This is a genomic window from Halalkaliarchaeum sp. AArc-GB (assembly GCF_031432225.1).
Taxonomy (GTDB): domain Archaea; phylum Halobacteriota; class Halobacteria; order Halobacteriales; family Haloferacaceae; genus Halalkaliarchaeum.
Window position 1 is genome coordinate 1 of record NZ_JAVKGM010000020.1, and the last position, 56936, is coordinate 56936.

51 protein-coding genes (1 of these 51 running past the window's edge) are annotated in these 56936 nt (G+C 66.3%); 27 read left to right on the plus strand and 24 right to left on the minus strand.

Going from position 1 to position 56936, the window contains the following annotated elements:
- Positions 1-220 precede the first annotated feature (220 nt).
- Positions 221-682, plus strand: a complete 462-nt coding sequence (locus RH858_RS15020) for an SRPBCC family protein (protein WP_259534083.1) — start codon at positions 221-223, stop codon at positions 680-682.
- 9 nt (positions 683-691) lie between these two features.
- Here the strand turns inward: RH858_RS15020 and RH858_RS15025 are convergent, their stop codons facing one another.
- Positions 692-1054 (minus strand): CrcB family protein, encoded by a 363-nt coding sequence (locus RH858_RS15025; RefSeq protein WP_310562312.1) that lies wholly within the window; start codon positions 1052-1054, stop codon positions 692-694.
- The gene (locus tag RH858_RS15030; protein ID WP_259534081.1) at positions 1051-1467 is read right to left on the minus strand and encodes a CrcB family protein; all 417 of its coding nucleotides are present in this window, start codon (positions 1465-1467) and stop codon (positions 1051-1053) included. The genes RH858_RS15025 and RH858_RS15030 overlap by 4 nt, the downstream gene beginning before the upstream one ends.
- A 91-nt stretch (positions 1468-1558) precedes the next feature.
- Here RH858_RS15030 and RH858_RS15035 point away from each other — a divergent pair, with 91 nt between their 5' ends.
- Positions 1559-2350 carry a Nif3-like dinuclear metal center hexameric protein gene (locus tag RH858_RS15035; RefSeq protein WP_259534080.1) on the plus strand — a complete coding sequence of 264 codons (792 nt, stop codon included), beginning with the start codon at positions 1559-1561 and terminating at the stop codon, positions 2348-2350.
- 92 nt (positions 2351-2442) lie between these two features.
- Here the strand turns inward: RH858_RS15035 and RH858_RS15040 are convergent, their stop codons facing one another.
- The gene (locus tag RH858_RS15040; RefSeq protein WP_259534079.1) at positions 2443-3165 is read right to left on the minus strand and encodes an HAD family hydrolase; all 723 of its coding nucleotides are present in this window, start codon (positions 3163-3165) and stop codon (positions 2443-2445) included.
- A gap of 145 nt (positions 3166-3310) precedes the next feature.
- Between RH858_RS15040 and RH858_RS15045 the strand changes: the two genes are divergently transcribed.
- Positions 3311-3667: an Hsp20/alpha crystallin family protein gene (locus RH858_RS15045; protein WP_259534078.1), complete on the plus strand. Its 357-nt coding sequence runs from the start codon at positions 3311-3313 to the stop codon at positions 3665-3667.
- A 3-nt stretch (positions 3668-3670) separates the two neighbouring features.
- On the plus strand, positions 3671-5350 hold the full coding sequence (locus RH858_RS15050) for an AarF/ABC1/UbiB kinase family protein (protein ID WP_310562313.1): 1680 nt from the start codon (positions 3671-3673) through the stop codon (positions 5348-5350).
- Here the strand turns inward: RH858_RS15050 and RH858_RS15055 are convergent.
- The 3 genes from RH858_RS15055 to RH858_RS15065 form a co-directional block, all read right to left on the minus strand.
- Entirely contained in the window at positions 5307-6284 is a 978-nt protein-coding gene (locus RH858_RS15055) for an ArsA-related P-loop ATPase (RefSeq protein WP_310562314.1), read from the minus strand. The two genes, RH858_RS15050 and RH858_RS15055, sit on opposite strands and share 44 nt — an antisense overlap.
- Positions 6285-6290: 6 nt before the next feature.
- Positions 6291-8171 (minus strand): anaerobic carbon-monoxide dehydrogenase catalytic subunit, encoded by a 1881-nt coding sequence (cooS, locus tag RH858_RS15060; protein ID WP_310562315.1) that lies wholly within the window; start codon positions 8169-8171, stop codon positions 6291-6293.
- Positions 8172-8284: 113 nt separating this feature from the next.
- Positions 8285-9586, minus strand: coding sequence for a 5'-deoxyadenosine deaminase (locus RH858_RS15065; protein WP_310562316.1), 1302 nt, complete (start codon positions 9584-9586; stop codon positions 8285-8287).
- 108 nt (positions 9587-9694) lie between these two features.
- Between RH858_RS15065 and RH858_RS15070 the strand changes: the two genes are divergently transcribed.
- Positions 9695-10216, plus strand: a complete 522-nt coding sequence (locus RH858_RS15070) for a peptidylprolyl isomerase (RefSeq protein WP_310562317.1) — start codon at positions 9695-9697, stop codon at positions 10214-10216.
- A gap of 297 nt (positions 10217-10513) precedes the next feature.
- Here the strand turns inward: RH858_RS15070 and RH858_RS15075 are convergent, their stop codons facing one another.
- On the minus strand, positions 10514-11344 hold the full coding sequence (locus RH858_RS15075) for a transcriptional regulator (RefSeq protein WP_259534066.1): 831 nt from the start codon (positions 11342-11344) through the stop codon (positions 10514-10516).
- 147 nt (positions 11345-11491) lie between these two features.
- On the opposite strand from RH858_RS15075, the gene RH858_RS15080 reads away from it, so the two are divergent.
- Both RH858_RS15080 and RH858_RS15085 read left to right on the plus strand, forming a co-directional pair.
- A complete protein-coding gene (locus RH858_RS15080) occupies positions 11492-11836 on the plus strand; it encodes a DUF5802 family protein (protein WP_310562318.1) in 345 nt (114 codons plus the stop codon).
- A gap of 76 nt (positions 11837-11912) precedes the next feature.
- Positions 11913-12809, plus strand: a complete 897-nt coding sequence (locus RH858_RS15085) for a Vms1/Ankzf1 family peptidyl-tRNA hydrolase (protein WP_310562319.1) — start codon at positions 11913-11915, stop codon at positions 12807-12809.
- Positions 12810-12814: 5 nt separating this feature from the next.
- On the opposite strand, the gene RH858_RS15090 is transcribed toward RH858_RS15085, so the two are convergent.
- Entirely contained in the window at positions 12815-14128 is a 1314-nt protein-coding gene (locus RH858_RS15090) for a hypothetical protein (RefSeq protein WP_310562320.1), read from the minus strand.
- Between the two features lie 106 nt (positions 14129-14234).
- Here RH858_RS15090 and RH858_RS15095 point away from each other — a divergent pair, with 106 nt between their 5' ends.
- From RH858_RS15095 to RH858_RS15125, 7 genes are all read left to right on the plus strand, one after another.
- A complete protein-coding gene (locus RH858_RS15095; protein WP_310562321.1) occupies positions 14235-15431 on the plus strand; it encodes a helix-turn-helix domain-containing protein in 1197 nt (398 codons plus the stop codon).
- Between the two features lie 83 nt (positions 15432-15514).
- Positions 15515-16309 carry an electron transfer flavoprotein subunit beta/FixA family protein gene (locus tag RH858_RS15100; RefSeq protein WP_259534062.1) on the plus strand — a complete coding sequence of 265 codons (795 nt, stop codon included), beginning with the start codon at positions 15515-15517 and terminating at the stop codon, positions 16307-16309.
- Positions 16306-17259, plus strand: coding sequence for an electron transfer flavoprotein subunit alpha/FixB family protein (locus tag RH858_RS15105; protein WP_310562322.1), 954 nt, complete (start codon positions 16306-16308; stop codon positions 17257-17259). The genes RH858_RS15100 and RH858_RS15105 overlap by 4 nt, the downstream gene beginning before the upstream one ends.
- A 66-nt stretch (positions 17260-17325) precedes the next feature.
- Positions 17326-18168, plus strand: a complete 843-nt coding sequence (locus RH858_RS15110; protein WP_310562323.1) for a polyprenyl synthetase family protein — start codon at positions 17326-17328, stop codon at positions 18166-18168.
- A gap of 106 nt (positions 18169-18274) precedes the next feature.
- Positions 18275-18991, plus strand: a complete 717-nt coding sequence (locus tag RH858_RS15115; protein WP_310562324.1) for a phosphoribosyltransferase family protein — start codon at positions 18275-18277, stop codon at positions 18989-18991.
- Positions 18992-19173: 182 nt separating this feature from the next.
- Positions 19174-20637, plus strand: coding sequence for an NCS2 family permease (locus RH858_RS15120; RefSeq protein ID WP_310562344.1), 1464 nt, complete (start codon positions 19174-19176; stop codon positions 20635-20637).
- A 106-nt stretch (positions 20638-20743) separates the two neighbouring features.
- Positions 20744-21022 carry a glutathione S-transferase N-terminal domain-containing protein gene (locus RH858_RS15125; RefSeq protein ID WP_310562325.1) on the plus strand — a complete coding sequence of 93 codons (279 nt, stop codon included), beginning with the start codon at positions 20744-20746 and terminating at the stop codon, positions 21020-21022.
- A gap of 22 nt (positions 21023-21044) precedes the next feature.
- Here RH858_RS15125 and RH858_RS15130 read toward each other — a convergent pair whose 3' ends face one another.
- Positions 21045-21920 carry a helix-turn-helix domain-containing protein gene (locus RH858_RS15130; RefSeq protein WP_310562326.1) on the minus strand — a complete coding sequence of 292 codons (876 nt, stop codon included), beginning with the start codon at positions 21918-21920 and terminating at the stop codon, positions 21045-21047.
- Between the two features lie 239 nt (positions 21921-22159).
- Between RH858_RS15130 and RH858_RS15135 the strand changes: the two genes are divergently transcribed.
- The 3 genes from RH858_RS15135 (at position 22160) to RH858_RS15145 (ending at position 27948) form a co-directional block, all read left to right on the plus strand.
- On the plus strand, positions 22160-24649 hold the full coding sequence (locus RH858_RS15135) for a hypothetical protein (protein WP_259534056.1): 2490 nt from the start codon (positions 22160-22162) through the stop codon (positions 24647-24649).
- Positions 24646-27081: an MMPL family transporter gene (locus tag RH858_RS15140; protein WP_310562327.1), complete on the plus strand. Its 2436-nt coding sequence runs from the start codon at positions 24646-24648 to the stop codon at positions 27079-27081. Before RH858_RS15135 ends, RH858_RS15140 begins: the two co-directional genes overlap by 4 nt.
- Positions 27082-27159: 78 nt before the next feature.
- Positions 27160-27948, plus strand: coding sequence for a polyprenyl synthetase family protein (locus tag RH858_RS15145; protein ID WP_259534054.1), 789 nt, complete (start codon positions 27160-27162; stop codon positions 27946-27948).
- 58 nt (positions 27949-28006) lie between these two features.
- Here the strand turns inward: RH858_RS15145 and RH858_RS15150 are convergent, their stop codons facing one another.
- Positions 28007-29287 carry a tRNA(Ile)(2)-agmatinylcytidine synthase gene (locus RH858_RS15150; RefSeq protein WP_259536452.1) on the minus strand — a complete coding sequence of 427 codons (1281 nt, stop codon included), beginning with the start codon at positions 29285-29287 and terminating at the stop codon, positions 28007-28009.
- A gap of 219 nt (positions 29288-29506) precedes the next feature.
- Between RH858_RS15150 and RH858_RS15155 the strand changes: the two genes are divergently transcribed.
- Positions 29507-30478 carry a transcriptional regulator gene (locus tag RH858_RS15155; RefSeq protein WP_259534053.1) on the plus strand — a complete coding sequence of 324 codons (972 nt, stop codon included), beginning with the start codon at positions 29507-29509 and terminating at the stop codon, positions 30476-30478.
- 25 nt (positions 30479-30503) lie between these two features.
- Here RH858_RS15155 and RH858_RS15160 read toward each other — a convergent pair whose 3' ends face one another.
- Positions 30504-31682, minus strand: a complete 1179-nt coding sequence (locus RH858_RS15160; RefSeq protein WP_310562328.1) for a threonine synthase — start codon at positions 31680-31682, stop codon at positions 30504-30506.
- A 13-nt stretch (positions 31683-31695) separates the two neighbouring features.
- Positions 31696-32655, minus strand: coding sequence for a succinylglutamate desuccinylase/aspartoacylase family protein (locus RH858_RS15165; RefSeq protein ID WP_310562329.1), 960 nt, complete (start codon positions 32653-32655; stop codon positions 31696-31698).
- A gap of 100 nt (positions 32656-32755) precedes the next feature.
- On the opposite strand from RH858_RS15165, the gene RH858_RS15170 reads away from it, so the two are divergent.
- Together RH858_RS15170 and RH858_RS15175 are read left to right on the plus strand one after the other, a co-directional pair.
- Positions 32756-33478 carry a hypothetical protein gene (locus tag RH858_RS15170; protein ID WP_259534050.1) on the plus strand — a complete coding sequence of 241 codons (723 nt, stop codon included), beginning with the start codon at positions 32756-32758 and terminating at the stop codon, positions 33476-33478.
- A 68-nt stretch (positions 33479-33546) separates the two neighbouring features.
- On the plus strand, positions 33547-34578 hold the full coding sequence (locus RH858_RS15175) for a GntG family PLP-dependent aldolase (protein ID WP_259534049.1): 1032 nt from the start codon (positions 33547-33549) through the stop codon (positions 34576-34578).
- Between the two features lie 43 nt (positions 34579-34621).
- On the opposite strand, the gene RH858_RS15180 is transcribed toward RH858_RS15175, so the two are convergent.
- Positions 34622-36481 (minus strand): ATP-binding protein, encoded by a 1860-nt coding sequence (locus RH858_RS15180; RefSeq protein WP_259534048.1) that lies wholly within the window; start codon positions 36479-36481, stop codon positions 34622-34624.
- 192 nt (positions 36482-36673) lie between these two features.
- Here RH858_RS15180 and RH858_RS15185 point away from each other — a divergent pair, with 192 nt between their 5' ends.
- Both RH858_RS15185 and RH858_RS15190 read left to right on the plus strand, forming a co-directional pair.
- Positions 36674-37903 (plus strand): M20/M25/M40 family metallo-hydrolase, encoded by a 1230-nt coding sequence (locus RH858_RS15185; protein WP_259534047.1) that lies wholly within the window; start codon positions 36674-36676, stop codon positions 37901-37903.
- A 59-nt stretch (positions 37904-37962) separates the two neighbouring features.
- Entirely contained in the window at positions 37963-39477 is a 1515-nt protein-coding gene (locus RH858_RS15190; protein WP_310562330.1) for a carboxypeptidase M32, read from the plus strand.
- On the opposite strand, the gene RH858_RS15195 is transcribed toward RH858_RS15190, so the two are convergent.
- From RH858_RS15195 to RH858_RS15205, 3 genes are all read right to left on the minus strand, one after another.
- Positions 39474-40124: a TrkA family potassium uptake protein gene (locus RH858_RS15195; protein ID WP_259534045.1), complete on the minus strand. Its 651-nt coding sequence runs from the start codon at positions 40122-40124 to the stop codon at positions 39474-39476. The genes RH858_RS15190 and RH858_RS15195 overlap by 4 nt on opposite strands.
- Before the next feature lie 84 nt (positions 40125-40208).
- The gene (locus RH858_RS15200) at positions 40209-40418 is read right to left on the minus strand and encodes a hypothetical protein (protein WP_259534044.1); all 210 of its coding nucleotides are present in this window, start codon (positions 40416-40418) and stop codon (positions 40209-40211) included.
- A 92-nt stretch (positions 40419-40510) separates the two neighbouring features.
- A complete protein-coding gene (locus tag RH858_RS15205) occupies positions 40511-41023 on the minus strand; it encodes a 2Fe-2S iron-sulfur cluster-binding protein (protein ID WP_310562331.1) in 513 nt (170 codons plus the stop codon).
- Positions 41024-41124: 101 nt separating this feature from the next.
- Between RH858_RS15205 and RH858_RS15210 the strand changes: the two genes are divergently transcribed.
- Positions 41125-42465, plus strand: coding sequence for a dihydroorotase (locus RH858_RS15210; protein WP_310562332.1), 1341 nt, complete (start codon positions 41125-41127; stop codon positions 42463-42465).
- Between the two features lie 45 nt (positions 42466-42510).
- On the plus strand, positions 42511-43752 hold the full coding sequence (locus RH858_RS15215) for a DNA double-strand break repair nuclease NurA (RefSeq protein WP_259534041.1): 1242 nt from the start codon (positions 42511-42513) through the stop codon (positions 43750-43752).
- A 6-nt stretch (positions 43753-43758) separates the two neighbouring features.
- Here the strand turns inward: RH858_RS15215 and RH858_RS15220 are convergent, their stop codons facing one another.
- Both RH858_RS15220 and RH858_RS15225 read right to left on the minus strand, forming a co-directional pair.
- Positions 43759-44145, minus strand: a complete 387-nt coding sequence (locus RH858_RS15220; RefSeq protein WP_259534040.1) for a hypothetical protein — start codon at positions 44143-44145, stop codon at positions 43759-43761.
- Positions 44146-44204: 59 nt separating this feature from the next.
- The gene (locus RH858_RS15225; protein WP_259534039.1) at positions 44205-44555 is read right to left on the minus strand and encodes a hypothetical protein; all 351 of its coding nucleotides are present in this window, start codon (positions 44553-44555) and stop codon (positions 44205-44207) included.
- Between the two features lie 135 nt (positions 44556-44690).
- Between RH858_RS15225 and RH858_RS15230 the strand changes: the two genes are divergently transcribed.
- A complete protein-coding gene (locus RH858_RS15230; protein WP_310562333.1) occupies positions 44691-45515 on the plus strand; it encodes an SDR family oxidoreductase in 825 nt (274 codons plus the stop codon).
- 15 nt (positions 45516-45530) lie between these two features.
- Here RH858_RS15230 and RH858_RS15235 read toward each other — a convergent pair whose 3' ends face one another.
- The 6 genes from RH858_RS15235 to RH858_RS15260 form a co-directional block, all read right to left on the minus strand.
- A complete protein-coding gene (locus RH858_RS15235; RefSeq protein ID WP_310562334.1) occupies positions 45531-46754 on the minus strand; it encodes a TRC40/GET3/ArsA family transport-energizing ATPase in 1224 nt (407 codons plus the stop codon).
- A 128-nt stretch (positions 46755-46882) separates the two neighbouring features.
- Positions 46883-47176, minus strand: a complete 294-nt coding sequence (gene yciH, locus RH858_RS15240; RefSeq protein ID WP_119815488.1) for a stress response translation initiation inhibitor YciH — start codon at positions 47174-47176, stop codon at positions 46883-46885.
- 48 nt (positions 47177-47224) lie between these two features.
- Entirely contained in the window at positions 47225-49531 is a 2307-nt protein-coding gene (locus tag RH858_RS15245; protein ID WP_310562335.1) for a transglutaminase domain-containing protein, read from the minus strand.
- Entirely contained in the window at positions 49528-50631 is a 1104-nt protein-coding gene (locus tag RH858_RS15250; RefSeq protein ID WP_310562336.1) for a DUF58 domain-containing protein, read from the minus strand. Before RH858_RS15250 ends, RH858_RS15245 begins: the two co-directional genes overlap by 4 nt.
- A 33-nt stretch (positions 50632-50664) precedes the next feature.
- Positions 50665-51636 carry a MoxR family ATPase gene (locus tag RH858_RS15255; protein WP_310562337.1) on the minus strand — a complete coding sequence of 324 codons (972 nt, stop codon included), beginning with the start codon at positions 51634-51636 and terminating at the stop codon, positions 50665-50667.
- A 129-nt stretch (positions 51637-51765) separates the two neighbouring features.
- Positions 51766-54162 (minus strand): PAS domain S-box protein, encoded by a 2397-nt coding sequence (locus tag RH858_RS15260; RefSeq protein WP_310562338.1) that lies wholly within the window; start codon positions 54160-54162, stop codon positions 51766-51768.
- Between the two features lie 573 nt (positions 54163-54735).
- Here RH858_RS15260 and cas6 point away from each other — a divergent pair.
- Complete coding sequence (gene cas6, locus RH858_RS15265; protein ID WP_310562339.1) at positions 54736-55548, plus strand: CRISPR-associated endoribonuclease Cas6; 813 nt, start codon at positions 54736-54738, stop codon at positions 55546-55548.
- Positions 55545-56936, plus strand: the 5' portion of a protein-coding gene (cas8b, locus tag RH858_RS15270) for a type I-B CRISPR-associated protein Cas8b/Csh1 (RefSeq protein ID WP_310562340.1). The gene runs 762 nt beyond the window's last position; 1392 of the gene's 2154 nt are visible here — the first part of the coding sequence; the start codon lies at positions 55545-55547; its stop codon lies beyond the right edge, outside the window. The genes cas6 and cas8b overlap by 4 nt, the downstream gene beginning before the upstream one ends.

Consider the following 56936-nt stretch of genomic DNA (forward strand, 5'->3'; position numbering starts at 1 on the left):
CACCTACGGCAAAGAGAGGAATCACTGTCTCGAGGGCTCGATTTCGGGCCGGAGAGAGGGATCACTCGTGTGATAGCAGTGATCGCTGTCCCTTTAATAGCTCAGAGCGCGTCTGTAGTATCAGTCAACCGACGCAGTGGCCCACGTTCTCGACCGCCGTGGCCCGAGTTCCGGTATCGAAGTCGTGGAGTGATTCGGCTTGATGCAGAGTTGAAACAATATGAAAACGTTCGAACACACGATCGAGATCGCAGCACCCGTCGAACACGTCTTCGAGTTCGACAGCAATCCAGAAAACTGGTCGCGGACCATGGGCAGCATGCACGACGTGGAGATCATCGAAGAGACCGACGACAGCACCCGGCTGCACGCCACCTACAAACTGCTCGGTACCTCGATGGACCTCGAGATGGAGTTTCGCGTCGTCGAACCGAACGAACACACGATGGTCACGATCGAGGGGGACGGGATGACCGGCGAAATCCACAACTACTTCTCGGAGACCGACTCCGGGACGCAGCTTCGCCACCGCGCGGAGTACGACCTCGGCGATTCGCTGTTTGACCGCATCCTCGCGCCGGTCGCCTCGCGGTACAACGAGCGACAGCTCGGGGCGCACCTCCAGAACACGAAAGAGCTCGTCGAAGCCGAAGTCGAAGCAGAGACGGCTGTTCCAGCCTGATCGGGACACTCACACCACCAGTTCGACGAGAAGCCACGCGACGCCGACGGCCAGAAGCGACAGCGCGAGGTTCCCGACGGCGTGGACGGCTGGGTGTGTGGGTCGACCGCGCTCCCACAGGCGGACGACGTCGACGCTGAACGAGGAGTACGTCGTGAACGCGCCACAGACGCCCACCCCGACGAACAGCGCGGCGCCCTCCCCCGCGCCGCCGAAGGTGACGACTCCGAGCAGAAAACTCCCGAGGACGTTCACCAGAAGCGTCGCGAACGGGTATTCGTCCGTCGGCAGCGCCGCGTACGCCCCGTACCGCAACAGTGCACCCAGCGCCCCGCCGACCCCGACCAGCTGTACCGCCAGAAGCGAGTTCATTCCCGGTCGCCTCCCGTGAGCTGCTCTCCGACCGAGGTCCGTCGGATCACTCCCCGGGCGAGAAGCACCGCGCCGAATCCGAGCGCGTAGCTCGCGAGCACGTACAGAATCGCACTTTCGGGGTGGGTCGTCGCGTCGAGGACGAACGTACTGTAGGTGGTAAACGACGAGAGGAAGCCGGTACCGAACAACAACTCGAGTCGCGAGGAGAGCTCCCCGCCGGTGAGCCCTCTGTACACCAGCGTTCCGAGCAGAAAGCTCCCGAGGACGTTCACCAGAAGCGTCGCCTCCAGTGCTCCCGGAACGAGAAGCGAGATCCCGTATCGCCCGTTCGCGCCGAGGTAGCCGCCGACGGCGACGATCGCGGCGTTTCGGAGGCGTCGTCGGTTCTCGGCTGTGAGCTGTCCGTCCATTCGTTCGGAGATAACACGACAGCAACGTAAACGGTCCCGTTTCTCGCGCCGACGCCGCGGGTTTCAAGCCGTCATCGCCCAATCGTCGGACATGCGACTCTCGGAGTTTGCCGCGAAACTCGACGACAGACTCGACACGGAGGCGTACGCCGACGTCGACGCGAGCGCGAACGGGCTACAGGTCGGCCCCTCGCCCGACGCGGGCGCGGTCGGCAACGATCCCGTGGTGGACCACGCCGCCTTCGCGGTCGACGCCGCGATGGAGACGATCGAGGCGGCCGCAGACGCGGGCGCTGACGTGCTCGTTACCCACCACGGGCTGGTCTGGGGTGGGCTGGACCGGATCACCGGCAGCGACTACGCCCGGCTGGCGCCGCTTGTCGAAGGGGATCTCGCCCTGTACGTCTCGCATCTCCCGCTGGACGGTCACCAGGAACTGGGCAACGCGGCGGGGATCGCCGACCTGCTGGGCGTGACGGATCGGGCGCCGTTCGGCGAACTCGGCGGGGAGTACATCGGAATACACGGAGAGATCCCGGGTGGAACCAGCACGACGCAGCTCGCAGAGACGCTCGAGACCGAACTCGACACCGGCTCCGGCGACGTTCGGCTACTGGATTTCGGGCCGGCGAACGTCTCGGACGTGGCGATCGTCACCGGCTCCGGGACCGACTGGCTCGGCGAGGCGGTTGCCGCCGGCGTGGATGTGCTGGTCACCGGCGAAGGGAAAGGAAAGGTGTACCACGAGGCACGCGAAGCCGGCATCTCGGTCGTCCTGGCGGGCCACTACGCGACGGAGACGTTCGGAGTTCGGGCGCTCCAGGACGTCGTCGACGGCTGGGGGATCGAGACGACGTACCTCGGTCATCCCACCGGCCTGTAGCGGTTCGAAAACGGAGCCGAATACGACCGGAATCGTGCGTCGCGGCGAATCGTGCATCGCGGCGCGTCGCGGCGAATCGTGCATCGCGGCGGTCAGTCGCTAGCCTGCGTCGGGTCGGTCTCCGGTGCGCCGCCGGCCCGGCGGTGGCCAGTCACGCCGAGGTCGGCGTCGACGAGCGGCAGGCGGGGGAATTCGTCGAACGACTGGATCATGAAGTCCGCGAGCACACACCGCCCCCGGTTGTCGTGACCGTGTCGCTCGACGTGGACGGCGTCGTAGCCGGCGTTCCAGGCGGCGCCGACGTCGGTGGAGCTGTCGCCGGCGAGCACGACCCGTTCGGCGTCGGCGGCGTCCATCGCCCGGAGCGCGTACCGGACCGGTGCTGGGTCGGGCTTCCAGCCGAGTTCGTCGGTACAGCAGACGACGACGTCGAACCAGTCGCGGATGTCGAGGGTATCCAGCACCGGCGAGGCCAGGAACTCCTGGCTGTGGGTGACAAGGCCGATCGGCCCGTGGATCTCGCGGATCAGGCGCTCGGCGTCGGGGTGGAGATACGTGGCCTCGGCGCGCTCGAGGGGGTCCTCGGTGGCGTGAAACGTGTCCCAGAACGTCGTCGGCTCGAGCGCCCACTCCCGGAGCTGTGCGTTCCGGTCGCCGCCGAGTCCGTGCCAGAGCGTCAGCGCCTCCCGGTCGGTGAACTCCCGGCCGATGCGGTCGCCGACGCGGTCGAACAGCTCCCGAGTGTACGGCCACTCTACGTCGACGACCGTGCCGTCGAGGTCGAACAGCCACACCTCGTACGTGTCGAGCGCCATCGGGAGTACCCCATAGAGCGTCGACCGATATGGGTTTTGCGGCCGACAGTGCGACGGATCGCCGGTTGTGGACGACCGTCGGGACTGCAGACCACTGCAGTTCTCGACCACGACCTTTAACGCCCGTCGCCCCATATTTGTGGACATGTCCGCGTTACGGGAAGCCCTTCGGGAGCTTCCGGAGGCGATCTTCGCCGATCTGCTCGAGTCGGAGGACGCATATTTGCTCGTCATCGACCTGCCCGGAGCGACTGCGGAGACGACGGAAGTGATCGCGGAGCCGAACCGGATCGACGTGGAGGCACGTCGGGAGAAGATCTCTCCCGAGGGGTTCCAGTACGTCCGCGAGGACCGGCCGCTGTTTCTCGACGCCGAACTGCCGTTGCCCCCCGACTGTGTCGGCGACGCGGCGGAGGCGGAGATGGACGGCGGCGTCCTGGAGATCCGGCTGCCCAAACGCGACGCGGCGGGACGCAGAGAGATCCCGATCGACGAAACGTAACGGGTGGTCACGCTGGTCACTCTCCGCGCGTACTGGCGGTTCGTCCTGATCATCCGCCAGTTCTTTCCGCTGATCGTCGCCTACGCCAGGGACAGGCGACGGTATCTCCTGTTCGGTTCCTCCCGGGAGGTCGAATACGAGACGCAGGTGGAACGCGCCGAAATCCTGCTTGAGACGCTTCTCACGCTCGGCCCGACGTTCATCAAGCTCGGACAGTTGCTGTCGACACGACCCGACATTCTCCCGTCGGCGTACATCGACGTCATCTCGAGCCTGCAGGACGACGTCCCGCCGGCACCGTGGAGCGAATCCCGGACGGTGATCGAGGAGGAACTCGGCCCCGTCGAGGAGGCGTTCGACGAGTTCGAGACCGAACCGATAAGCGGCGCCTCGCTGGGGCAGGTGTACGTCGCTACCTACGAGGGACAGCGGGTGGCCGTCAAGATCCGTCGGCCGGGAATCGAGGAACTGGTCGAGGCTGACCTCCGGGCGATCCGGTGGCTGTTGCCCGTCTTGAAGCGGTTCATCGGGGAGGGGCGGGCGTTCTCGCTGGAGAACCTCGCAGACGAGTTCGCGAAGACGATCCGCGAGGAGATGGACTACGACCGCGAGCGGTCGATCCTCCGGGAGATCCGCGGCAACTTCGAGGGCAACGACAGTCTCGTCATTCCGGAACCGGTCGAATCCGCATGCACCGCCCGGGTGCTCACGATGGAGTACATCCCCGGGACCAAGATCAGCGACGTCGAGGAGCTCGACGCGATGGGGTTAGACCGGACCGAAGTCGCCATCGACCTCCAGCGGGTGTACATGCAGATGATCATCGAGGACGGCGTCTTCCACGCCGACCCCCACCCGGGGAACCTCGCAGTCGCCGAGGACGGGACGATCATCTTCTACGACTTCGGCATGTCCGGCCGGGTGGATCCGTTCATCCAGGACAAGATCGTCGACTTCTACGTCGCAGTCGCCCAGCAGGACACCGACGCGATCCTCCAGACGCTCATCGAGATGGGAACGATCTCGCCGAACGTCGATCGGGAGGTGATGGGTGAGGTGATGGAACTCGCGATCGCTGACGCCCGCGGGGAGGACATCGAACAGTATCGGGTGAACCAGGTGCTCGCCAGCGTCGAGTCGACAATCTACGAGTTCCCGCTCCGGTTGCCCCGGAACCTGGCGCTCATTCTCCGGGTGGTCACGGTTCTGGAGGGAGTGTGTGTCACGCTCGACGAGGACTTCGACTTCATCTCCGTCGCGACCGATTACCTCTCGGAGAAGGGCTACTACGAGCAGACCGCCCGGGAGCTGGCCGAGCGGGGCGCCAGACAGCTCCAGTCGACCGCGGAGGCGATGGTCACGATTCCGCCGAAGCTCGACCGGACCCTCGACCGACTCGAACGCGACAGCCTGTCGGTCAACGTCGCCGTCGAGGACGACCACGACGTGTTCGCGAAGCTCGCAAAGCGGCTCACGTACACGATCTTTTCGGCGGTCGGCGTGCTCTCGGCGTCGATCATCTACGCGTTCGGGGCCGACTGGCGAATCGCGGCGGCGGTCGCGCTTCTCACGCTGGTGCCGCTTTTGTTCCTCTACCGGTCGTTCCGCACGCCGAAGGCGATCCGGGCGCGCCCGCAGTTCACTCGACAGGCGATCCGGGAGCGGAAACAAAACGAGAAGTGACGTCGCCCGCGCCGTCGGTTCGGCTTTCGATCCCCCTGAGGATCCGCTCGGCCGCGACGTCCAGTCGGTCGCTCGCCTCCACGGGCGGGGTTCCCGCAAGCGCCGCCGCGGCGACGTCTTCGTCGTACGGCAGCGTCTCCAGCACCGGCAGCGACAGCGCCTCCCGGACGGCCTCGCCCTCGCCGTCCCGGACCCGGTTGACGACGGCGTACACCTCCTCGACGCCCATCTCCGTGGCCAGCTCCCGGATCCCCGCGGCAGTCTCGATCGCCGACTGCGACGGCCCGACGACCACGACCATCGCGTCGACGTCGCTCGCGGTCCCCCGGCCGAGATGTTCGATACCGGCCTCCATGTCGAGCACGGCGTAGTCGGCGTCGAGCGCCGACCGGACCAGCGACTGGACGACGCTGTTTTCGGCACACAGACACCCCGTGTTCGCACCCTCGGGCGCGCCGATCGTCAGCAGGCGACCGCGGTCCCGGTCGCCGAACCGGGAAGAGTGGCTCTCGAGGACGTCCTCGACGTCGGGAGAGAGCCGCACGAGCCCCCCGCCGCCGGCCCGGTCCTCGATGAGCCCCCGCTTTCGGGTGATCGCCGGCGGCTCCGTGCAGCCGATCGTCGCCGCCAGGTTCATGTCGGGGTCGGCGTCGACTGCGACGACGTCCCCCTCCCGGGTGAGTCGCGCGGAAAGCGCGGCCGACAGCGTCGATTTCCCGACGCCACCCTTGCCGGTCACCGCGATCCGCAGCGGGCCGTCGACGGTCGATTCGGTCTCGACGTCAGCGTGGTCGTGGGAATGGTCGTGATCGTGTGGGTGGTCGTGATCGTGGTCGTGATCGTGGTCGTGGGAATGGTCGTGATCGTGGTCGTGGGAATGGTCGTGATCGTGGTCGTGTCCCGCGCCGTCGTGACAGCCACACTCCTCACACATCGGATCTCACGCTCCCGTCTCGTCGAACAGCGCCAGCCGGCGTTCGTCGACCGCCGCCACGAGTGCGTCGATCGCCGCGTCGGGGTCCTCCTCCTGGATCGCGTAGCCGCCGGTGATCTCCTTCAGGTCCTCGGTCATGATCCGGCTGACCTCCTCGCTTTGATCCATGTGTAGCGTCGGGGCGGTGTGAACCGGCAGCCCGAGCGTCAGCGCCCAGGTACCGATGCTCACGGCCTTCTCGGCGATGAGCTCCGGCGCGCTGGCGGCGACGGGCAGCTCCCGGGTCGGGACGTCGGCGCCCTCCGAGATCGCCCGGACCAGGTTGCCGATCCGGGAGTTGTCGACACAGGAACCCATGTGCCACACCGGCGGCAGCGGGCCGTCGAGTCCGGCGGCGTCGCCCAGCGCGTGCAGTACCTCCGAGAGTCCATCGCCCGCGAGTTCGTCGGTCCGGGCGGGGTCGAGATAGCCCGCCTGGGCGGTGACGTGACCGATGCAGCCGGTGACGATCGGCAGCACGTTCTCCTCGAGCAGCCCCTCGATCAGCCGCTCGGTCATGTCGGCGGTGCGCTGTTTCGGGTTCGGACAGCCGACGATCCCGACGATCCCTTTCAGCTGGCCGGCTGCGAGCGCGTCGACGACCGGCGCGACCGGATCCTCGGGAGAGGCGGCCTCCAGAACCTCCAGCACGTAGTCCTCCGAGATGCCCACCAGCGCGCTGGTTCGCTCCTCGGGGATCTCGACGTCGTACTCCTGTCTGCTGTTCCGGTCCTCGTAGGCGGCGATCCCCCGCTGGACGATCTCGCGGGCGTCCGCCTCGGCGGTCTCGGGGTCGAAACTCACGTGTTCGGCGCCCGGAATCCGCACGTAGTCGGTCGTCGTCAACAGTTTCGTGTGATGACACTCGATGACGTCGCCGATCCCGGGCCAGATACACTGGATGTCCGCGACCATCGCGTCCAGCGCGCCCGTGGTGACGGCCAGTTCGGCCTGGGTGCTGTGAGCCGCAAGCGGGATCCCCCGCCGTTCGGCCAGCTCGTTGCCGGTACAGCAGATCCCGACGAGGTTGATCCCCTCGGCTCCCGCCTCGCGAGCTGCCGGCTCGAGTTCGTCGGCCATCTCGACGATCATCTCGCTGAGCACCGGCGAGTGGCCGTGGACCGCGATGTTCACCTGGTCCGCCTCGAGGGTACCCAGGTTCGCCTCGGTCTCGACCGGCTGCGGCCGGCCGAAGACGACGTCCTGGAGGTCGGTGCCCATCGTGAGACCGGCGTAGCCGTCGGCCATTCCAGCCTCCAGGGCGCCCGTGAGCAGGTGGGCCGGGTCGGCGTCGTTGCCCTGTGTCGTCCGGTGCATCGCCCGGGCGACCTCCATGTCGACGCTCGGTTTCGGCTGGATCCCCTGCTCTTTCAGGAACTCTCGCTGTTCGTCGGGCATCCGGTCGAGCCAGTTGAGCGTCTCGCCTGCGCCCTGGAAGTCTTCGACCGCGGCCTCGGCGACCAGCTTCGCGAGTTCGTTTTCGTCGTCGATTTCGGCCTCAATCCCCAGGTCGGCGGCGATCTCCTCGAGCTTCTCTGGGTCCTGGATGTCGTACGCCGACAGCCCGCCGTCGGCGATCTCTTCGAGCACCTCGACGATTTCGCGGGCGTGGTCGGCGTGGCTCGCGGCACCCGCGGCGATCTCCCGGTAGAGGTTCCGCGCGGCGACGGTCCCCGGCGTCGCCCCGCAGACCCCCCGGTCCATCCCGTGTGCCCCGTCGGTCACCCGGCACGGACCCATGTAACAGATCCGGCAGCAGCCGCCGCCGACGCCGAACGGACACTGCGGTTGGCTCTCCTCGAGACGATCCTCCGGCAGTTCGTACTCTCCGTCTGGCTGGGAAGACATCGGTCCTTCCCGAAGACGTACACGCTGCTGCGTAATGAGGGGGACCCGCGGTTGTCACGACGAGAGAGGGAGCGATATGCTTATAATCGGGTTAAGAGTCAGGGGGTGCTTTATTAGCGACTGCCGATTTCGGCGGCGACCTCACGTGCTCGCTTCCGTATCCGTTCGGCCTCGACGTCGACGTGTTCGCCGCCGTCGTACAGCACCTCCCCGTCGACCATTGTGAACGCGACCTCGTCGCCGTGGGCGGCAAACACCAGATGCGACCGGATATCGTGGATCGGCGTCGCTCGGGCGGTGTCGGTCGATAGCCCCACGACGTCCGCCTTCCACCCCTCCCGGAGCGCGCCCACCCGTTCGAACCCTGCCGCCTGCGCGCCGTTCAGGGTGGCCATCTCCAGGACGGTCCCCGCCGGTGTCGCCGTCGGATCCAGCGTCTCGACTTTCTGGAGCAGGCTCGCCTGTCGCATCTCCGTGAACGGATCGAGCGTGTTGTTGCAGGGGGGACCGTCGTTCCCGAGCGCGACGTTGATCCCCCGATCGAGGTAATCCGGGATCGGAGCCACCCCGGAGGCGAGCTTCATGTTCGAGGAGGGACAGTAGGTGACGTGAGTCCCCGTCTCCGCCAGGAGTTCGCGCTCGGATTCGTCGGTGTGGACACAGTGGGCGAGCACGACGTCTTCGCCGGTGAGGCCGACCTCGTCGAGCCAATGGACGTTCCGCAGTCCCGTTTCTTCTCGGACGGTTTCCACCTCTTCGGGGTTCTCGCTCGCGTGTGTGTGGATCCTGACGTCGTCGTGTCTATCGGCCAACTCCCGGGCGCCGCGGAGGCACGCCTCCGTACACGATACTGCAAACCGTGGTGTCACCGCGTACTTGATCCGGCCGTCGGCGGAGCCGTGGTATCTCTTGAGGAGTCGCTCCGTTTCCCCGAGAGCCTCGTCGGTGTCCTCCTGGAGGCCCTCGGGGCTGTTCTTGTCCATCAGCACTTTCCCGAGCCTGCCGCGGATGCCCAGTTCGATCGCCGCCTCGAACGCCTCCTCGGCGTGGTGGACCGACAGGTGATCGATCACCGTCGTCGTCCCCGACTCGATGCACTCGAGATATCCCAGCTCCGCTGCGGCCCGCATCGCCTCCGCATCCATCCCGGATTCCATCGGCAACACGTGGTCGAACAGCCACGACAGCAGCGAGGTGTCGTCGGCGATCCCCCGGCCGAGCGACTGCACCGAGTGGACGTGGCCGCCGACGAGCCCCGGCGCAACGATGTCGAACGCCCGCCGCTCGTGGTCGGGATAGCGTTCGAGCAGTTTCGAGCGCTCGCCGACGGCGACGATCCGGTCGTCCTCGGTCACCACCGCCCCGTCTTCGATGGTCGTCCCGGCGTCGACGACGACCGTTCCGGAAAGCAGCATACCCGTCCGGGAAAGGAGGTCCGTGCCAAAGAACCTGACCGTTTCAGTCGAGTTCCGGTTCTCGCTCCGGAAGGGAGTCCTTTTGGGGATGGCTACCGCAGTGAACCCATGGAGAACCCCGACAACCCGACAGCGACGATCAACACCAACTTCGGCGCGATCGAGGCCGAACTGTACGAACAGCGCGTCCCCCGAACCGTCGAGAACTTCATCGGACTCGCGACCGGCGACAAGGAGTGGGAGGATCCCGAAACCGGCGATACCCGGACGGATCCCCTCTACGAGGACGTCCCGTTCCACCGCGTGATCGGCGGCTTCATGATCCAGGGCGGGGACCCGACCGGAACCGGACGGGGCGGTCCCGGCTACACGTTCGACGACGAGTTCCACGACGACCTGAGCCACGACGGGCCGGGCGTGTTGAGCATGGCGAACCGCGGTCCCGACACGAACGGCTCCCAGTTTTTCATCACGCTGGCCGCCCAACCCCACCTCGACGGGAAACACGCGGTGTTCGGTCGGGTGATCGACGGGATGGACGTCGTCGAGGACATCGGGGCACTCCAGACCGACGGCGCCGATCGACCCGAGGAGGAGGCCCTCATCGAGTCAATCGACGTCGATCGCTGAACGGGTGTTACAAGGACTGTAACACGTTTTTGAAGCTGTAACACGTATCGTTAGCTACGTATAGGTGGTCGGCGATCGAACGACGACGTACGGGAGCGGACGAGCTCCGGTTCGTCCGACGCTCCCGCCGAAGCCGGATCGGGCACCACCGAACGCGTCGTCCTGTGCTCTCCCTGACGCAAACCTCTGACATTTCGGCCGCGATCCAGGCTGCCCGGCGGTCGACCCTCCCCTGCTTCGACCGTCTCCGGCTTCCGATAGGTACCATCGCCGCTGGCGCTGGCTCGAGGGGAACCGTCAGCGTTTTCGTCCGCCGACTGGCCGTTCGAGTGCAAGCTCCTCCCCGTCGCTCAGCACCTCGTCGAGCGGGACCGTCCGGGACCGGTACCGATCGTACTGTTCGTCCGCCCAGTCGAACAGCTCCGGCGAGTCGGATTCGACCACGGCCCGGACGTTGTTCTCGTCGTCGTACGCGCCCAGGCAGGTCCACTCTTCACACAGCATGAGGCCGAACTCGATCGGCTCCGGATGGACCCGAACCTCGACGTCGCCGTTCTCTACGGCACGGTCGACGGCGTCGGGGAATCCGGCCCGAGACGCCTCGAGTACGCCGGGGTCGATCGTCAACTCGAGGTGTCCACCTCCTTCGATGAACTCGCCGGCCGCCTCGTTGAACACCTCGGCGACGATGGGCGTGACCGCACGCATCCGGTCTGCATCGGCCGTCGAGATGAGCTCGACCAGCCGCTGAACTGTCGCGAACGGGTCACGGTCGCGTGCGGCGGTGATTTCGGCGCTTTTCAGGGCACTCCACGGGAGATCGTCGGCGATCGGTCCGATGTGGGACGCGAACGGTCCGAGTTCGCTGGCCCGTTCGAGGTCTGCACGCAGCGACTCGTACGCGCGATACACTCCGCGACCGGTGACGGTCACCGTGTATCGACGCCCCCGCTTGACCACCCAGTCGCGCTCCAGATAGCCGGCGAGGATCCGCTGGACGGTCGTTCTGGTGGCGTCCACCCGGTCTGTGAGCTCCGTCGGTCGCAGCGGCTCTTCACACAGCGCTGAGAGGATTTTCGCACGAACCGGTGACCCGGCCAGATACTGAACGTCGTCGTGTGCGGCCATCGACCGACCGGAGCTACGGGAGTCTGAATGAAATACGTTGTCGTCGACCGTTGCAAGGTGCCACTCGGCTTCGACCTACTTGCGCGACCATATAAGCGTTCCCGGAAACCTTTATGACTGGCCGTGTGTGTGAATAACTTGCATAGTATGTTCGAACGGTTTTCCAGCGGATACTACCTCGGGGAAATGTACGTCGAACCGCACGACGGCGACTATGCGGTGCTCAACCGTGCGGATCACGAGCGGGTAAACGAGCAGCTGTATGCGACAGGTGAGGGGCTCGAACGGCTCGACGCGCCGCTCGTCATGAAACTCGACGGACGACATTTCCCTGTACTCGGTGACTGCGACGTTCCGACCGGGACACTCGCGCTCCCGCCGACGTACACCGAACGCAGGCTTCCGGCGAGCCGCGAGGTGCTGCTCGCGAAGGCCGACCGGGCCGTCGAACTCCTCCGGTACGCCGGCTGGGAGCCGTCCGCCGGAACCTGACCGGCTGCCGTTCCGATCTCCGTTTTCCGTTTCCTGTTCCCCCCTGTTTCAAGTCCACGCGGGACCGCTCCCCGGTATGATCGACAGGCTGTTGGGCCGCGCGGAACTGAAAGCGCGGATCGACGAGCTCGAGGAGGCAAACGAGCATCTCGAGCGACAGCTCGAAGCCGAATCCGATCGTCGGGCCGACGCCGTGACCGAAAGACAGCGGGCCGAAGAACGGATCAACCGTCTCGAGGATCGGGTCGAAGAGCTCCAGGATCGCGTCCGCCGGGCCGAGGGTGGTCCCGACGAGGTGCTGTCGTTCCGGCACGTCGAACGCTGTCGCGGACGCCGTCTCGAATCGGTCCTCGATCGGCTCCGAAGCTTCGCGGCTCCACAGGAGGGGGTCCTGACGGCGTACGTCGACGGGGACGTTCCAGAGTCCGTCCGGGAGGTGCTCGGCGACAGGAGCCCGCTCGTTCGGGACGCCGCCCCGGCGCTGGTTCTCGCGGACGACGCCGGAGTCGTCGCCGCCGCGATGGTCCCGCCGCTGCCGCTGGAGCCGTTCCTCGAGTGGGACGACCGGTTCCGCCTTCCTCGGCGGTGGTTCCGACCGACGGGACGGTTCGGCTTCGGGCTCGTCCGATCGGACACGTGCGCGTTCGGGATCTACGACGGCGAGGAACTGGAAGCGTTCGAGGGGTTCGAAAGCGACGTGATCTCGGATCACTCGAAAGGTGGGTTCTCACAGGGGCGGTTCGAGCGCCGCCGGGACGAGCAGATCGACGTCCACCTGGATCGGGTCCGGGACGTGCTCGAAGACCGGGATGGGGATCTCGACCGGACGATCCTCGTCGGGGAGGGGACGCTGCTCTCGCGGCTGGCGTCCGAGGCGGACGTCACGGCGACTACAGATGCGGGTGGGGCCGATCGGGACGCTCTCGACGAAGCGTTCGCGGAGTTCTGGACGACGAAACTGTACGGGCTGTGAGGTAATCAGTCGGTCTCGGTCTCGTTTTCGAGCTGGTACTCCTCGATGTGGGGCGTTTCTGTCGGTTGAATCTCGAGGCGTGCCACTGTCGTGTCCTCGCCGAGGACGGTCAGGAGGAACGGATCTCGTGGGGAGACGATCCACTGTTGGCCCTCGACGTCGGTCGTTCCCACGGTTTCGCTTTGAACGGCGTCACCGACGGTGACAGTTGCGCCGATCACCGGGTCTTCGGTCTCCGCATCGAGAACGGTCACACGGAGGGGGCCGCCGGGGTACGTCCGGTCGACGGTCACGTTGAGCCCTTCCTGAACGTCGGCGACGGACACGTGGCCATTGGTGGGTTCGAGCGGCATCCGCTGGTGGTCGATGAACACCTGTTCGCTGCCCCCATCGACGAACGTTGTCAGCTCCCCGCCGGCGTGTGGCACCTGGACGATGAAGATGCCGTCGGAGCCGATCGAGTCGGCTCCCTCGCGGGTCGCGGCGATTTCGGGGTAGCTGCCGAACGTCACGCGCTCGGCACCCTCGAGGTCCATCGATCCGGTCGTCGACCGGTCCTGGCGGTCGGGGACCTTCGCCTCGCGGACGTACTCGCCGTCGTGTATCATCGACAGCACGACCGCGTCGCCGCCGGACTCCACGAACACTCGCTCCGTGGGATGCTCTCCCTGGAGTATGTCCGCCGCGTGGCTCCGGACGGGTCCTTCGTAGGTTCGCAGCTGGAAGTCGATGTTGTTCGCCCGAACGTCGACGCTGAAGTCCGGCGTCTCGTCTGCCTGTTCTCGAAGCATATCGAGCCGTTCGCGCAGGATCTGCGCCTCCATGCTCACGCGAGCGAGCCGGACGACGAGTTCCCTGGCACTGATCTCGCCTGCGCTGTAGGCTTCGACGGCGCTCCGCTCCCGTCCGTTGAGCGTTATCTCCTGCTGCTCGATCTCGGAAATCTCCGCGAGGATCTGGCGCTGACGTTCGTCGGTTTCCTCGATCGATTCGAGCTGTCTTGCTATCGCTGCCGTCTTGAGTTCCATTCCGGTCGCGTCGGTGCCGAGTCCGACAGCCGGTCCGATGTCGGCGTGTTCGCGCCTGATCTCGGAGGTGTCGACTTCGTCGTCCGGGATTCCGAGCACCCGGGTAGCGTTCTCGTTGTCGGACTCGAGCTGTCCGGTGTCGGTACCCATGGCGGTAACAGCGCCGTCGTGGAGGAAGGCGTCGTCGGCATCGACGGCTGGCTGGGCCCCGTTTGCGTCCGGGGCGAACGCGCCGGCACCGGCGGTGGCGACGATCAGGAGGACCGAAAGGAGGATCGGGGCGGCCTTCATCGTACGATGGCTTTTCCACCGGCGCTACAAAAACTCTCCTACGCCGGCCCGTATCCCTCCGGAAGCATGGAAAGCGTTTTGCCCGGGGCCGGATAGTTTCCTCCATATGCGGCTTTCCGCCCTCTTGGCCGCGGTCGTGCTGCTCGGAGCCCTCGCCGGTGCGGTCGCGGCGTCTCCCGCAACGGGAGCGTCAGCCCCGGACCCTTCAGCCGACACCCTGCAGCCGTCCATCGACGGTGACCAGTCACACCCCTTCGAGAGTCTCGGCAACTCCGAGAATCCCCCCGAAACGACGATCCGCATCGTGCTTCACGATGACGGGAACGCCACCTGGAACGTGACGGTCGAGTATGGACTCGACACCGACGCCGAGCGGGACGCCTTCGACGACTTCGCGACCGACTTCGAAGGCGGAACCGCGGACGCCCCGTTCGACGTCGAGACGTTCGAACGGATCGTCTCGGTCGCCGACGACTCCACCGACCGGGAGATGGCGATGACAGACGTCCGGCGGACCGCAGAACAGACGGAGGACGTGGGGACGCTCCGCGTCGAGTTCACCTGGACGGCGTTTCTCGCGACCGACGGTGATCAGCTCGTTCTCGACGACGCGTTGACGACGGCAGCCGACGAACCACTACTCGGATCGCTCGAATCGAACCAGCAGCTCGTGATCGTCACGCCGGACGGCTACCAGGTGGACACCACGCCGGGTGTGAACCCCGATCTCAGAGAGGGTAACGCGTGGCTCGAAGGGCCACAGCTGTTCACTGCGGAGGATCGTCTGATCGTCACGTACAGCCCCGTCGACACCGATCCGACTCCGGGAACGCCGACCGAAACAGCCGACGGCTCCTGGGAAATCATCGGCGGCGCGTTCCTGATCGGGGCGGCGATCCTGATCGCCGCGCTGCTGTATCGTCGCAAGACGGAGGGCCCGGACATCCCGTCCGATGCGGTCGTACCGACGGCAGGGGAGAATTCCTCCGGCGACACGCCGTCGCCGACCGACGAGGGCGCCGTGGAGTCGGATGGCCGGGAGGGGGCCGACGACGAGGTCGATCTCTCGCTGCTCTCCGACGAGGAGCGGGTCGAACGCCTGCTCGAGCAACGCAGCGGCCGGATGCGACAGGCCGCGATCGTGGAGGAGACGGGGTGGTCGGACGCGAAGGTGTCCCAGCTCCTCTCGACGATGGCCGAGGACGGACGGGTAGAGAAGCTCCGCCTCGGCCGGGAGAACCTCATTTCGCTCCCGGAGGACGCCGACGAGGGCGAAAACGGCGACACCGACGCCGAAGAGTGATCGCGTCTCCCGTTGATTTCAGTTGAACCGCGAACGGAGGGGCCATCAAAACGTTTACCATCGGCGGAAGTGACCCCTCTTTCATGAAAGTTCTCGTCACGGTGAAGGAGGTCGCCGAGGCCGCCGACGACTTCGAGATCTCGGGGATAGAAATCGAGGAGGGATATCTGGAGTACGACCTCAACGAGTGGGACGACTACGCGATCGAGGAGGCCGTCCAGCTTTCAGAACAGCGCGACGACGTCGAGACCGTCGGGGTGACGATCGGGCCCGAGCGCAGCGAGGAGACGATCCGGATGGCGCTGGCGAAAGGCATCGACCGGGCGGTACGCGTCTGGGACGACGCGATCGAACGCCAGGACCTGCTGGACGTCGACGCGAAGGCGCGGCTGCTCGAGGCCGTCGTCGAGGCGGAGGACCCCGACCTGGTGTTGTCGGGCGTGCAGGCAAACGACGACAGCTTCGGCGCGACCGGCGTAGCGCTCGCCCGTCAGCTCGGGTTCCAGTGGGCCGCGGTGGTAAACCGGATGGAGCTTTCCGACGACGATACGATCGCGAACGTTCGACGTGAACTGGAGGGCGGCGTCGAGGAGCTGACCGAAATCGACATGCCGGCGGTGCTCACGATCCAGACGGGGATCAACGAGCCGCGGTACGCCAGTCTCCGCGGCATCCGGCAGGCCCAGAGCAAGGAGATCGACGTGCAAAGCCTGGACGATCTGGGACTCGGCGAGGAAGCCGTCGAGGGGGAGCTCGACCTCACGAGCATGTACGAGCCCGTAAGCGAATCCGACGCCGAGATCTTCGAGGGCGACCCCGATGAGACGGCCGGGAAACTTGCTGCGGTCCTCCAGGAGAAGGGGGTGGGTGCCCAATGAGCGCCGTGCTCGCGGTCGCGGACCACCGTCGCGGCGCACTCCGGGACGTGAGCTTCGAGCTGCTCGCCGCGGGTCGGGAACTCGCCGACGCCCTCGGCGGAGAGTTCCATGTCGCGGTGATCGGCGGCGACGTCGAGTCGTTCGCCGAGGAACTGAACCGGGAGGGCGTCGACGTCGTCCACACCGTCGACGAGGGGGAGGAGTTCAACCACGACGTCTACGTCCAGACCGTCGAGGCCCTGTGTGAGGAAGTCGACGCGACGGCGATCCTCTCGCCCAACAGCGTCAACGGGTTAGACTACGCGCCGGCGGTCGCAAACGGGCTGTCGATCCCGCTTGTGACCGACGCGATCGCACTGGAGTACGAGGGCGGGCTCGAGGTGACCCGCGAGATGTACGGCTCGAAGGTCGAAACCACCGTCGAGGTGGGTGCCGACCGGTTCTTCGTGACGATCCGGAGTGGGGAGTGGCCCGCGGTCGAGGACCGGGGCGACGCGTCGATCGAGCCGTTCGAATTCGAACTGGACGAGTCGGCCGTCGGCAGCCGCGTCCAGGGGTTCGAGGAGGTCGGCGAGGGCGACGTCGACATCTCGGATGCGGACGTGCTGGTGTCGGTCGGTCGCGGCATCGAAGAGGAGGAGAACCTCGAGATCGTGGAGGCGCTGGCGGACGCGCTGGACGCGACGCTTTCGGCCTCGCGACCGGTCGTCGACAACGGTTGGCTGCCGAAGAACCGCCAGGTCGGTCAGTCCGGCAAGGTGGTCTCGCCGGAGGTGTACATCGCGGTCGGCATCTCGGGGGCGGTCCAGCACGTCGCCGGGATGAAGGGGGCGAAGACGATCGTCGCGATCAACACCGACCCGAACGCGCCGATCTTCGACATCGCCGATTACGGCATCGTCGACGACCTCTTCGAGGTCGTTCCCGAACTGACCGAGCAGTTCGAGTAGCGCTCGGAGGGTTCCGAGAGCTCTCGTTTCGTCACCTACAAACGCGCGGATCCCCTTTCTCCGGTGATGGAGTATCTCGAGCATCGGGTCGAGCTCGTGAACGACCGCCTCAGCGAGGTCATCGAGGGGGTCGAACCCGGACAGCTGAGCGCGGAGCTGGAGCACGTCGTGCTCGCGGGCGGCAAGCGAGTCCGTCCGGCAGTGACGGTGCTGTCCTGCGAGGCGTGTGGCGGGGATCCGGCGGACGCGGTCGACTTCGCCGCGGGCGTCGAGTTCGTTCACAACGCGTCGCTCGTCGTCGACGACATCATCGACCGCTCGCAGCTTCGTCGGGGAACCCCGAGCGCCTGGGCCGAGTTCGGCTACGGCCCGGCGTTGATCACGAGCGACGGGCTCCTCGGCGAGGCGTTCTGGCTGTTTTCCGCGGACGATCGGGCCACCCAGATCGTCGCGGAGGCGATGGTCGAGCTCGGCGAGGGGGAGGCGACCGAGCTCGTGTCCTACCCCGACTCCGAGGAGGCGTACATGGAGCTGGCCCGGCGAAAGACGGGCGCACTGTTCCGTGCGGCGGCGGAGCTGGGCGCCGTCGCCGCCGACGCGGACGCGTTTACCGTCGAGGCGTTCGGCGAGTACGCAGAGCGTGTCGGGATCGCGTTCCAGATCCGGGACGACGTGTTGGACGCGACTGCAGACGCCGACGACCTGGGGAAACCGACCGGCCAGGACGAACAGATGGACCGGCCCTCGTTCGTTCAGGTGACCGGGCTCTCCGTCGAGGAGGCGAACCGGCGGGCACAGCGCCAGGCCGACCTCGCACTCCAGTCGCTCGAGGCGGCCGACGTCCCCGAGACCGCGGCGAAGGGATATCTCCGCGACCTCGCGGAGTTCGTCGTCGTGCGGGAGCGTTGACCCCGTTTCCGAGGACGTCTTTTCCCTCCTTTCTGCATCCTCGTGTGTAATATTCTCGCGAGGACGTATCGAAGTACTCATAGTTGCGCAATCAGGTACTGGCTTCATGAACAGAGCCGAGAAGGCCGCTTTGCAGTTGCAGGCAGTCGCCGTCTTGCGAATGCTGAAGCAGACTCGGACCTACGACGAGCTCGCCGAGCTAACCGGGCTTCCGGCGGGGGATCTGAACCGGTACGTCAACGGCCACGTGTTGCCCGGAACTGATCGCGCACGCGAGGTGGTCGACGGGATCGGCCGGGAGGCGCTCGCGACGGAGCTTCGAGCCCGGGTCTCCGTCGACGACGAGGGGTACGTCGACAACTCCTCTGTGGTGTTCGATCAGTCGTTTCTCGACCTCGTCGCGCCGGTCGCCGCCGAGACGCTCGGCTTCGATCGGCCGGACGTCGTGTTGACGGCGGCCACCGACGGGATCACTCTCGGGGCGGCGATGGCCTCCTACTTCGACGCGCGCGTCGCCTACGCGAAGAAGTCCAAAGAGACCGCAGTCGAGGAGTTCATCGAATCGCGACACCGGCTCGCCTCGGGAATCGAGCTCACCTACTACCTGCCGGCGACGGCGATCGACGAGGGGGAGACGGTGCTGGTCGTCGACGACCTCATCCGGTCGGGGGAGACCCAGGAGCTACTCCTGGACATCGCCGAGCAGGCCGACGCCGAGGTTGCCGGCGTCTTCGTACTGATCGCCGTCGGCGAGGAGGGACTCGACCGCGCTCGCGCGTTCACGACGGCGCCGGTCGGCGCCCTGACGACGTTCGAAGAGTGATACTGGTTATGAGCGGAGCCCCGACGACCACGACGGCTGCTCCGATCAGTACTCACGTTCCCGCAACGTAACGCGTGCTTCGTTGGAATATTGGCCTTGTTTTGTACACGGTTGTGTATACTATTCTCTTCGTCTATGAGAATATTTAAGCCATCGTCGGAGGTATGCCTCCCTGTGCTACCATGGGGTTGAGCGAAACACTTTCGTCGTACTTCGACGTCGACGACCACGGCTCCGACGTCCGTACTGAAGTTCTCGCGGGGATCACGACGTTCCTCGCGATGAGTTACATCATCGTCGTAAACCCGGCGATCCTCTCGTATGCGATCCTGTGGGACCACGGGGCAGGAGAGCGTGCTGACACTGCGGTCATCGACGGGGCGACCTACACGGCGACGGAGGTGTTCCAGATGCTGGCGATCGTCACCATCCTGGCATCGATTGCGGCAATCGTGGTGATGGCGTTTTACGCGAAACGGCCCTTCGGGCTCGCGCCGGGGATGGGGCTAAACGCCTTCTTCGCCTTTTCGGTCGTCGTGGGCTTCGGTATCCCCTGGCAGACGGCGCTGGCGGCGGTGTTCGTGGAGGGCGTGATCTTCATCCTGCTGACGGCGGTCGGCGCCCGCAAGTACATCATCTCGCTGTTCCCCGAACCGGTGAAGTTCGCTGTCGGAGCCGGTATCGGCGTGTTCTTGCTTTTCATCGGTCTCCAGGAGATGCAGATCGTCGTCGGGGATCCCGAGACGCTCGTCCGGCTGGGTGACCTCTTCACCAACCCCGTGGCGATCGTGGCGCTGGCGGGCCTGATACTCACGCTCGTGTTGTGGGCCCGCGGCGTGACCGGCAGCATCGTGATCGGCATCCTCGGGACGGCGGCGGTCGGATGGATCGTCGCTCTGGCCGGGCTCGTCGAGCGCGGGACGCTCGTGGACGCCCAGCTGCTCGAACGGACACAGACGGAGGGATTCCTCTCGGTGCTGATGGACGTCCAGTGGGACATCACGCCGCTTGCGGGTGCGTTCGTCGACGGGTTCACCCACGTGGAACCGATCACGTTCGCGTTCGTCGTGTTCACGTTCTTCTTCGTGGACTTCTTCGACACGGCGGGGACGCTGATCGGCGTCTCCCAGTTCGGCGGCTTCCTCGACGAGGAGGGCGACCTCCCGGAGATGGACAAGCCGCTGATGGCGGACGCGATCGGCACTACCGTCGGTTCGATGCTCGGCACCTCGACGGTGACGACGTACATCGAATCCTCGACCGGAATCGAGGAGGGCGGTCGGACCGGGCTCACCGCGCTGGTCGTCGGGGGGCTGTTCCTGCTTGCGATCCCGCTGGTGTCGCTGGCGTCGATCGTGCCGGACTACGCCTCCTTTATCGCGCTGGTCGTGGTCGGCATCATCATGTTCCAGGGCGTCACCGACATCGACTGGTCGGATCCCGCCTGGACGGTGTCGGCGGTGTTGACGATCACGATCATGCCGCTCACCTACTCGATCGCCGACGGACTGGCGGCGGGGATCATCGCGTACCCGATCGTCAAGCTCGCGATGGGCGAAGGTCGTGACGTCGTCCCCGGCCAGTACGCCATCGCGGCGGTGCTGGCGCTGTACTACGTGCTCCAGACCGGCGGATTCATCCTCTGAACCGAGCGAAGCGTTTTGGCGACTCCGTCCGCGTGCTTTCGCGGTTTTGCACGCCCAGAGCATAACCCCCGGTAGTTCATCCTGCTCAGGGGCATACCCGGAACCGATGACGGAACTCGTCCTTTATGAACTGCAGGGTTGTCCCTACTGTGCGATGGTCCGCGAGAAACTCGCGGAGCTGGAACTCGAGTACGAATCCAGAACCGTCCCCCGTGTACACCACGAGCGGACGGAGGTGCAGGAACGCAGCGGCCAGACTGGCGTCCCCGTGCTGGTCGACGAGGCGAACGGCGTCGAGGGGATGTCGGAAAGCACGCGGATCATCGAGTACCTCGAGGAGACGTACGGCGAGACGGTCGAGGAGACGTACGGCGAGACGTCCTGACGAAGCGTCACCGGGGGCGTCGTCACTCCTCGCGAGGTTCCGAAAGCGAGGTGATCCGCCTCGCGTCCTCCCAGGCGCGCTCGAACGTCGCGTCCGCCCGGGCCGCGAAGTGGCGGTCCCGGAAGTTCACCATCCCGAACAGATCGTCGGGTGCTGCCGGATTCGGGATCGCGATGCAGATCTCGACGTCGTCGATCAGCGTGAAGTTGCCGTGGAGATCGTCACTCGCCCGGAGTTCGAACAGCGACCAGTCGAACGGCTGGTGGTCGAGCCCGTCCCCCCTGCCCAGCTCGCGGCTGATCTGTGCGAACACGGACTCGGAAAGCAAAATCGAGATGTCGACCTCGCGCCTGTAGGCGCCGAACAGGGTCTCCAGGATCCGGGGACCGAGTTCGTCGAGTTCGAACTGAGAGCTCACGGTGTCGGCCACGAGCGTCACTGACGATTCGGCGGTGTCGATGCGTTCGAGCAACAGCTCCATCGACTCCTCCGGGCCCATCACTGCCGTCCAGAACTCGTCTTCGGGCACTTCGATCTCGCGGAGATCCGCGAGCAGTTCCGCCCGCTGTGCCTTGTACCGTTCGAGACGGTCGCGCAGTTCCCGGGTCCGAACCTCGAGTAACCTGTCGACGACCACCTCCGGTTCGACTGCGGCGTAGACGGTCGGATGGCTGCCGTCCTGTGTTCGGACTGCACCGTGGGACGTCAGCCCGCCCAGGGCGTCGTAGATTCGCCCCGTCGGGACCCCGCTCGCCTCGGAGATCTCGCTGGCTGTGGCGGATCCCAGCGCGAGCAACGCCCGGTAGGCCCGCTCCTCGTAGCTGGATAGACCGAGATCTCGAAGCGTCGCGTCTTCCCCGTCGATCCGGCTTTCCGTCCCCTCGCGTCCGTCAGCCATTGCGATCTATCTACACTTAAACCTCCACAGTATAAACCAGTTATCGTGGATCCTATCTCTTCCAGATTGACACTGATCGAATCCGAATTAACCCGTTTCACTACTGAAAACGTCCGATTTGGCTGCCTGACTGGTGTCGGAAACTGTTGCCTCTCGGACTTATAACCATATAAAAACTGATATTATGTTTTTGGTGGTTTGAAAACCGTTATCCGTCACAGTCCCCGAGCGGATCTACAATGAGCTCCCCGTGGCGCCGAGGGATCGTCGGTGCGGTCGCGACGATCGTGTTTCTGTCGGCCGTGATCGCCGTCGTCGGAATCAGCCTGGGGACCGGGGTCGGCGTCGTCGAGGCCAACGAGACGAGATCGGGAGTCGTCCAGGGGAGCGCCGAACTCGACGTCACGCTGCCGGACAACCGGGTCGCGGCCGGGGAGACGGACACGCTCGAGTTCTTCATCGCGAACGACGGGGAGGTACAGTCGACGGGGCAGCATCCCTCGGAGGCGATCGATCGAGCCACGGAGGCGCGGTCGGTCAGGATCGACGTCGACGACACGCGGGGGGCGCCGATCGACGTCCGGACGAACGAACAGTTCGTGGGGACGATCGAGGACGGCGAATCCAGCGGCCCTCACGGGTTCGAGGTGTTCGTCGAGGAGGACGCCGATCCGGGCGAGTACACGATCGACGTCGAGGTGACCTACCGCGACGCCCAGTTCGTCTACTACACGCAGTACGACGACGGGGACGCCGACTACGAGGAGGACGTCCGCCAGCGATCGGAAACGTTCCGGATGACAATCGAGGTCGAAGACGAAGCTCGATTCGAGGTCACGAACGTGACACACGACGTCGGGATCGGCGGGACCGGGCTCGTCGAGTTCGAAGTCGAGAACACGGGCAGCGAGGACGTCGACGAAGTCGTGGCGACGGGGACGGCCCAGGACCAGGACTTCTTTTTCGGCTCGGGAGGGCCCAGCTCGGAGACGTTCGTCGGCGAGTGGGAGGCCGGCGAGACGCGGACGATCGCGTTCCGCGGGGGGACAACCGCCGACGCGATCCGGACGTTCTACACTGTCGATCTGGATCTCGAATACGACACCCAGGACGGGGAACGGCTCGCCCGGTCGGTCCGGACGGCAGTTCGGCCACACCCCGCACACCAGTTCCGGATCGAAGAACTCGACCACTCGATCGGCGTCGACGAGTCGGGGACGCTGACCCTCGAGATCAGAAACGCCGGAAACGAGCCGGTCGAGGAGGCGTCCGTCGCGGCGACGGCACAGGATCAGGACGTCTTCTTCGGATCGGGCGGCCCCAGTTCGGAGACGTTCGTCGGGGCGTGGGAGCCGGGGGAGACCAGAACAGTCGAGTTCCGGGCGGGAACGACCGAGGAGGCGATCGAGAAGTTCTACGCGATCGACGTCGACGTCGCCTACCGCACCGTCGACGACGAGGCGTTCGAACGAACGCTCCGAACCGGGGTCCAGCCGCTGGCCAAACAGCGGTACCAGGTCGTGGACGTGGACCACGACGTCGCAGTGGGTGACGACGGCGTCCTCGAGATCGAACTCCGCAACGACGGCCCCCGGGACGTCACTGAAGCGTCGGTGACGGTCTCGGCGGGCGATCAGGCGATCGTGTTCGGCTCGGGCACCGCCGGCGAGACGATCACGGCCGGCGACCTGACGTTCCAGCCCGAAGGGCCCGGGTCGCCGACCTCGGAAGCGTTCGTCGGCGAGTGGGAGGCCGGCGAGAGTATAACGCTGTCCTACCGCAGCGGGGCGACAGACGACGCGCTCGAACGGGAGTACACCGTCGACGTGACCGTCGAGAGCCGCGACGCCGACGACAACGATCTGACTCCCCGGAGCAGGACGATCGGTCTGCGTCCGCTGCCCGAACAGTCGTTCGCGGTCGGCGACGTCGAAAGCTCGCTGTACGTCGGCGAGGACGGCACACTCGAGGGAACCGTCACCAACACCGGAGAGCGGACCGTCGAGAACGTGGTCGTGCTGTACGACAGCGACCTGGCGAACCTGTTCCCGAGAGAGACCCAGTACGCCGTCGGCTCGCTGGAGCCGGGCGAGTCCGCCGAGTTCCAGTACCGGATCGGGGTGAGCCGCGACGCCGAAGCGGGGCCCAGACAGCTGGAGCTGACCACGCGATACCGCAACCACCGCGGCGAGGTCCGGCTGTCGGACGCGACCGACGTGTTCGCGACCGTCCAGCCACAGCGAGACGAGTTCACACTCCGCCCGGCGGAGGCCACCCTCGAGCCGGGCGAGACCACTCGGATCGAGATCGACATCGAGAACACCTACGACGAGACGCTCCGGAACGTCCGCGCGAAGCTGTTCACAAACAGCCCGCTGTCCAGCGACGACGACGAGGCGTTCCTGACGGAGATCGCGCCCGGGGAAACCGAGACGATCGTGTTCGAGGTGAGCGCCTCCGGCGGCGCGGTCGCGAAGACGTACCCCGTTTCGATCGACTTCCGGTACGACGACGAGCGGGACCAAACCCGGCTGTCGGACACCTACCGGGTGCCCGTCGAGGTGGTCGAACCGGCCGAGCCACTGGTTCCGCTCTGGCTCATACTGCTCGTCTTGGTGCTCGCCGCCCTCGCAGGCTGGCGGTACCGGGATCGGCTCCCCGACCGGGAACAGCTTCGCGAGGAGTGGGAGCGGCGCAGGGGCAAACGCGGCCGTTCCGGCGACCGATGAGTCGCGGCCGGTGGGACTACCAGCCGGCGCTGGATACGGTCAACCACTGGATCACCGAGCGTCCCCGGGCAGTGATTCTGGCGTTTCTCCTCGTCACTGGGCTGTTTGCCGGCGGGCTGGCGAACATCCAGTTCGACGCCGGCACCGACGCCTTCACCGATGACGTCCCCGAACAGCAGGCGCTCGACCGGGTCGACCAGGAGTTCGAACCCGCCTTCGACGACGACGAGACGACGACGCAACTCCTCCAGCGGGGCGAGAACGTCCTCTCGCGGGACGGGGTGCTCCGAATGCTCGAGTTGCAGTACCGCATCGAGCGGAACCCCGACATGCGGGTCGTGGAGGCGACCAGCCCCGCACGGGGGGTCGCGCAGGTGCTTGATCCGAACGCAGAAACCCTGGAAGCACAGATCTACGCCGTCGAGGGGGCCACCGAAGCGGAGGTCCGGGCGGCCGCCCGAACCCTGGTCGAGGAGAACCCGGCGATCACCCGGTCGCTGTCGGACGACTTCAACGAGCGGGAGATGCACGCCTCCGCGACGATCGGCGTGGTCACCCACCAGATCCCGGAGGGGGGAGACGACACCGAACGGGAGATCCAGCGACAGGTCGAGTCGACCGCCGACGGAGTCGGCGGTGACGTGATCGTCTTCGGTGGCGGCATCTTCGATGCGGAGTTCGAGGCCGCGCTCGTCGACTCGCTTTCGATCATGGTGCCTGCTGTCGGATTGCTCATTTTGCTTTTCCTGATCGTCGCGTACCGCGATCCGGTCGATCTCATTCTCGGGCTCGTCTCGCTTTTCATGGCGGTCATCTGGACGTTCGGCTTCACCGGGATTGCGGGGATTCCGTTCAACCAGATGATGGTCGCGGTGCCGCCGCTGTTGCTCGCGGTCGGGATCGACTTCGGCATCCACGCGGTCAACCGCTACCGCGAGGAGCGGATCGCCGGCGAGGGGATTCACGACGGGATGACCGCAGCGTCCAACCAGCTGCTGGTCGCCTTCTTCATCGTCACCGGCACCACCGCGATCGGCTTCGGCGCCAACATGGCGAGCGACCTGGGGCCGATCCAGGAGTTCGGCTTCGTCGCAAGCGTCGGGATCGCCTTCACGTTCCTCATCTTCGGGGTGTTTATGCCCGCAGCGAAGGTGTTCCTGGACGACCTCCGCGAGGGGACCCGGTTCCCGGAGTTCAGCAACGAACCGCTGGGCTCCGAGGAGTCGACGCTGGGGAAGATCCTGCCGCTCGGGGCAGTCGCGGGACGGAAGGCACCGATCGCGATGCTGCTTCTGTTGCTCGTCGCCACCGCCGGGATGGGCGTCCTCGCGACCGACGTCGAGACCCGGTTCGACGACGAGGACTTCCTGCCGTACGAGGAGATGCCCGTCTACATCGACGTCATCCCCGAACCGCTCGGGCCCGGGGAGTACACGGTCACCGAGGCGGTCAACTTCCTCGGGGACAACTTCGAAACCGGCGAGGACGACGAGGTGACGGTGTACGCGGAGGGGCCCCTGCGGCAGCCGTACGCGCTCGAGTCCATCCACCGGGCCGGCGCGGATCCCCCGCCGACGTTCGTCGCCGACGGCGACCGGGCGGTCGCACGCAGCGTCGTCACCGTCATGCAGGAGTACGCCGAGGAGGATCCGGAGTTCGCGGCGCTGCTTGCAGAAAACGACGTCAGCGGGAACGGCGTCCCGGACCGAAATCTCGAGGAGATCTACGACGCGCTGTTGTCCTCCCCGGTCCGCGAGGAGGCGCTCAACTACGTCTCCGAGGACCTGGACGCAACGCGGGTTATCTACTCCGTCGAGGCGGACGCCGGCCAGGAGCCGGTCACCCGCGACGCCCGTGACGTCGCCGGCGACTACCGGCTGGAGGCGACCGCGACCGGCAACATCGTCGTCTTCCAGGCGCTGACCGAGCTCATCCTCGAGTCGGCGATCGTGAGCCTCGCGATCGCGCTCGCCGTCACCGGCGTCTTCCTCGTCGTCGTCTACGACGTGCTCGAACGCCGAGCGTCGCTGGGCATCGCGAACCTGGTTCCGATCGTCGTCACGGTGGTGTTCCTCGCGGGGACGATGCCGCTTTTGGACATTCCCTTCAACGCGCTCACGGCGACGATCCTCTCGATCACGATCGGCATCGGCGTCGCCTACTCGGTCCACATCACCCACCGGTTCATCGACGAGTACAACCAGAATCCGGACGTCTACGCCGCGCTGTTGACGACGCTTCGAGGGACCGGCGGCGGCATCACCGGCAGCATGATCACTACCGCCGGCGGGGTCGGATCGCTGCTGCTCGCGGTCAGTCCGATGCTCGGGCAGTTCGGCCTGTTGATGTCGGTGAGCGTGATCTACTCGTATCTGGCTGCGCTGATCGTGTTGCCGCCGACGCTGATCGTCTGGGAGCGCCGATTCGGGTGAATCGAACCGCTGCCGTCGGTCGATTTCGTGGCGTGGCCGAAAAACCGTTATAGCTAGCGGTCGACTGTCTGAGCGACGATGACCGAGCGGCTCGAGGCCCGGAGCGCCCGGATCGAGCGGTCCCTGGAGCGGACGCTTTCCAGCCCTCACGCCGACGTCGAGTTCGACTCGATCCGCGACCGGTGGCCATCCGGATACGTCCGCGGACAGCTGTTTCTGGCGCTCGTCGACGCGGTCGGGACCGACGTCGCCGATCCGTTTCCCGCCGCCGTGTCGCTGGAACTGTCGTATCTCCAGGCGCTCGTTCACGGACGGATCTTGGAGGACGTGTCGCCGACCGGCCGAACGGCCCGGGAGGACGACCGCGCGATCCTCTCGGGGGATTACCTCCAGGCGCGGGCGTTCGAACGACTCGGTCGACTCGACGCGCCGGCCCCGCTGGTCACCCGGTGTTTCTCGGTGCTGACTCGCGCGAGTATCCGCACCCACGAAGGCCAGTTCGAAGCGCGACAGTTCAGTGGGGACACGTCCCCGGCGGACGCCGGGGTCGTCAGGTTCGACCACACTGCGCCGGCGGTCCTCGGCGGGGCCGCCGCGCGGCTCGCGGGCGTCCTGGGGGAGCTCGATGAGGCGACGCTGTCCAGTCTCGAGGAGGGCGGCGCCGCCTTTGGCTGGACGCTCGCTACGGAGGCGATCACGGGGAACGCGGCCATCGCCCGTCCGCGGGAGTCGCTCGACCGGATCATCGGCGGGATCGTCGATAGCTGTCAGACGGCGGCCGCCCCCGGATTACACCGGAATCTCCGCCGGATCGCAGACAGCGTCTGTGAGGAACGCGATCCCGTCACACCCAGCGGCCGACCGTAGTCCCCGACTCCCGTGACGGTTGCGGCCCCTCCCGACGACGGCAAACTGGCTCTCGGTGCTATCGTTCGGGGTGGACGTTCGCGTCGAACCCGCCCCTGACGAGGGGTTTCGCGACGTGGCGCCGGGCACACGGCGGCACCTCGTACCAACCCACGTCCAGCGCTCGATCGATCGGTTTCGGCCGTTTCCGTTCGGCGGCGGTCCCGCAGTCCCGACACCGGTACCCCTGGTTTTGTCCGGCGGAGGACATCGACCGGCCACAGTCGGGGCAGGTCGGGTTGACCCGCTCGGTTTCGACCAGTTCCCTGACGGCGAACTTCTCGAGCTTGAGTGTGCCGTCGGTGTGCTCCCCACAGGCGGTGATCTGATCCCCGGACCGGAGCGCCCGGACGCGCTCCCGGAACCGTTTCGTCGGCTCGAAGGCCGCACAGGTGACGGTCGGGGGGGTCTCCATCCCGGAATCCCTGGGACGGGCGAGTTCGAAGAACACGTGTCCCCCGCGACGCGTCTCCGGCGGGCTCGCGACGGTTCCCTCGACCCGGTAGCCCGCCCCGTCCCGGAGCGATCCGATCTCCCCGGGCGCGAGGTGGGCGTCGGTCCCCTGGTTGGTCAGAAACGTCGCCGTCCGTTCGACGGGCTCGGCGTCGATCCGATCGGCGACCGCTCGGCAGGCGTCGGGATCGTCCCCTCGGATGCCATAGAGGATCGGTCCCGGCGCGTTCGGGACGCAAACCGCCTCCCCTTCCGCCCGGTCGACGGTGTCCCAGACGGTCGGGTAGCCCCAGTCGGCGGCGTCGAAGACGCTGTCGACGTCGACCTCCCGGGGCGTGCCACACCGGTCGAACTCCCGGTAGGCGACGTGTTCCGTCGTCCAGTCGTCGAACGCCCGCCAGGCGCCGACCGCCGCCAGCGCGCCGATGCGTCCCCGTCCCACGACGTCGTCGGCTCCGGTCGCCGCTGGCGTTCCTCCGCCGAACGCCTCCTGTTCCCAGCCGCGTCGCTCGATCAGGTCGATCGCCTCCGAGAGGTCGTGAAACTCCCGCAACGCGTTCCGGGCGAACGTTGCGACGTCTTCCGGGATCGCAGCCGGCTCGACGTCGGCCACGACCGCTCCCGGGGACGTTCGTGGATCGTCCGCAATTGCCAGCCCGGACAGCTCCTCGCGAACCAGCTCCAGCGCCAGGTCGGGATCGACGTCGGCGTGCAGCGCGAGCGCCGCGTTTCCCCGGGTTTTGTGTGGGACTGCCGGGTTGAGCCGGACCAGTAGCTGCCGCCGGACCTCGCCGCCGGCCGCCTCGATGCGCTCTTCGAGCCGTGCCGCGAGGTAGGTCGTACACATCCCGCGTTCCCGGGAGTCGGTGTCGTCGACGCCCACGATCGTCGCTGTCGACTGCGTCACTGGCGGCCGTAATCGGCGGACGGATAAGGGGGTTTCGCGGACGTCCTGCGGTTCAATATAAACGACCCGGACGCCGAACGTAAAACCGCCAGACGGCGTAATACCGGTATTCCGAAATTCCCACAACACATATATGCTGGAAGTCACTTATATTTCAGTATGTCACGGATGGCGCTCGTCGAGAACGTGGTCGCCATGCTCGAGGACGCCGGGTTCCTCGTCAGCGACCGGTGTGCCGTCCGTCCGAAGAGTTTCGATATCGCTGCGCGGCGGGGGGAGGACCTCCTGCTTTTGAAGATCCTGGGCAACGTCGACGCGCTGGACGCCGGCACCGGCGAGGAGATGCGGCGGCTCGGGCAGTACCTCGAGGCGACCCCGATCCTGCTCGGGCTCCGGACCCGAAACGAGGAGCTGAAACCGGGCGTGGTGTATTTCAGACACGGGGTACCGGTCATTCACCCGGACACCGCCTACGACCTGTTCGTCGAGAAGGTCCCGCCACTCATCTACGCGGCGCCGGGTGGGCTGTACGTCAGCATCGACGGCGACGTGCTCGCGGACGAACGGGAACAGCGCGGCTGGTCGCTGGGGAAGCTCGCCAACGAGCTCGGCGTCTCCCGGCGCACGGTGTCGAAGTACGAGGACGGGATGAACGCCTCCATCGAGGTCGCCGCCGAACTGGAGGACCTGTTCGACAGACCGTTCTCGAACCCGGTGGACGTGCTCGAAGGGGCCGACGAGGTCCGCGACGCCGAGCCGACGCCCGAGGCCCCGGAAGCGGATCCGGACGACCACCACGTGGTCGCAGTGCTGTCCCGCGCCGGCTTCACCGTCCACCCGACGCAGCGGGCGCCGTTCAAGGCGGTCGGCGAGGACGTCGCCGAACAGCGGATGCGGGTGCTCACGGGTCACTCGGAGTTCACCAAAAGCGCCGAGAAGCGCGCCCGGCTGATGTCTTCGATCGGCCGAGTCACCCGAACGCAGTCGGTGTACTTCACGGAGTCGGACGCCCGCAAGGAGTCCGTCGACGGAACGGCGCTGGTCTCGTGTGAGGAGCTCGCCGGCATGGACGACCCCGAGGAGATTCGGGAGGTCATCCGCGAGCGGGGCACGGAACCGGGCGAGGCCTGAAAACGACCGTTCTGCAGTCGGCGCCTCACTTTTTCAGCCCGCTGCCAGTCAGCGGCACGACCACGTCGTCGTCGGGCGCCAGGACGCCGCGGCTCCGGTACTCCCGCAGCGCCGCGGGTGCGACGGCACACGTCGGCTCGGTGTAAAAGCCCGCGGCGTGGAGCCGGTCGAGTTCCCGTTCGGTTGCCGATCGCGAGACCGCGATCGCGTCGCCGTTCGTCTCCTCAATCGCCTCGCGGATCCACTCCAACTGGGCCGGATCGGCGATCTGGATGCCGTCGGCGGCGTCGTTGTGTTCACCATCGCCCGGCGCGGCGGCCGCCTCGCCGTGACGCTGTCGGACCACCGGTGCGACGCCGGCAGCCTGCGCGCCCAGCAGTCGCGGGAGACGATCGATCCAGCCCGCCTCCCGGAGCCGTTCGAACCCCAGATACGCGCCCAGAAACAGCGTCCCGTGGCCCAGCGGAACGACAACGGCGTCGGGAACGGTCCAGTCTCGCTGGAGGGCGATCTCGTAGGCGACCGTCGCGGTCCCTTCGAAGAAGGCCGGGTTGTAGGCGTGGCTCGCGTACCAGGCGTCGCCCGATTCGACTGCCTCGATACAGGCGTCGGTGACCTCGCCCCGGCTGCCTTCCACCCGAACCGCCGTCGCGCCGGCGCGCTCGATCGCGCGGAGCTTCGACTCCGTGGCCGCGGCTGGAACGTAGATCTCGGCGTCCATCCCGGCACGGGCGGCGTACGTCGCGATCGCGGCGCCGGCGTTGCCCGAGGAGTCCTCGACGATCCGGTCGACGCCCAGCTCTCGGGCCCGGGTCAGCGTCGTCGTCGCGCCCCGGTCCTTGAACGAACCCGTCGGGAAGACGTACTCCAGCTTGAACGTGGCGTTCCACCCGGGCTGGTCAGTTCGGGAGGACCGACGATCGGCGTCCACGAGCGGCGTCAGTCCCTCCCCGAGGCTGATCCGGTCTGTCGGATCGTCACCGACTGCAAGGAGGTCGGCGAAGCTCCACAGTCCGTCCCGGGCGTCGAACGTCGCCGGATCCGGCGGGTCGCTCCCGAGGCCGGTCGGTTGCCAGTCGAACCGGAGCGGGGATCCACAGTCACACCGCCACCGGTCCGGATAGCTCTGTCCGCAGGCGGGGCAGCTGAGCGGTCTCGGTGTCGGCGTTCCGGTGTCGGATTCCGGGGCGTGGTCACCACTCATCAGTGTCTATCCATCAGTACTCGTCGACGTCCGTCCCCACGGAACAGACGTACTCGCCGGTCGCGACCTGCGGCAGGCGACGACTCCGCCAGAAGATCCCGTCGCTTTCGGCGGTCACCCGGGTTTTCTCCTCCCCGAACGGGCCGGTCACGCGGAACAGCACGTCGCCGGCGGCTACTCTGTCACCGAGGTCCTTTCGGAAGTGAACGAGCCCCCCGACCGGCGAACCGTACTGGTCGAAGCCCCTGGCGCGGGTCTGGGGATTCAGATCGGCGTTCCCGTCGATGAAGCCGTAGTACTGCAACACGTTGAACAGCCCCTCGACCCCCTTCTGGACGGAGGTTTCGTCCCAGCCGACGCTCCCGCCCAGTTCGGGATCGATCGTCGGGATCCCCTCGTCGGGGCCGACACGCGCGAGCTGTCCGTCCGGTCCCTTCTGGTCGAAGACGTGGCCGCAGCCGAACACCTTCGCGAGGTGGAGACAGTCGGCGTGCATCCGGTGACGCCGACCACAGCGAACCCGAACCTCGTTTATCATGCGACTGGTCGATCCCTGGTGGAGGTCGACGATGAGATCCGCGTCCTTCGCGGCGTCGAACGTCGCAGCGGCGATGCGTTCGCTCGTCGAGCCGTGTTCGTCGCCGGGGTAGGTCCGGTTCAGCTTCGTGTCGTCGATCGGGTTGCGGTGTTTTGCGACCTGGAACCCGTAGTGGTTCACGATCCCGACGACGAGAACCGTTCCGGACATCGACGAGGGGTCGAGCTCCGGCACGACCCGCGTCAACACGCCGAGGCCGTTGAGCTCGTCACCGTCGCTTACGGCCTGCACGTACAGCGTTTTCCCGTCGGAGGCGCCGTTTACCACACAGACCGGGAGCCGAACCGGACTCCCGTCCCGCGCCTCTCCGACCGCGAGGCGGCCGGTGTCGAGTTCGCCGGGTGCCGCGCTTGCGGTACCGAGGCTGATCGTCATTGCCCGATACTCGAACGCGAGCGCCTTTATCGGTTCGATCCGCCGCGATCCTCGATAAATCCTCAACTATTATATAAATTGTCGAACTAATCCGAACGAAATGGTCTCCGGCGACAGTGCGGGCGACCCCGCCGTCGACGACGACGAGGATTACGACGACGTAGACGAGGAACTCGACGAGGAGCTCTCCCGTCGACTCCAGCGGATCAAACAGCGGGGCTGTAACGTGCTGGTGACGAAGAGCACGGGCGGTCCCGCCGTCGATCTGATCACCGCCCGGCTGCTCGGCTCACCCCGGGAGGAGCGGTACCGGATCCTCGTGATGATCCGCGACGACGTCGACGCGCTTGCCGTGAAGTTCCCCGGCGGCGTCTCGATCCTCGACGACGAGACGCATCTGATCGACTACCGTGACGAACTCGACGGCGACGATCCGGATCCCGGAGAGTTCCCGCCGCCGGAGGGGGAGGATCCGCTCGTGGAGCTCCGTGCACAGCTGGAAAACAGGATGGCAGACTGCCTGTCGGGGCGCGAGCTCGAGCCGGCACAGCTCCGGGTCGGCGTCGACTCGCTGGGGCCGCTTCTCGAGCGATACCCGACCTCGACAGTTTCGGAGTTCGTGACCGACGTCACGAGTTCGGTCCGGGAGGCCGACGGGATGGGGCATTTCCACGTCGCGATGTCGGACGAACGGGCACGGGAACTCCCGTTCGCCTCGGCGTTCGACGCCCGGATCGAGCTGCGGCAGATCCAGGCCCGCCCTGCAGCCCACCGCATTCATCTCCCCGAGTACGGCGCGAGCGACTGGATGTACGTGCGGTGAGCGAGCAACGGCCCCACAGCCGTCGGGTACCGTATCTTATATCCTTGGGCCGACCGTCGGTTCCGACGATGATCGATCTCCGTTCTGACACGGTCACGACACCCTCGGATCGGATGCGCGAGGCGGCCCGCGACGCCGACGTCGGAGACGACGTCTATCGGGGTGACCCCACGGTGAACGAACTCGAGCGGCGCGCGGCCGACCTCGTCGGCACCGAGGCGGCGCTGTACGTCCCGTCGGGAACGATGGGCAACCAGATCGCGATCCGGGTCCACACCGACCGCGGCGAGGAACTCCTCCTCGAACAGGAGTCACATATCCACCGCTGGGAGGTCGCCGGTGCCGCGCAACTGTCGGCAGTCCAGTCCCGGCTGGTCGACGCCGGCGATCGGTGCGTTCCCACGCCCGAGCAGGTGCGGGAGGCGTACGTCGAAGAGAGCCTCCACCGGCCCGGGACCGGGCTGCTGTGTCTGGAGAACACACACAACTACCGGGGCGGGATCGCCGTCCCGAAAGCGCACGTCGACGCCGCTGCAGAGGCCGCCGGCGAGCTTGGGGTTCCGGTCCACCTCGACGGCGCACGGCTGTTCAACGCGAGCGTCGCCCTCGACACGCCGGCCGACGAACTGGTCGAGAACGTCGATTCGGTGATGTTTTGCCTCTCGAAAGGGCTCGGCGCACCGGTGGGCTCGATGCTCGCCGGCCCCGAGGAGTTCGTCGAACAGGCACGCCGGATCCGCAAGCTGTTCGGCGGAGGGATGCGTCAGGCGGGCGTGATCGCCGCACCCGGGCTGGTCGCACTCGAGAACGTCGATCGGCTCGCCACCGACCACGAGAACGCCCGCCTGCTCGCGGCCGGGATCGACGAGATCGAGGGGCTTTGCGCCCCCGAACCCGAGACGAACATCGTCGTCGTCGACTCGAGCGAACTGGGGACGACCGCCGAAAAGCTGGTCGCCGCCTGCGAGGACGCTGGCGTCGGTGCCGGCGCATTCGACGAGTACACCACCCGGCTTTGCACGCATCTGGACGTCTCCCGGGCGGACGTAAAGGAGGCGGTCGACCGCATCGAATCGGTCGTCGAGTCGCTCGACGGGTGAGGAGTCCCTCCTCGGTCGTGGTCTCCGATCCGCGTCGTCGGCGTCACTCCTCGAAGGAGAACTCGAACCGTGCGCCGCCGCAGGCGCCGTCGGTTGTTTCGACCGTCCAGCCGTGTGCCTCGGCGATCCGCTGGACGATCGCGAGCCCGAGGCCGGTGCCCGCCTCGTCGGTCGTGTAGCCGGATTCGAACACGCGGTCGCGGTCGGTTTCGGGAATTCCCGGCCCGTTGTCTTCGACGTAAAACCCCGACGGATCGCCCGAGGCGCAGGAAAGCGGCCCCACCCGGACGGTGACGTCTTCCCCTCCGTGTTCGACCGCGTTGATAAACAGGTTCTCGAACAGCTCCGTCGCACGTGCCCGATCCAGCGCGACCGAACAGCCCGACTCGAACTCGAGGGTTGCCCCATCCGTGGCGACGTTCGCCCACGCCCGTCTCGCCACCGTTTCCAGCTCCGTTTCCTCCAGTTCGCCGACGAGTCGACCCTCTCGGGCCAGCTGGAGCAGGTCGTCGAGGAACTCCTGCATGTCGTCAAGTGCCCTGGCGGCCCGATCGAAGTGATCGTCGTCGCCGGTTTCGCGAGCGAGTTCCAGAAAGCCCGTCGCGACCGAAAGCGGGTTCCGGAGGTCGTGTGAGATGATGGAGGCGAACTCGTCGAGCCGCTCGTTCTGCTTTCGGAGCGTCTCCTCCCGTTCCTGCTGTTCGGTGATGTCGGTGTAGATGGCAAACCCCGAGACGTTGTGCGAGCCGAGCTCCAGCGGGATCACCTGCAGAATGAAGTGACGAGAGCCGTTTACGGTTCGGCGGACCACCTCCGCCGAGACGTTTTTCCCCTCGCGAAGCCGCCGATTGAACAGTTCGCCCCGCTTTCGTTTCTCCTCGTCCTCCGGCAGGACGTACTCGTCGACGTTCTTCCCGAGGACCGTCTCGCTTTCGTAGCCGAACACCTCCTCGAAGGCGGCGTTGACCCGCCGGAAGACCGGGTTGCCGTCGACCATTTCGAAGGCAATCGCCGGGTCGGGCACGTTCTCGAACAGCGACTGGAGACGGTCGCGCTCGGTTCGCAGCTCGGCGGTGGTTTCGATCCGCGCGAGCGTCTCGCCGGCGTGGGCCGCGAGAAGCTCCGCCAGCTCGAGATCCCGCTCGTCGAAGGCCGCCGGCTCGGCGGACACCGCCTGGAAAACCCCGTGGTCCCCGATCGGGACGCTGAGTCCGGAGCTGAACTCCGCCTTCGAGGGGTTCGCGTCGTGTTCGGCGTCCACCTCGTCGATGAGCCGGGAGTTCCCGGTTTTGAACGACCAGCCTCCGACCCCCTCGTCGACGGACATGGGTCTGGCGTCGCCGATCTCGGCGTCTCCCGACTCCGCCACCGGAACGAGCACGCCGTCGTGGTGGCGCATCGCGGCACAGCGGTCGAACTCGAGGACGCGTTCGGCGATCTCGACGGTCTGCTCGAACACTCGCTGTGGCCGGTGAAGCGACGGGAACTCCGTAACGCCCTCGTGCAGTTCGGTGACCCGCCGCTCGTGTTCCTCGCCCGTCGACTCCACGTCGGACAGTTTCTCCCGAACCTCCTCGAGGATCCGATCCGGCGAGCAGGGTGAATCACCACCCTGGACGGAGACGCCGTCCAAACGACCAACCGGATCGCCCTCACTCCCGACTGCGGCGGCCCCCCGCGTCGCCGGAGCGTCGCCGCAGGCGACGGTCGGAACCGACGGGGCCGCCGTCGCGGCCCACGCCCGGCTCAACGGGTCACAACAGACGAGACAGTCCGCGTCCGGCGACGTGTCGATCTCGTCGGGATGGCCGAGGGCGACGGTCCACTCCCTTGCAAGCGCCCCGAGAAGATCGTCGGGCGGATCGTCCTCTGCGACTACGAGGACGACTGGTGTCTCTGTCACGTTCTATCGGCCTGTTATTACCAGAAGAACGCCAACGGGTATAAACATTCGTGCTCGATTATCAGTCATGTGAATAACGTCTGACAGAGTGGGTATCTGATATTCAGTGCTGATATTAGGGTCCGTTTCTGCCTCTCTTCCGAATAGAACGCTGACGCCAACACCCAAGAGCCGGCAGGTCCCAGCGTCCCCATGGACGATACACCGGAGCCCGACGGAAACGGGGTGTCCCACGACGGATCGATCGGAGCGGAACTCGTTTCGCTGACGCGGCAGCTCGTCGAGATTCCCAGCCACGCCGACGAGACGGCGGCGGGCGACGCGATCGAGCGCTGGCTTCGGCGGGAAACCGGGGCTGTCGTCGAACGAGACGACGCCGGAAACGTTCTCGCTCGCCGATCGCCTCCCGGAGTATCCGAACCGGCCGACGTCCGGGACGACGGGCGACCGACGTTCGCGCTCGTGGGGCATCACGACGTCGTGCCGCCGGGCGAGTCGCAGATCGCAGTGGGGACCGTCGAAAACGCCGACAGCTACGCAGTCGACCGACGCAACGGGCGGCTGTACGGCCGTGGGACCGCCGACATGAAGGGTGCAGTCGCCGCCTGTCTGCTCGCGTTCCGGGATGCCGACCTCGGTGGGAACGCCTCGGAGGCGCCACTGGAGGCTCCGGACCTCGCGTTCGCGTCGTTCGTCGGCGAGGAGACGGGGGGCGAGGGCGCACGCGCCGCGATCGACGGCGGGTTCGTCCCCGATTACGCGGTGGTGGCCGAGGGGTCGACGAACTACTCGAAGGCGGGGGTGACTGACGTCGCGATCGCGCACAAGGGGCGCCGAGCGAGCACGCTCCACGTCCGGGGGAAGGCCGCCCATGCCAGCGAGCCCGAACGGGGAAAAAACGCGATCTACCGGGCGAGCGACGCAGTCGACGTCGTCCGCGAGCTGCCCTTTCCGGAGGCGGCGGTGTTCGGGGATCAACTGCGAGGGAGCCTGGCTGTCACAGAGATCGAGGGCGGGAGCGCCTGGAACGTGATCCCCGAGCGCTGTGAGATCTCCGTCGACGAGCGCACGGTGCCCGGCGAGCGGGCCGACCTCGAACGCGCGAGTGAACTCCCGGGTGTCGACCTCGAGCTCGAACAGGACCTCCCTCCGATGGCGTGTTCGGACGACGCGTTCGCAGAGGTGGTGCTCGAGGCCGCCCGCAAGGCGCAGTCGGGGGCGCCCGAACACGTCACCAAACCCCACGCCACCGACGCCGGGTGGCTCGCCGCCGCCGGGACGGCCTGTGTCGTCTGTGGCCCCGCCGAACCCGGGGAAGCCCACACCGACACCGAGAGCGTCTCGATCGACGTCCTCACGCGGTGTTACCGCATCTACCGCCGGGCTGCACAGCGGGTCTGTCGACAGATCTCAGAAGCGTAAGCCGGCAATCCGACCGGGAAAGCAGTCGGTTCTTTACCCGGGCGCGACAAGGCGCGTGTATGGCAACCGAAGCCACATCGACCGACGCGCCGGAGGCTTACGCGGCGCTTCTGGATCGGTACGAGCGCATCTCGTATCTCGGCACCGCCAGCGGCGTCCTCTCGTGGGATCAGCAGGTAATGATGCCCGAAAAGGGGACGCCCGCCCGATCGAAGCAGCTCTCCACGCTGGCGTCGCTGCGGCACGAACTGCTCACCGACGACGAGATCGGCTCTCTGCTGTCGGAGCTCGAGGGCGCGGATCTGGACGACAAACAGGCCGCAAGCGTCAGGGAGATCCGACGGGAGCACGAGCGCGCCGCTGCGGTGCCCCGCGAGCTCGTCGAAGAAATCTCCGAGACCGCCTCCGAGGCGTTACCCGCCTGGGAGGAGGCGAAGGAAACCGACGACTTCGAGACGTTCGAACCGTATCTCGAGAAACACGTCGAACTGAAGCGGGAGTACGCCGAACAGATCGATCCCGACCGGGGCCCCTACGAGGTGCTGTTCGAGGAGTACGAACCGTGGTTGTCCCTCGAACGGGCCGAGGAGATCCTCGCGGAACTCCGGGAGACGCTGGTGCCGATGATCGACGCGATCAGGGAGTCGGACGCCGACCTGGCGACCGACACCTTCGAAGGCGAGTGGGACGCCGACGTCCAGGAGGAGCTCTCCCGGGAGATCCTCTCGGTGATCGGCTACGACTGGGACCGCGGCCGGCTCGACACCTCCTCGCATCCGTTCACGTCGGGCAACCAGTTCGACTGTCGGGTCACCACCCGGTTCGACGAGTCGGATCCGGTGGGCGCGATGACCTCGACGATCCACGAGTTCGGCCACGCCCAGTACAACCTCGGGCTCCCACAGTCGGAGTTCGGGACGCCGCTGGGCGAATCGCGGGACCTCTCGGTCCACGAATCGCAATCGCGGCTCTGGGAGAACCACGTCGGTCGGTCCCGATCGTTCTGGGAGCTGCTTTCGCCGATCGTGAACGACTACTTCCCCGAGTTCGACGGTACGCCACAGGAGGCGTACGAGGCGGCCAACCAGGTGTACGAGGACAACCTCATCCGGGTCGAGGCCGACGAACTCACCTACCACCTCCACATCGTGATCCGGTTCGAGATCGAGCGCGACCTCGTCCGGGGCGACCTCGAGGCCGCTGACGTCCCCGAGGTGTGGAACGACAAGTACGAGGAGTATCTCGGAATCCGGCCGGAGACGGATTCGGAGGGCTGTCTACAGGACATCCACTGGAGTCACGGCAACTTCGGCTACTTCCCGACCTACTCGCTGGGGTCGGTGATGGCCGCCCAGCTGTTTGCCGCAGCTGCCGAAGAGATCGACGACCTGGAGGGGAAGATCCGCGAGGGCGAATTCGATCCCCTCCACGAGTGGCTCTCGGAGAACGTCCACGCCCACGGCAAGCAGTACCGGACGAACGACCTCGTAATCGAAGCGACCGGCGAAGACTTCGTCGCCGATCACTTCACCGAGTACGTCGAAGAGAAATACGGCGAGCTGTACGGGATCTAGTTTTCTCCCTGCAGCTGCTGGAGCACTTCGCCGGCGACCTCCCTGTCGGCGGCGACGAGGTACCGCCGGCCACCCACCAGCTTCGTCGAGTGCTGAACGGTGACGTCGCCGTCGGCCTGGGAGATCACCACCGACCCCTCCGGGAGCGCGTCGGCGACGACCTCGCCGGCCGCCGGCGCTTCGTAGTCGACCCGAACGTCGAACACCTCGATGTCGCCGGTGACTCCCTCGAGGGTTCGGACGTCGCTGCCCGCCAGAGCGTTGACTGCCGCCTTGATGCTGGCTCGCTCCGGGAAGAAGACGTCGTCGACGTACTCGGTGTATTCGTCACCCTCCTCCTCGGCGATCCGGGCGACAGTTCGGATGTCGGGGTACAGCTGCTTTGCAGCCATACAGATCGCCAGGTTCGTATCGCCACGGTCGGTCAGCGCGCCGAGCCTGGTCGTTTCGTCGGTCACCGCCTGGCGAAGTATCGACGGGCGAGTCGCGTCGCCCTCGACGTACTCGATACCCTCCTCGGTGTTGGGAACCCCGTCCGGGTTTCGTTCGATCACTGTAACCTCCACTCCTCCGTCGGCGAAGCGAGACGCGACGCGTCGACCGACGCGGCCGCCTCCCGCAATGACAATGTGCCCCGTTTCGGACATGTGACACAGGTCGGCTCAACACCTAATAAGCGTGTTCCCCCCGTCAGTTCTGGGCGGTGTTCGGATCCGGTCGGACCGGAACGGCTACGACTCGGCGGCGGCTTCCCGCACCCATTCGTCGGGAAGCTCCGCGTCCGGCGGCAGATGATCGGCGTCGTACTCCGACAACTCGAACGTAACCGTCGTGTGGTCACACATCATGATCAACTGTCCCGGCGGATCCTTTTCGACGACGGTCACGCCGTCGGCACAGGCGTCGCCACAGGTTCGACACTCGAGGGTTTCAGTCGACATACGAGCGTACAACGGTCTAGTGTGGTATAAACACACGTGGTCGGTGATCCTCCACCTGTTGACAGCGGGAGCGTCGGGATCGAGAGTCCCGGTCACCGGCGGTCGCGAGCGTTCCGGTAGGCTTCTCTGATCTTCTGGAGGTTTTCGTACGGTTCGAGCGATCCCTCGAGGTGATCGAATTCGGCGGGATCGGCTCCCACAGTCTCGAGCCGGGTCAGCTCCGTTCGGGCGATCTCCAGCTGTGGAACGCCGGCGTGTCCTTCGGAGCTCCACAGCCCAGGGAACGCGGTCGCCAGCACGCTCTGGCCGACCTCGATGCGACAGTCGTCCTCGGGAGTTGCGACACACAGCAGGACGAATCCACACTGACGGAGCCGGTCGGTGAGCGCGGCCGGTTCAGTTCGATACCGCACGTCGCCCGACAGCAGCAGACCGGTACAGCTCACGCATTTGCCCTCCCTGCAGCCGTGGCGCATGTCGATCGCGTTCCGGTCGGCGATCTCCAGAAGCGACCGCTCGCCCGTCGTCTCGACTGTGTCCACGCTCCCGTCGTCGCGGACGAACTCGACGCGGTACGGTGGCTGCGATCCCTCCCCGCTTGCCATGGACGTACACGGGAACCGGTTCGAATAAAACCATCGGCGGGCTGGCCACGGCCGTGGTTCGATCCGGACGCTTTACCTTGTAGCCGGCGGTATCTGGACCCATGCTGATCACCGACGCGGCGCTCGTCGACGGGCGCGTCCGGGACGTCAAGATCGAAGGCGAACGGATCGCGGCGGTCGAACGCGGCCTGACGCCCGCCGCCGACGAGCGGGTGATCCCCGCTGACGGTCGACTGCTGTTTCCGGGTGCCGTCGACGTCCACGTCCACTTCCGGGAGCCCGGATTCTCTCACAAGGAGACCTGGAAGACGGGATCGCGGTCGGCCGCCGCCGGGGGCGTCACTACCGTAGTCGACCAGCCCAACACCGACCCGGCGACGACGACCGGCGAGGGGTTCGATGCGAAAGCCACCCTCGCGGAGGCGTCGCTGGTCGATTACGGCATCAACGGCGGCGTCACGCCCGACTGGGATCCCGACGCGCTGTTCGATCGGCCGATCTTCGCGCTCGGAGAGGTGTTCCTGGCGGATTCGACGGGCGAGATGGGAATCGACGCCGATCGGTTTGCGGACGCGGTCGAACGTGCCCGGGATGCCGGCGTGACCGTCACCGTCCACGCCGAGAACGCCGACCTGTTCGACGAGTCGGCGATCGAGTCGCTCGAGGACGGTGCAGACGAGGGAGCCTCCGTTCCGATGGGCCGGTCGGCCCCTGCCGACGCCTGGAGCGCCTACCGGACGGCGGAGGCGGAGATCGACGCGATCCAGCGCGCGGTCGGGGTCGCCGCCGACGCCGACGCGACGGTACACCTCGCCCACACCTCCACGCCAGAGGGGGTCGACGCCGCCGTCGACGCCGGTGTGACCTGCGAGGTGACGCCCCATCACCTGTTTCTCTCCCGGGAGGACCTCCCCCGGCTGGGGACGTTCGGCCGGATGAACCCGCCGTTGCGGTCCGAGGAGCGCAGGGCGGCGCTGTTCGAACGCCTCGCCGACGGGACGGTCGATGTGGTCGCCACCGATCACGCCCCCCACACTGTCGAGGAGAAAACCCGCTCGCTTCTGGAGGCGCCCAGCGGAGTGCCGGGCGTAGAAACGATGCTGCCGCTGCTTCTCGAATCCGTTCGGCAGGAACAACTCGAACTCGAACGGGTTCGGGATCTCGTGGCAGCCACCCCCGCGAAGGTGTTTGATATCCCTCGGAAAGGGAAGATCGAACCGGGCCGCGACGCGGATCTGGTGCTCGTCGATCTCGACCGTCCGCGGGAGATCGAGGCGGGTGCGCTCCACTCGAAGGCGGGGTGGACCCCGTTCGAGGGACTGCAGGGCGTGTTTCCGGAACTCACAGTCGTCCGGGGGACAGTCGTGTACACCCGGGATCCCGAGACCGGCGCGGAGACGTTCGGGCCGGCCGTCGGCAGGAACGTCAGGGTCGGTGAGTGAGTCGGGACCCGACGCTTTTAGTCACCGCCGATCTCTCCTTCGATCGTGACGCTCGATCCCATCCACGTCGACAACATCGCCCGACTGGCAGGCGCGATCGCCGAGGACGTCGACGACGCCGACCACGACGACCTCGCGGCCACGGTGTGGGCCGAGTGGCTCTCCCCGCTGCGCCGCGGCGGGCGGATCGTCTGTGAACCAGTCGACGAACAGCAGCTCCATGCGGTGTCGATCGACGACGCCGCACTCGCTGACCGTCCCTTCGAGCCGGTTCACGGGCTGGATTCTGGAACGATCAATCCCACGACGTTCAAGAACGGGCTGGTTCTCGACGTGGCGCAGGCTGCGATGGCCGCGACGCCCAGCGATCTCGACCTCCACCGCTCGCGGAGCCTCGTCGCGACGGTCCACACCGCCGACACGACCGTCGACCACGACCTCGAGTGGGTGACCTACGACGGCGGCTACAGCCGTCGCCGGGTGTTGCACGTCCCGAAGGTGAACCGGTACGCCGAGGGGGTCGTCCACGCGCTGGCGCTGTATCTGGCCGAAAGCGACCACGCGCTCACGCACGCGAACACGGTCACCGATCTCCTGATCCTCGACGGGCCGATCTACCCGAAGGAGCTGCTGACCTGGGAGGACCGCGACCCCGAGCTCGGAGAGCTCGCCCGCGAGGCCAAACCCCGGGCGGTGGTGGAAAACTACGTCAGGCTGGTCGAGGAGTTCCTCGAGCGGGATGTCCCGCTCGTCGGGTTCGTGAAGAACCCGAGCAGCCGCGGGATCGTCCGGACGCTCTCGGGGAAGGGTGTGGAGGCGCCGTGGGCCGACGACGCCGGCTTATTCACTCGGCTTCTGGAGCGACGGACGGACGGAGACCGCGACAGGGACGTGCTCACGTTCACCAGCTGGTTCCGCTCGCGGGGCGGGGCCGACGAGCCGTTTTCGGTCGACGGCGACGCGCTCGGAATCGATCGCCGGCTTCCGGCGGACGCATACGAGGTGACGTTTTTCGTGCTGTACGATCCCCGTCACGACGTCCTGTACAAGATCGAGGCGCCGGCGGCGTTTACGCGCGATCCCGACGTCCGGGCGGCGCTTACCGATCAGATCGTCGGGGACGTCGCCGCGGCCCGGGGACCGCCGCAGGCGGTTGCGAAGGCGGACGAGCTGGCCCGGATCAGCACCGGCGAGAAGGCCGCCCTCCGCCGAAAGTTCGAAGAACAGTTCGACAGCGAACAGCTCCACACCTACGACGACGTCCGCTGGGACGTCACGGAGTTTTGAACCGACCTAGCGGGCGCGCGGCTGGAACGGGCGGGCGGTGACCGAGCGGACCCGTCGAAGCTGGAGTGACTCCCAGTAGCGTCTGACTGCCAGGGGAACGACCGCCAGTCCGACCAGCCACACGAACGTCGCCAGGTACCAGACGGCGGTGACGGTTTCCCGTCCACGCACGTTCGTTCCGGGCACGTAGCCATACTGCAGATGGGCTCCCAGGAACAGCGGCCACAGCAGAAACAGCAGTATCGCGGCGCTGCCCAGGACGAGCACCGGGAAAAACACGACCACGAACGCCAGCGACCCGAAGCCGACGGCACCCGATTTGATCGCCCCGACGACACCGTCGCTTCCCTTCGCTCGTCGCTTCCCGGAGCCTTCGTCGACGTCAGAATACATAACATATATTAGATTTTAATATATATTAAGTTTCCTCCGTCCTTCCGGAGTTTCGGGAGCTACCCTGCCGTCGAGAGCAGCCGAACCCCGCCGTATCGTTTCGACAGGAACGGTCCCACAGTCAACGCGAGCAGCCACACGACCGTCACCAGATACCACATCGTGCTCACGGGCTCGTTCCCGGAGAGTCCGGATCCAGGGAAGTATCCGTACTCCAGAAACGCACCGAGGAACAGGGGCCACGTCAGGAACACTAGTACGGCGCCGCTCCCCAGCACGAGCACCGGGAAAAACACCACCACGAACAGAAGTGTTCCGACTCCCACAAGCCCCGACTTGATGGTCTCCATACCCCCGCTGAACCGAGTGTCCTCATTCGCGGTTGTCGTTTCGCTCGACTGATCAGCCATCAGTTGCTACTGTCGGGTGACGGCGACATTAATATTTCCCGCAAACGCACTCGCTGGCGACCGGACGGGAGTCCTGACGTCGGGGGTCATCGGCGAGCGGCAGGTATTATACCCCTTCCGGTCGATTCCTCCGGTGTGCAGGAGACGGTTCTCATCACCGGCTGTTCGTCGGGGATCGGGCGAGCGACGGCGATCGCGTTCCTCGAAGAGGGATGGACGGTGTACGCGACGGCGCGCAACCCGGCCGACATCGAGACGCTCGGGGAACGCGGCTGCGAGCTCGCGACGCTGGACGTCACCGACGACGAGGACGTCGACCGCGTCGTCAACCGAATACTCGACGAGGAGGGTCGCATCGACTGTCTGGTAAACAACGCCGGCTACGCCCAGTTCGGACCGGTCGAGGACGTCACCGTCGAGGACGCCAAACGCCAGTACGAGATCAACGTTCACGGCGTCCACAGACTGTGTCGTGCTGTTTTGCCCCACATGCGCCGGGAGGGCGAGGGAACGATACTCAACGTCTCGAGCGTGTCGGGGCGGCTGTCGTACCCGATCGGGGGGATCTACGCGGGATCGAAGTTCGCTCTGGAGGCGATGAGCGACGCGCTCAGAAACGAGGTCCGGGCTCACGGGATCGACGTCGTCGTGATCCAGCCCGGCCCGGTCGAAACCCAGTTCGGCCGCCGCGCGGACGAGGAGATCTCTCGACTCGATCGGACCGAGGCGTACGAACCGTTCTACGCGATCTGGGAGGACACCGGGCTGCTCGGCGGCGAGAGTCCTGGCGCCGTTTCGCCGGGGCGGGTCGCCGAAGACATCGTCAACGCCGCCAGCGCGACGAAACCCCGGGCCAGATATCCGGTCGGGACAGTCGCACAGGGGGCGCTGCTCGCGCGGTTCCTCCCGGACGCCGTCCGCGACCGACTCACCGAGTTGGTCGTCCGGTTCGTGGGCTAGTCGAGGGCGGCTGTCTCACTGGTCGAGACAGGCGGCGACCACGCGCAACGCGGCGTCGCCGTTGACTTCGCCAGCCAGAAGCGGGACACGTTTCACGTCCCGGCCGCGGAACAGCTCCGTCGCCCGACGCAGAGCGGCCTGCTGGACCTCCCACCGCCGCCGGCAGAACGCGCAGTTCTCGTGGTTCGGCGCGAGCAGCCAGTCGTCGTCGAGGTCACGATCCCCACCGGCGACCCTGTCGGGCGCTTCCATCACCCTGTTGACCACGATCGTCCCGACCGGAATCCCGAACTCCTCGAGGCGCGCGACGAGGCGCTCGGACTCCACGACGCTCATCTCCTCGGGGATCAACACGACCCTGAAGTCGGTGCGGTCGGGATCGCGCAACACGGCGCGCAGGCGTTCGATTCGCTCGCGGAGCTGTTCGAGATCGACCTCGTTGCCGACCGGTTCATCGCCGCCGCCGAACATCCCCTTGAACCCCTCCATCATCCCCGAGAGCCGCCGTCGGAGCGTCAGCATCTTTCCGACCATCGAGTCCATGATCTCCGGCAGCTGCAGCAGCCGCAGCGTGTGCCCCGTCGGGGCGGTGTCGACGACGACCCGGTCGAAGCGGGGGTCGTCGAGATGCTCGAGTAGCTGCTGCATCGCCGCGGCCTCGTCGGCTCCCGGCATCGTCCCGCCCAAAAGCGGATCGAGCCCCTCCCCGCCGAGGAGCTCCTCCAGCGGGTTGCCGCCCCCGCCGGCACCCGCGAACGCGTCTCCCTGGTCGAATCCGTCGTCCTCTCTGCCCCCGTCGCCGCCGAACGCGCCGCCCCCGAACAGCCCGGCCTCCATCGCGGCGTCGGGGTCGATCTCGGCGGCGTACAGCGGCACGTCCTCGCGGATGCGGGTCGGTTCCGACGGGATCTCGACGCCGAACGTGTCGGAAAGCGAGTGGGCCGGATCCGTCGACACCACGAGCGTCGCAGTCCCGCCGGCGGCCGACGACAGCGCCGTCGCGGCTGCCATCGTCGTCTTCCCGACGCCACCCTTGCCGCCGTACAGCACGTACTCCGGGGCGTCGACGCCGGCCGGCAGTTCCGTCGTCGGCTCCACGTCGAGTTCCTCGTCTCTCTCTCTGTCCTGTTCTGACTCGCCGATCGGTTCCGACTCGCCGACCGGTTTCGCAACGTCGTCCCGGTCGGACTCCTTGCTCTCCTCGACGCGATCGACCGGCTCGACGTCGATTTCGCTCATGTGGGCCGGGAGGAACGGGAGCCACCTGTACCCGTCGGTCTGGATCGCCCGGTCGCGTTCGGCGAGCCGACGGCTCTCGGACGCGACGACCGAAAAAACGGCTCGAGTGTGGGTGTGCTACGGTGGGATCACGCTACGTTGAACCCCTTTTCGCGGAGGAACTCCTCGACGCGGCCGGAGTGGTTCCCCTGTAACTCGATGGCGTCGTCTTCGACGGTGCCACCGCAGGCGAACTTCGATTTGAGATCCGACGACAGGGAGTCCATGTCCACGTCTTTCGGGTCGAATCCTTCGATCACCGTTACCTCTTTTCCGTAGCGGCGCTCGTCGATGCGGATGCTGATCTGCTGGGACTCTTTGGCCACGTCTTCACAGACGCAGAGTTCCTCGGGCAGCCCACACGTCGAGCAGACTTCCGACATTACAATCTGGATGTACAGGATGACTATATTAAACTGTGTCGGGAAGTTTCACCGTCGGAGCCGTCGAATCACCGGCGTCGACTCCCACGCGAGTTCTTCGACCGTCTCGATCGCGGCGTCGGCCTCCGCCCGGGACACGTCACCGCGGTATCGTGCCCGCTCGTATGCGTCGAACACCTCCTCGATCCGTTCGTCGGCACCCCGGAGCCGCATCGCGGTCAGATACGTCCGGGGCGTTTCGGTTCGGCGCCGGGGACGGTACCGACGGCCGAGCAGGTACTCGAGCCGGGCGAACGCCCGATGGACGTCGGTTTCGGGATCACGCCGCCGGACCGGATATCGAAGCCACACTCCCCGGTACGCCCGGCGATCCCATCCCCGATGACGGATCGCGACGGCGACCCCGAACAGCAGCAAGGCGCCGTATCCGACGTCGTCACGCGATGGGAGTGTCCGCTCCTCGTCGCCGGGTTCGTCGAGTCCGGGTGCCGCACCGACGTCCTCGAACTCGCGTTGATCGACGCCCGAGACGGGCTGGACGCCGCCGGCGTCGGCGGGATCGTCGGCGTCCGGATCGAGGACGTCGTCGACTTCGGGATCGTCGCCGGGCTCGGTTTCAGCCGGGTCGTCGATGTCGTCGTCGATCTCGCCGTCGATGTCGTCGTCGGGCGTCCACTCCTCGGGACCGGATCCCTCGACGTCGACGCCCTCGACGCCACCCTGGCGGGCTTCGACCAGCCTGGCGTCCCTGACGCTGTCGCGGGGATCGCTCGGGGTCGGGTCGAATTCGACCCAGCCGTGTTCGGGAACGTACACCTCGACCCAGGCGTGGGCGTTCTGTCCCCGAACCGCCCACTCGTGTTCGCCGATCCGCTCGCCGGTCGTGTAGCCGGTGACGAACCGCGCAGGGACGTCCTGTGAGCGTAGCATCGCCGTCATGGTCGTCGCGTAGTAGGTACAGTAGCCGGCGTCCATCTCGAAGAGGAACGCGTCGGCGACGTCCCCGGAGGGACGTTCGACAGTCAGCGAGTAGCGCTTGTTCTCTTCGAGGTATTGCTCGATGGCAACCGCGGCGTCGTACGGGTTGTCGGCGTCGGCCTCGTCGACGATCTCCGCCGTCAGTTCGCCGACGCGATCGGGTGTGCTTTCGGGAAGGTCGGTGTATTTCGCTTCGATCTCTTCGGGGTAGTCCGTGCTGGCGTTTCGAAGTTCCTCGGGCTCGGATCGCAGCCGTTCGCTCTCGATCCGGACGGTCTCGCCGTCCCGGATCGTCACCGAGGGGTGGATGCCGCCGAGATCGGTCACTCGGGCGTTTTGTGCGGTAGGTCCTTCGAGAGCGACCGGTTGTGCGGCCGCCGGGAACACGCCCATCTCCGTTCGGGCGGTCACGTCCTGGGTGACGCGTTCGGTGGGGCCGGGCGGTCCGTCGAGCTCACCGTCGTACAGCGTCGTCTCCCCGCTTCGCGTCCACCCGTCGCCGGTGTACTCGTCGTAGATGCCCGTGCGCCACTGTGCCGGCTCGTCGCTTTCGACGGTAAAGCGAACCTCCTGTGAGAGTCGGACCGATCCGACGATCGTCAGTTCCTCCTCGTCGGCCGACAGCGTCGACTCCAGCCCGCTGGTTCCCCGGTCCACCACGAACGGTCCCGCCGCGCCGCCGGGTACGACCGTCAGGGTGCTCGTCACCAGAAGCATCGCGAGGAGCACGGCGCCGAGGGTCCCTCGCTTGGTCTCGAGCCCGCCGGGAACCGAGAGGCTGTCCAGCCCGAACGCGAGCGCGACCCCCAGGGTGCCCAAAAGCGTCACCGCCGTACCCGCATCGCCCGTGAGGACGAAAAACCCGAGGGCACCCCCCGGCGCGATCAGCGCGAGCGTGTACCGCCCCCGGAGCCCGGCGTACACCGCGAGGAACGCCGGAACCGGCGCCATCGAGAGCACCCACGAGGTCGGCTCTGCAAGCCGGAGCACCGAGAGTCCGGAGAGCAAGGAGACGGTGTCGAACACGAGCTGCGGGAGCGTGAACAACGCGCGCTGGCTCGCAGGCACGGCCAGCAGGTACACGGCGCTTCCGACGGCGAACAGCCCGGTGCCGATCCACAGCCCGGCCCGGGGAGCGATCACCCTTGCAGCCACGACGGCGACGACGACGGTCGCTGCCACCGTCACGAGGAACTGCGGGACGCCGCCGACAACGTCGACGACGCCGTAAAACTCCCACAGCGCGGCCGAAAGCACCAGCAACACCCCGACGAACGGCGGTTCGATCGCGAACGGCTGCGGGTCGAGGACCGCGTCGACTCCCCGCCGGAGGCACCGCCGCACCCGTTCCGATCGGTCGGCGAGCGGGTCCGTCATTGTTCACCCCCGTCGGCTGCCGGCACGGCTCCGGGAGTCGGTTTCCCGGTTCGCATTTCTGCCGGTTTTTCGGTTCGGTCGTCGACGGATCCGGGGGCGACCGCCTCGCGGAGCTGGTCGAACCGGTGTGTCTCTCCGTCTGTTCTGATCTGCGTCCGCCTGTGTGTCCCCTCGATCACGACGTCTGCGTCCGGATCGGGAACCTCCCCGCGGGGAAGTCGCGTCAGGAGCTCGAGGAGTTGGCGTGGGTCGCCGCCGGGGAACGTCTCGACGCGCCCGTTCGGCGCAGAGAGAGCGACCGGAAGCCCGTCCTCCAGCAGCGCGAGCGCGACGCTGGTCGCCGCCGTCGCGTTTCGGTCGGCCCCTCGACCGCCGACGCTGATCGAGACGCTGGGCCCCTGCACGTCGGCCACGAACTCCTTTACGATCAACTCGTCCTTCCGTGCGGTGGCGGGCCAGTGGATGTCCCGGAGCGAGTCCCCCTCCTCGTACTCGCGAAGCTGGTCGAACTCGTCCCGCTGGCGGCTCGTGCCGACGTCCTCGTGGTCGTACAGTCCGAACCGGAACTGCTCCGGGATCGGATGCCGCTCCGGATACACGAGCACGCTGTCGACGGGTTCGCAGTCGAACTCCCGGGACAGCAGCCCGAACACGTCGGTCGCGACCAGCTCCGTCGGTCCGAGCGACCGCTCGCCGCGACGGCGGTACGTCACGTCGAACCGGACCTCCCCAGTGCCGACCGTGGCCTCGACGGCGGGCTGTTCGAGTTCGAGCCCGTCGTCAACGCGTTCGGTGATCCGGGCGAGGAACGGATCCGAGAGGCCAGCGGTCGCCTCGCCGGCGTCGGCAAACCGCAGCCGAAGCTCGTGGCTCGTGCCGGCGTGGGCGTCCGGTGGGAGGTCGCGAACGACCCGCGGCGCCTCGAGACCGCGAAGCTGGAGGTAGGCGGCCGCGAGCCCGACGATACCCGGGGCGACGACGGCGTTGAGCGCGCGCGGCCCCGCGATCCACGCCATCGCCGCCGCGAACAGGCAGACGGCGACGACGCTTCTCCCGCGGCGGGTGGGTCGGATCTCGGGGGTGAAGCGGTCCGGGAGCATTTCGGTCGGGTGCGCTGTCGATCGGTGATCGGATTACTCGACGGCGACCGACGAGAGCGCCTCCTCGACGATCTCCCGGCCGGTCGTTCCGCCGGTTTCCGGACGGATCCGGTGGGCGAGCACGCTCGGCGCCTCCGTCTGGGCGTCGTCGGGAACGACGTACTCCCGCCCCTCGAGCAGGGCTCGCGCCTGGGACGCCCGCAGCAACGCGAGGCTGCCCCGGGGACTCGCACCGAGCCCGGCCCGCTCCCGGGTGAACCGGGTCAACCGGGAGACGTACGACCGGACGGGTTCGCCGGCATCGATCCGGCTTGCGGTCTCGCGTGCCTGTCGAAGCTCTTCGGTGGTGACGACCGCGTCGATCGACTCGATCGGATGTCGGCCCCGAAGCCGTTCGAGCATCTCCGTCTCCTCGCTTTCGGACGGGTAGCCGATCCGGAGTTTCTTCGTGAACCGGTCGATCTCGGCCATCGGGAGGTCGTAGGTCCGTCCCGGCTCGACGTCGTTCTGGGTGGCGATCACCACGAACGGATCCGGGAGCCGACGGGTCTCCCCGTCGACGGTCACCTGCGACTCCTCCATCGCCTCCAGCAGCGCCGACTGGGTTTTCGGCGGTGCCCGGTTGATTTCGTCGCCCAGGACCACGTTCGCGAACACGGGCCCGGGACGGAACTCGAAGTCGCCGGTTTTCCGGTTGTACACGTTCGAGCCGGTGACGTCCGAGGGGAGCAGGTCGGGAGTGAACTGCACCCGCTTGAACGAACAGTCGACCGACCGGGCGAACGCCCGCGCGAGCATCGTCTTCCCGACGCCGGGAACGTCCTCTAAGAGCAGGTGCCCCCGGGCGAGAACCGTCACCAGCACGTGCTCGATCGCTTCCTCCTTTCCGAGTATCACCCGACCGACGTTCTCTGCGATCCGATCGGCGAGCGTCGACGCTTCGGGTGCCGACAGCGTCGTCGTCTCGCCGACCGGCGCTTCGGCGGGGTTGGTAGCATCTGTCATGCTATTCGCTACCAGTTTTCGTGTCTCTCGTCGGATATGTCTTGCGACGGGTCTCGGGGGTGGTCGCGTGTCACGTCACGACAGTCCATACGGCGGATAGGGAGTGAAGCGGCCTAACGTTTCCGGGGCTCAGCCGGTCGTCTCGACGCCGGAGATTTCAAAGCGGGCGCCGCCGGCCTCGCCGTCGCTCGCGGTGATCTCCCAGCCGTGGGCCTCGGCGATCCGCTGGACGATCGACAGACCGAGGCCGGTCCCGTCGTTCGCAGTCGTGTAACCAGTTTCGAACACTCGTTCGTGCTCTCCGTCCGGGATCCCCGGCCCGTCATCCTCGACGTAGAAGCCGTCGCCCCCCTCGAGGTCGCCGACGATCACTGTCACGTCCCCCCTGCCGTGTTCCACGGCGTCGTCGGACGGAGTCCGACTGCTCGTGGAGCCGTGTTCCACGGCGTTGCGAAAGAGGTTCTCGAGCAGCTGTCGGAGGCGGCTCTCGTCGGCTCGAACCGTGAGACCGGTTTCGACGCGGACGGTCGCGTCGTCGGTCTCGACGTTGGTCCAGCATCCCTCGGCGATCTCCCCGAGGTCGACGGGTTCGAGTTCGTCGACTCCGGTTCCCTTCCGGGCGAGCGTCAGGAGGTCCTCGATCAGCGCCTCGCTGCGGTCGAGTGCCCGGGAAACGTCCTCGAGGTGCGGGCTATCACACTCCTCCCGAGCGAGATCGAGCCGGCCGCTGGCCACGCTCAGGGGGTTCCGGAGGTCGTGGGAGACGATCGAGGCGAACTCGTCGAGCCGTTCGTTCTGGCGCTTGAGCTGCTGGGTCCGCCGGCGGAGACGCCGTGTCCGATCGAGCTGTTCGAGCCGGGAGGTGGCGTGTGCCACGAGCAGTTCCACCAGTTCGAGATCGTCGTCGTCGAACGAGCCCGGGGTCGTCGAAACCGCCTGAAAGACGCCGTGATCGCCGATCGGGACCGTGATCGCCGACCGGAACGCCGTGTCGGCGGGTGCGGCGTCGCGCGTCATCAGGTCCTCGACCACCGAGGACTCACCGGTCCGGTAGGCTCTCGCCGCGAGGTTGTCGTCGGCCTCGACGTCGGTTTCGTCGTAATACTGGTCGGTCGAAATCTCCGAGGAGACGGCCATCGGGAGCAGCGTGTCGCCCTCGGCCGCGTCGGCGATGGCGATGTCGAACGAGAGGATGTCCTCGGCCGCGTTCACGACCTGTTCGTACACCTCCTCCCGTGTTTCGCTGCTCCCGATCTCGGTCGCCACGTCGTGGAGCGCGGTGATCCTGGCGTTCCGCCGCCGCCGCTGTGCCTCCCGCCGCTTCTGTTCGGTGACGTCCCGGGCCACGCTGAGCACCGCCCGCTCGCCCCGGTACGTCGTGATCGTGGCGTTGATCTCGGCGGGGATCCGCTCGCCGTCTGCGGTCAGGTGGACGGTCTCGAACACCAGCGATCCCTCCGCTTTCAGTTCCTCGAGTCGCCGATCGTACTCGTCGTCGCCGATCGAGACGGCGTACTCTCTGGGCGTCATCTCCAGCAGTTCCTCCCGGGAATAGCCCAGCCGACGGACCGCCGCGTCGTTGACGTACAGCATCGTCCCGTCCAGGTCGTGGAGGAAGACCGCGTCGTTCAATCCCTCGAGGATCCCCTCCACTTCGTCGAACGCCCGCTGCAGCTTTCGTTCGTGCTCGCGCTGGTCGGTGACGTCGGTGATGAACCCCTCGAGGAGGAGGGATTCGCCTCCGGTGTCGCCGCCACCCCGACCGCCGTCGACCACTCCGCCGTCGCTCGCCCTGGCACTGTCGTCGACGCTTACGGCGGTTCCCTGTTCCCACATCCACTTCGTTTCGCCTTCCTTCGTCACGATCCGATAGGTCGTCTCGAAGGAGTCCCCTTCGTCGAGTTCTCCCTGTATGTCCTCCCACGTCTCCTCGCTGTCGTCGGGATGGACCACCTCGTCGCCCCAGCTCACCGCCCCCGACTCGATCGCGGCGGCGGCGTAGCCGGTGAGCTCCTCGACGGCCCCGCCGAGATGTTCCATCGGCCATCCGGGCTCGTTTTTACATCGGTACACTATTCCGGGAAGGTTGCCGTAGAGACGCTCCAGCTGGCGGGTGCGTTCCGAGAGGATCCGGCGCGCCCGGTACTGCTCGACGGCGTTTTCGATCCGATTGGCGAGGATCGCGTACTGGCCGGTCCCCGACTCCTTCTGGAGGTAGTCGGTCACGCCAGCCGAGATCGCCTCGCTGGCGAGCTGTTCGCTCCCCTCGCTGGTGTACAGCACGAACGGCAAGTCGGGATACTGCTCGCGGATGCGCTCGAGCAACTCGAGCCCGTCGAGGCTCGGCATCTCGTAATCCGAGACGACACAGTCGACGTTCTCCTCGGACAGCCGTTCGAGAGCCGCCGCGGGATCGGTTTCGATCATCATCTCGAACCGTCCGTCCCGCCGTCGCAGAAACTCGGCGGCAACCTCGGCGAAGTCGGGTTCGTCATCGACGTGGAGAACCCGGATCGGCCCATCCATTGTACCGACAATCGACGGCCCCCTATAAAAACGATTGGCTCGCCGTAACCGATCGGGATCGCGGCGGTGCTGCTCGCGGAACTGCTGTCAGTGCTACTTACTGTCGCTCGCGAACCCGATCGGTCGTCTGGACATCTTCCGGCTCGAGGGGCCAGGGCTCACGACTCCTTTTTTAGTCCCTTACGAGTTCGTCTGAAAGGATCTATCTGAGATATATACCTAGTTAAGGGAAAAATTTATCCCCTGGTCGTTTGTTATCCGACCTAGGGTGATGTCGTGCTCAGATTCAACAATGCTCGGGCGCTCAAGGCGTAGGACCTTGGAGCGCAAGTACCGAGCATGTCCCAATGTACAGAATATTGGTCAGATGCTGCACCCAATATATGCCGACCGGGCATATATGGGTTTCCGCTGAACCAGAAATGGGTTGAAGTCCTTATCTAGGCATCAGGACTCTAATCGATGCAAATTACAGACGAACCCTTTATGGGAAAATTATATTAATTCACACAAAGTCGATGCAACACGCCACTAGTTGATGATTCAAACACATATCGAACGAAGGACCGAGCGATGCGCGTCGTAGCGCGGCTGTCCGCGCGAGTAGACATCGCGTACGACAACGCGTACCATCATAAGCTCCGCGGACGGGTATGGCGGGCGCTCGACGGGACGGAGTACGAGACCGCACACGACACGAATGAACCACCGGGATTCACATTTTCGAACCCCTTCCCGCCCGGCGATATGGTGGAAGGTGACGAGCGAACACTGCTCGTCGCCTCGCCGGACGAGGAACTGCTCGCGCACGTTGCGCGTGACCTTCAGCGGAACCCCGAGCTGAACGTAGGCGAGATGCCCTTCACGGTCGACGACCTCTCGGTAATCGAGCCCGATGTCGGTGAGCCGGGAAGCACTGGCGTCCTGGAGAGCGGAACCGGACTACTCGTCCGGATCCCGCCATGGCGATGTGAGGAGTACGGCATCGACCATCCCGGCGGTGACACGGCGACGTTCTGGCAACCAGAGTTCGGGATGGAGCCGCTCAGAACGCAGATTGAGTCCAATCTCGACGCCAAACATGGCCGTCACACACCCGACCACCTTCCCGGCCCGAGCGAGTGCTCCGGCGAGCTCTTCGACGGCTACGAGCTGATCAAGACGTTCGCGGTGCCTCTCGAGGTGACACAGGGACAGACGATGACGTACGTGCTCAGCAAATGGCGACTTCCGTACACGGTTCGCGACGACCACCACCGTCGCCACCTCAACCTTGCGCTCTCGTGCGGGCTCGGCGAGCGGAACGGGCTCGGGCTCGGGTTCCTGAACATCGCCGAGAAGCGAAGCCCGTTCGGCGAGCCGGATCCAGAGGTGCATGGCGGATGAGTCTGCTTCCAGAGCCGGCGGAGTTCAGGAAGGTGTACAGTGACGACAAGGAGCTTGCCGCCGAGCTGCCCGATCGACCAATCGCCTCACTGCGCGACCTCCAGTACCTCTACGGCCGTCTCTACACGCTCGCGACCGCCGGTGGCGGCGAGTTCGCGCCGTACCTCACGCCAGAGAAGTCGACGGACCTGTTTGGCGAGCCGGAGAGCCTGGCGATCCTCCGTGTGGACCTCACGGATGACAAGCCTGCACTCGACCCGGACCGTCCGGTCGAGTTCCGGAGCTACTCGCATGAGGACGTAGAAGCAGTTGCACACGCGTGGTACGACGCGGCACGAGGGTTCGACCACAGCGTCACGCACCGTACTGGCGCCGGCAAGGAGCCGAAAAAGGTGGCCGAATACCTCTACCAGCGACTTACCTACTGGGCAGCCGACGAGGTGATCCAAGAGGCCGCCAGCGAGCACGAGGACGGCTGGATCATCGAGGCACTCGCCGAGCTGGGTGAGCGGGACAACATTAAGGAGACCATCGTCGATGCCGTCAAAAAACAGCTTGAGGGATCGACGACGGCGCTGACGACCGTCGCAGTCAAGCTCGAACCCGGCGGGGATTACGAGTTACCAGGCGCGTGCGGGACCACGGTATTCAACGAGGCGATGCGTGCGCGCAAGCGCTCGAAGCTCGTTTCGAAGAACGCCGCGACCAACTCCATCGGCCAGGCAATGGACCTCGTCACGGGGCGAGATGGGCTGACGGTCGGGACCGCAGAGGACCCGCTGAACTACTTCCTCGGCAAGCAGCTTGAGAAGTTCCCCGGACTCGACCCCGACGAGGCGTGGCGCTCGCATCCCGTCTCGGAGGACGTCGCCGTCACGCTGATGAACGCTTCGACGTTCATCGAAGCCTGCCAGTACTACACGCTGGAGTCGAACGTCTACTACCTGCCGTATTTCTTCGGCCATCCGACGCCTGGAGATGCGCGGGAACTGTACACTGCGCTGTACAAGGTGGCGGACGAGGAGGATCTGACTCCGGTCGAGCAGATGTACAGCGACTACAACCCTCAAGAGTGGGACGACCCGGACGGAGACCGGCTCCAGTTCTACGTCGCCGCCGTACTTCAACACCAAACCAAACGGTACGACGTGTTCGGCGACGAGATGAACGCCTCGCTGATGCACCCGGTCGAGCTCGCTCGCGAGCACTGTGCGATACTCTCCAGTTGGGCGTTCGACGACGACTCCGAACTCCTGCACCCAGACGTTCGACCGGCGCTTCCCGCACACGAAGAGTGGTCGTTGCTGCGCCCAGATGTGGAGACGATGGTCGGCTTGATAGCCGGCGGCACCTACTTTCGGTCGACGTTCGCGAATCCGGACGACGAC

Bases quoted from the DNA above. Each gene is read 5' to 3' on its own strand.
- RH858_RS15020 (WP_259534083.1), top strand. From the start codon at position 221: ATGAAAACGTTCGAACACACGATCGAGATCGCAGCACCCGTCGAACAC.
- RH858_RS15025 (WP_310562312.1), bottom strand. From the start codon at position 1,054: ATGAACTCGCTTCTGGCGGTACAGCTGGTCGGGGTCGGCGGGGCGCTG.
- RH858_RS15030 (WP_259534081.1), bottom strand. From the start codon at position 1,467: ATGGACGGACAGCTCACAGCCGAGAACCGACGACGCCTCCGAAACGCC.
- RH858_RS15035 (WP_259534080.1), top strand. From the start codon at position 1,559: ATGCGACTCTCGGAGTTTGCCGCGAAACTCGACGACAGACTCGACACG.
- RH858_RS15040 (WP_259534079.1), bottom strand. From the start codon at position 3,165: ATGGCGCTCGACACGTACGAGGTGTGGCTGTTCGACCTCGACGGCACG.
- RH858_RS15045 (WP_259534078.1), top strand. From the start codon at position 3,311: ATGTCCGCGTTACGGGAAGCCCTTCGGGAGCTTCCGGAGGCGATCTTC.
- RH858_RS15055 (WP_310562314.1), bottom strand. From the start codon at position 6,284: ATGTGTGAGGAGTGTGGCTGTCACGACGGCGCGGGACACGACCACGAT.
- cooS (WP_310562315.1), bottom strand. From the start codon at position 8,171: ATGTCTTCCCAGCCAGACGGAGAGTACGAACTGCCGGAGGATCGTCTC.
- RH858_RS15065 (WP_310562316.1), bottom strand. From the start codon at position 9,586: ATGCTGCTTTCCGGAACGGTCGTCGTCGACGCCGGGACGACCATCGAA.
- RH858_RS15070 (WP_310562317.1), top strand. From the start codon at position 9,695: ATGGAGAACCCCGACAACCCGACAGCGACGATCAACACCAACTTCGGC.
- RH858_RS15075 (WP_259534066.1), bottom strand. From the start codon at position 11,344: ATGGCCGCACACGACGACGTTCAGTATCTGGCCGGGTCACCGGTTCGT.
- RH858_RS15080 (WP_310562318.1), top strand. From the start codon at position 11,492: ATGTTCGAACGGTTTTCCAGCGGATACTACCTCGGGGAAATGTACGTC.
- RH858_RS15085 (WP_310562319.1), top strand. From the start codon at position 11,913: ATGATCGACAGGCTGTTGGGCCGCGCGGAACTGAAAGCGCGGATCGAC.
- RH858_RS15090 (WP_310562320.1), bottom strand. From the start codon at position 14,128: ATGAAGGCCGCCCCGATCCTCCTTTCGGTCCTCCTGATCGTCGCCACC.
- RH858_RS15095 (WP_310562321.1), top strand. From the start codon at position 14,235: ATGCGGCTTTCCGCCCTCTTGGCCGCGGTCGTGCTGCTCGGAGCCCTC.
- RH858_RS15100 (WP_259534062.1), top strand. From the start codon at position 15,515: ATGAAAGTTCTCGTCACGGTGAAGGAGGTCGCCGAGGCCGCCGACGAC.
- RH858_RS15105 (WP_310562322.1), top strand. From the start codon at position 16,306: ATGAGCGCCGTGCTCGCGGTCGCGGACCACCGTCGCGGCGCACTCCGG.
- RH858_RS15110 (WP_310562323.1), top strand. From the start codon at position 17,326: ATGGAGTATCTCGAGCATCGGGTCGAGCTCGTGAACGACCGCCTCAGC.
- RH858_RS15115 (WP_310562324.1), top strand. From the start codon at position 18,275: ATGAACAGAGCCGAGAAGGCCGCTTTGCAGTTGCAGGCAGTCGCCGTC.
- RH858_RS15120 (WP_310562344.1), top strand. From the start codon at position 19,174: ATGGGGTTGAGCGAAACACTTTCGTCGTACTTCGACGTCGACGACCAC.
- RH858_RS15125 (WP_310562325.1), top strand. From the start codon at position 20,744: ATGACGGAACTCGTCCTTTATGAACTGCAGGGTTGTCCCTACTGTGCG.
- RH858_RS15130 (WP_310562326.1), bottom strand. From the start codon at position 21,920: ATGGCTGACGGACGCGAGGGGACGGAAAGCCGGATCGACGGGGAAGAC.
- RH858_RS15135 (WP_259534056.1), top strand. From the start codon at position 22,160: ATGAGCTCCCCGTGGCGCCGAGGGATCGTCGGTGCGGTCGCGACGATC.
- RH858_RS15140 (WP_310562327.1), top strand. From the start codon at position 24,646: ATGAGTCGCGGCCGGTGGGACTACCAGCCGGCGCTGGATACGGTCAAC.
- RH858_RS15145 (WP_259534054.1), top strand. From the start codon at position 27,160: ATGACCGAGCGGCTCGAGGCCCGGAGCGCCCGGATCGAGCGGTCCCTG.
- RH858_RS15150 (WP_259536452.1), bottom strand. From the start codon at position 29,287: ATGTGTACGACCTACCTCGCGGCACGGCTCGAAGAGCGCATCGAGGCG.
- RH858_RS15155 (WP_259534053.1), top strand. From the start codon at position 29,507: ATGTCACGGATGGCGCTCGTCGAGAACGTGGTCGCCATGCTCGAGGAC.
- RH858_RS15160 (WP_310562328.1), bottom strand. From the start codon at position 31,682: ATGAGTGGTGACCACGCCCCGGAATCCGACACCGGAACGCCGACACCG.
- RH858_RS15165 (WP_310562329.1), bottom strand. From the start codon at position 32,655: ATGACGATCAGCCTCGGTACCGCAAGCGCGGCACCCGGCGAACTCGAC.
- RH858_RS15170 (WP_259534050.1), top strand. From the start codon at position 32,756: ATGGTCTCCGGCGACAGTGCGGGCGACCCCGCCGTCGACGACGACGAG.
- RH858_RS15175 (WP_259534049.1), top strand. From the start codon at position 33,547: ATGATCGATCTCCGTTCTGACACGGTCACGACACCCTCGGATCGGATG.
- RH858_RS15185 (WP_259534047.1), top strand. From the start codon at position 36,674: ATGGACGATACACCGGAGCCCGACGGAAACGGGGTGTCCCACGACGGA.
- RH858_RS15190 (WP_310562330.1), top strand. From the start codon at position 37,963: ATGGCAACCGAAGCCACATCGACCGACGCGCCGGAGGCTTACGCGGCG.
- RH858_RS15195 (WP_259534045.1), bottom strand. From the start codon at position 40,124: ATGTCCGAAACGGGGCACATTGTCATTGCGGGAGGCGGCCGCGTCGGT.
- RH858_RS15200 (WP_259534044.1), bottom strand. From the start codon at position 40,418: ATGTCGACTGAAACCCTCGAGTGTCGAACCTGTGGCGACGCCTGTGCC.
- RH858_RS15205 (WP_310562331.1), bottom strand. From the start codon at position 41,023: ATGGCAAGCGGGGAGGGATCGCAGCCACCGTACCGCGTCGAGTTCGTC.
- RH858_RS15210 (WP_310562332.1), top strand. From the start codon at position 41,125: ATGCTGATCACCGACGCGGCGCTCGTCGACGGGCGCGTCCGGGACGTC.
- RH858_RS15220 (WP_259534040.1), bottom strand. From the start codon at position 44,145: ATGTATTCTGACGTCGACGAAGGCTCCGGGAAGCGACGAGCGAAGGGA.
- RH858_RS15225 (WP_259534039.1), bottom strand. From the start codon at position 44,555: ATGGCTGATCAGTCGAGCGAAACGACAACCGCGAATGAGGACACTCGG.
- RH858_RS15235 (WP_310562334.1), bottom strand. From the start codon at position 46,754: ATGAGCGAAATCGACGTCGAGCCGGTCGATCGCGTCGAGGAGAGCAAG.
- yciH (WP_119815488.1), bottom strand. From the start codon at position 47,176: ATGTCGGAAGTCTGCTCGACGTGTGGGCTGCCCGAGGAACTCTGCGTC.
- RH858_RS15245 (WP_310562335.1), bottom strand. From the start codon at position 49,531: ATGACGGACCCGCTCGCCGACCGATCGGAACGGGTGCGGCGGTGCCTC.
- RH858_RS15250 (WP_310562336.1), bottom strand. From the start codon at position 50,631: ATGCTCCCGGACCGCTTCACCCCCGAGATCCGACCCACCCGCCGCGGG.
- RH858_RS15255 (WP_310562337.1), bottom strand. From the start codon at position 51,636: ATGACAGATGCTACCAACCCCGCCGAAGCGCCGGTCGGCGAGACGACG.
- RH858_RS15260 (WP_310562338.1), bottom strand. From the start codon at position 54,162: ATGGATGGGCCGATCCGGGTTCTCCACGTCGATGACGAACCCGACTTC.
- cas6 (WP_310562339.1), top strand. From the start codon at position 54,736: ATGCGCGTCGTAGCGCGGCTGTCCGCGCGAGTAGACATCGCGTACGAC.